The following is a 56,877-nucleotide window of genomic DNA, read 5'->3' as shown; positions in this document are numbered from 1 at the left end:
CTCAACTGGCGGTCGCGGAGCTGGTCGTAGAGCCGGGAGAGGATCTCGTTGCCGCCGCTGCGGACGATCTCGGCGTGGAAACAGCGGTCGGTGACGGCGGCCCCCGCCAGGTCACCGGCGGCGGCCTGCTCCTGCTGCGTGGCCAGCAGCCCCTCGAGCCGGTCGATGAGTCCGGCGGGTGCCGGTACCGCCTTGCGGGCCGCGTGTTCCTCGACCAGGAGCCGGGTCTCGACGACGTCCGCGATCTCCTGGGCGGAGACGGGCAGGACGAGGGCTCCCTTTTTCGGGTAAAGCTTGATGAGCCCCTCGGCCTCCAGCCGGAGCAGCGCCTCGCGCACCGGTGTGCGGGAGACACCGACGGCCTCGGCGAGCTCGCCCTCGGTGAGGAGAGTGCCGCCTTGGTAACGGCGGTCCAGGACACCCTGCTTGACGTGGGCGTAGACACGGTCGGCGGCGGGTGGGTGCTTCACTGCCAGGGACATGTGGACATCATAGATACAACAGGAACACATGATGGAGACCGGTCCGGCATACGGGACGGTAGCGGCGTCCCGGGACACGAAAGAGGGATCTTGCGGCAAAGAACCCGGACCCGACCCGACGGCGGCACAACCTTCTGTGCTAATTACGTGTCACACACCTGCGGCCCCATTTTCCTGGCACCATCTCAACACGGCCGCATAACAGGGGCATTCGAGACAATCGGGGTTTCTCAGTTGATAACCGGCATCAAGGACGGCTTCCAGGTTGTCCGCTTCCGCCGAGCCGCCGCCGTCGCCGTGACGGCCGGCGCGGTCCTCGCGACCGGAGCCCTCGCCGCGGTCCCCGCGCAGGCCGTCACCGCGCCCACGATCGTCGCCAAGGGCGGCTACGTGATGAACAACGCGAACGGCGCGGGGCTGTACGGCAAGGCCGCGGACACCAGGCGCTCCACCGGCTCCACCACGAAGATCATGACCGCGAAGGTCGTGCTCGCGCAGTCGAACCTGAACCTGGACGCCAAGGTCACCATCCAGAAGGCGTACAGCGACTACGTCGTCGCCAACAACGCCTCCCAGGCCCACCTCATCGTCGGCGACAAGGTCACCGTGCGGCAGCTGCTCTACGGGCTGATGCTGCCGTCCGGCTGCGACGCCGCCTACGCCCTGGCCGACAAGTTCGGCTCCGGCACGACGCGTGCGGCGCGGGTGAAGTCGTTCATCGGCAAGATGAACACCCAGGCGAAGAGCCTCGGTCTGACGAACACCCACTTCGACTCGTTCGACGGCATCGGCAACGGCTCCAACTACTCGACGCCGCGCGACCTGACGAAGCTCGCCAGCAGCGCGATGAAGAACGCCTCGTTCCGCGCGGTGGTGAAGACGAAGGCGTACACCGCCAAGACGATCACCAAGACGGGCACCACCCGCACGATGGCCACGTGGACCAACACCAACGGTCTGCTCAGCAGCTACAGCGGCACGATCGGCGTGAAGACGGGCTCCGGCCCCGAGGCGAAGTACTGCCTCGTCTTCGCCGCCACCCGAGGCGGCAAGACGGTCATCGGCACCGTCCTCGCCTCGACCTCCATCCCGCAGCGGGAGGCGGACGCCAAGAAGCTGATGAACTACGCGTTCGCCCGGCTCGGCTGACCACACGTCAGGCAGCAGCAGGTCACAGGCCCCTCGCCGTCGGCGGGGGGTCTTTGCCTTGCCTGCTGACGGCGCCTTGGCAGGCGTACGGCCGGCAATTTTCCGTAAAGGAGGCGCGACGAGGTGACCGCCCCTGCACCATGTCGGCGTGACAACTTCCCGCACCGGGCCGCTCTCCGCCCTCACCGAGGCCTCGTATCTCACGGCGGTGCGGAAGTCGTACGACACAGTCGCCGCCGCGTACGCGCAGCTGGTCAAGTCGCCTGCGGAGCTGGACCCGTTGTCCCGCGCACTGCTGGACGCGTTCGCGGAGACCATGCGGTCGGCGGCGCTCGGGCCGGTCGCGGATCTCGGCTGCGGTCCCGGTCACGTGACCGCGTACCTGACCCAACTGGGCGTGCCCGCGTTCGGCGTCGACCTGTCACCAAAAATGGTGGAACTGGCCCAACGCGCCCACCCCACCCTGACGTTCAGGGTCGGCTCGCTCACCGGCCTGGACATCGAGGACGGCACCCTCGGCGGCATCCTGGCCTACTACTCCACGCACCACACCCCACCTGACCTCCTGCCACGTGTCTACGCCGAGTTCCACCGCACCCTCGCCCCCGGCGGCCGGCTGATGCTGGCCGGCCATGTCGGGGACGGCGAACGGCTGCGCCCGACGCAGGCATACGGCGGCCATCCGGTGTCGTACGAGTCCCATCTGCTCCCGATGGACCACCTCACCGAACTCCTCGGCCGCGCGGGACTGGTGGTCACCGCGCGGGTGGTACAGGAACCGTCCGAAGGGACGAAGAGGCGGATCGCCACCTTGCTGGCCCACAAGCCCGCCTGACACACGGCACGACCCGCCATTCCCGGCACCCGCCGTCTCGGCACGTGCGGAGCATCATGGGCCGGCGTGGCGCGCGCCCCGGCCACGGATCCGAGACCGAAGACACGACGTGACCCAGGTCGGCGAAGACGTCGTACATGCACGCATGGCGTCCCGCACCGGATTTGGCGATCATTTCCCTCGCAATCGTGAACATCCTTGTGCGGACTGGCATATTCGATTTGCTCCGCTCTACGTTCCGCGGCGGAGGTGGTTCACATGATCGAACCCAGCAAGCACCAGCCCGACCCCCGGGCACAGCACGACGCGATCGACGTCAGCGACTTCGTCTACGCGGCCACGGGAGCCCGCGTCCGGAGGCTGACGATGCCGGACGGAACGCACTGGTTCCCGGCGGTGGATGTCTGCAAGGAATTGGGGCACACCAACTCGAGGCAGGCACTCTCCGACCACGTTCCGGAGGGGCACCGAGACATTCTCGAGACCGTAACTGGAGCTTACGGTCTCAGCATTCCCGCAGGTAGAGAGTGGCGCCGAGACCTGAATCTCATCGATCTCCAGGGTCTGATCCTCCTCGTCAACGCCTGCACCAAACCCACCTGCGCCCCCTTCAAGCAATGGGTCGCGGAAGTGATCGAGACGGTCCAGCGGGAGGGGTCCTACACCCTGGAGGAGGCCGAGGTGCAGCCCGCGGATCCAGCGGCTCCGATCGCGTACGCGATGCCGGAGCAGGTCGCGGAGGCCATCGTCCGGCTTGAGGCGCACAACCTTCAGGTCGACGAGGAGCTTGCGGTCGCCCAGCGCGAATCGCTCGCTGTGCAAAGGGAAATGCTTCAGATGCAGCGCGCGACCCTCGCCACGCAGCAGGCCATCGCCCAGGCCATGGAACGCATCGCGAACCGGCTCGACGTCATGACGCTCGACCGCCCTGCGCCCACCGCCGACTTCTACGCGCATCCGACCACCGAGTCGGTACTGGCCGACTGGCGGCAGCGGCTGTCCGTGACGTCGGACGTGTGGGCCGTCGCGGTGGTGATCGCCCCGGTTCTGGTCGAGCGGGGCGAGTTGCGTCAACCGCTCGATGCGATCGCGGCCCGTACGGGGCTGTCGGTGCACCGTGTCAACGAATGCCTGCGTCTGCTGCGCAAGCACGCCTGCATCCATTCCCGGGGCGGGACGGAGGACGGGGCACCCGTCTACGTACTCAACCGATCGTGACGCACTGAATGGTGGAAGGGCGGCCGCAACAAGAACTTGCGGCCGCCCTTCCTGAGTTCAGCGTATCCCGCTCCGGCTCGTCACGCCCAGCTGATCAACCTCTTCGGCTGCTCCAGAATCGCCGCCACATCCGCCAGCACCTTGGAGCCCAACTCCCCGTCCACCAGACGGTGGTCGAAGGACAGCGCCAGGGTCGTGACCTGGCGGGGCTTGACCTTGCCCTTGTGGACCCACGGCTGGAGTCTGATCGCGCCGACCGCGAGGATCGCGGACTCGCCGGGGTTGAGGATGGGCGTGCCCGTGTCGATTCCGAAGACGCCCACGTTGGTGATCGTCACCGTGCCGCCCCGCATCGCGGCGGGGGACGTCCTGCCCTCGCGTGCCGTCGAGACCAACTCGCTCAGGGACTCGGCCAGTTGCGGAAGCGTCTTGGCCTGCGCGTCCTTGATGTTCGGGACGATCAGGCCGCGGGGGGTCGCCGCCGCGATGCCCAGGTTGACGTAGTGCTTGAGCACGATCTCCTGAGCCGCCTCGTCCCAGGACGCGTTGATGTCCGGGTGGCGTTTGACGGCGACCAGGAGGGCCTTGGCGATCAGGAGGAGCGGGTTGACGCGCAGGCCCGTGAACTCCTTGTCCTGCTTGAGCTCCTCGACCAGCTTCATCGTCCGGGTCACGTCGACCGTCACGAACTCCGTGACATGCGGCGCCGTGAACGCCGAGCCGACCATCGCCGCCGCCGTCGCCTTGCGGACACCCTTGACCGGGATACGGGTCTCACGCGCCCCGTCGTACGTCACCACGGGCGCCGAAGCCGGGGCCGGGGCCTGGACACCGACCGGCGTCTCGACGATCGGCGCGGCGGCGGGAGCGGGCTGTGCCTGGGCCACCGCCGCGTGGACGTCCTCCCGCGTGATGATGCCGTCCGGGCCGGACGGGACGACCGTCGCCAGGTCCACGCCCAGGTCCTTGGCCAGCTTGCGCACCGGCGGCTTGGCCAGCGGGCGGGGGGCGGCCGTGCCGTGGCCGTTCAGCTCTGCCTGGACCGCCGTCGACGCCTCCCGGCCCGGGATCTCCGGGCCCTTGCGGGGGCGGCGCTTGGTGGAGGAGGTCGCCACGCCGTAGCCGACCAGGACCGGCTGGCGGCCGGAGCCCTCCGGCTTCTTCTCGGCGGGCGTCTTCTCCGTGGGGGCCGGGGCCTGAGCGGGAGCCGGCGTCTCGGTGGCGGGCGCGGGGCCGCCCGCCACGTCCACCGCGATGATCGCCGTGCCCACGTCCACCGTGGTGCCCTCGGCGAAGCGGAGTTCGCGGACGACTCCGTCGTAGGGGATCGGCAGTTCCACCGCCGCCTTGGCGGTCTCGACCTCGCACACCACCTGGCCGTCGGTGACCGTGTCACCGGGCTGGACGTACCACTTGAGGATCTCCGCCTCCGTGAGCCCCTCGCCCACGTCCGGCATCCTGAACTCGCGTACGGACGCTTCCGTCATCGTCGTCACGACCCTCTCCTCAGTACGCCAGCGAGCGGTCGACGGCGTCGAGTACCCGGTCCAGGCCCGGCAGGTACTCCTCCTCCAGACGCGCCGGCGGATACGGGGCGTGATAGCCGCCGACCCTCAGCACCGGTGCCTCCAGGTGGTAGAAGCAGCGTTCCGTGATCCGCGCCGCGATCTCCGCACCCGAACCGAAGAACACCGGCGCCTCGTGCACCACCACCAGGCGACGGGTTCTCTCCACCGACGCCTGAACGGAGTCGAAGTCGAGGGGGGACACCGACCGCAGGTCCAGCACTTCGAGAGACTTGCCCTCCTCGGCGGCGGCGTCTGCGACTTCCTGGCAGAGCTTCACCATCGGACCGTAGGCCACGAGGGTCAGGTCCGTGCCCTCACGCACGATCCGCGCCTTGTGCAGGGGGCCGGGGATGGCTTCGGCGTTGACCTCACCCTTGTCCCAGTAGCGCCGCTTCGGCTCGAAGAAGATCACCGGGTCGTCGCTCTGGATGGCCTGCTGCATCATCCAGTACGCGTCCGACGCGTTCGACGGGGAGACCACCTTCAGGCCCGACACGTGCGCGAAGAGCGCCTCGGGGGACTCGGAGTGGTGCTCGACCGCGCCGATCCCGCCGCCGTAGGGGATGCGGACGACGACCGGCAGCTTCACCTTGCCCAGCGAGCGGGCGTGCATCTTCGCGAGCTGCGTGACGATCTGGTCGTAGGCGGGGAAGACGAAACCGTCGAACTGGATCTCCACGACCGGGCGGTATCCGCGCAGGGCGAGGCCGATGGCCGTGCCGACGATGCCCGACTCGGCGAGCGGGGTGTCGATGACCCGGCTCTCACCGAAGTCCTTCTGCAGACCGTCCGTCACGCGGAAGACGCCGCCGAGCTTGCCGACGTCCTCCCCCATGACCAGGACCTTGGGGTCGGCCTCCAGCGCGCGGCGCAGCGACTCGTTGATCGCCTTCGCCAGCGGCAGGCTCTTTGACGTCATCGTCCCGGCCATCTCAGTTGCCCCCCTCTGCGTCCGCGAACGACGCCTGGTAGGCGGCGAACTGCGCGCGCTCCTCGTCGACGAGCGCATGCCCGTCCGCGTACACGTTCTCGAAGATGGCGAAGTGGTCCGGGTCCGGCATGGCGCGGACCGCTTCGCGCACTCGCCTGCCCAACGCCTCGCTCTCCGCCTCCAGTTCCGCGAAGAATCCCTCGTCCGTGTGGTTTGAGGCCTCCAGATGGCGGCGAAGGCGCAGGATCGGGTCCTTCGCCTCCCACGCCTCGCGCTCCTCGTCCGCCCGGTACTTGGTCGGATCGTCGGAGGTGGTGTGGGCACCCATGCGGTACGTGTACGCCTCGACCAGGGTCGGGCCCTCACCGCTGCGGGCCCGCTCCAGCGCCCACTTGGTGACCGCGAGGCAGGCCAGCACGTCGTTGCCGTCGACGCGGACGCCGGGGAAGCCGTACCCCTGCGCACGCTGGTAGAGCGGGACGCGGGTCTGCTTCTCGGTGGGCTCGGAGATAGCCCACTGGTTGTTCTGGCAGAAGAACACCACCGGGGCGTTGTAGACGGCGGAGAAGGTGAAGGACTCGGCGACATCGCCCTGGCTGGAGGCGCCGTCGCCGAAGTAGGCGATGACCGCGCTGTCCGCGCCGTCCATGGCGACGCCCATCGCGTAGCCCGTGGCGTGCAGCGTCTGGGAGCCGATGACGATCGTGTAGAGGTGGAAGTTGTTGCTGTTGGGGTCCCAGCCGCCGTTGTTCACGCCGCGGAACATGCCCAGCAGGTTGGTCGGGTCGACCCCGCGGCACCAGGCGACGCCGTGCTCGCGGTAGGTCGGGAAGACGTAGTCGTCCTCACGGGTGGCGCGGCCGGAGCCGATCTGGGCGGCCTCCTGACCGAGCAGGGAGGCCCACAGACCGAGCTCGCCCTGGCGCTGCAACGCGGTGGCCTCGGCGTCGAAGCGGCGGGTGAGCACCATGTCGCGGTACAGACCGCGCAGCTCATCGGGGGTGATACCGGCGACGTACTTGTCGTAGGCGGCGCTCTTGACGCGCTTGCCCTCGGGCGTCAGCAACTGGACGAGTTCGGGGTCACCCCCTGGCGCGTTCTGTGCGGTCGCCGAGGTCTTCTTCGCGGTCGCGCGCTTGCCGGCCGTGCTCTTTGTACCGGTCGTACTCGCGCTGCGTCGCGGTGTGCGCGCGGCAGTGCTCTCCACGGTCACGTGTGCTCCTCCGTCGGTCCGGCTACCCGGGTTCGCCGGGTGCCAGTGCGGCTCGCCTGTGGCCTCACGGACGCACGGGGTGGGTGCGGTCCGTTCGGAACAGGTGACAGGTGCCCCGGCGAGCGCCCTGCACAAGGCACGTTACCCAGTGCTCCACAATTCTGTGAAACCCCTCCTGACCTGCGATTTTGCTTGGATTTCCAAGTAAATCGCGAAACCGGGAACAGTTCCTGGTCACAGCCTTGCAGGGGGCCGGAACAACGGCACGTTATCCCGGTGACCCAGGTCACGGGAAGAGCCGGCAGGGCGGGAGACGACCATCAGGATCATCAGGTGGTCCGCCGGGGGGCCTGCACGAGCTCCTGGCCGCCGAGGTCGGCGCGGAGGTCGCGGGCGGGATCGGCACGGCGGCCCACGCGTCGGCGCACATTCCGGCCACTCGGCCGGCCGGTGTGGTGCCTGGCGTACGACTCCCGGACGGCTTCCGAAACGGGAGCGGGACACGATGTGCGACACGTTCGCGGACTGAACCGCCCGCCTCGGTGAGGGGCCTGCTCGACAGCGGCGGCAGCTTCCACGCGCGCGTGGAACCCGTTTCCGGGCCGCACGCGCGCGTGGAGGCTGTCGCGGTGAGCGGACCGGCGGGGCCGCCGGTCAGTTCCCGCCGCCGCCCTCGGTCCCGCCGACGCCCCCCAGGGTGGGGTCCGTCGATACCCCGGTCGTCGGGTTCTCCGTCGGCGGCTCCGTCGTCGGCTCGTTCGTCGGTGGCTCGGTCGTCGGGTTGCCCGTCGGCTTGCCCGAGGGCGGCCGCGAGGCCGGCTGCGACGGCGTGTAGGACGGCGTTGAAGACGGTGTGTAGTCCGGACCGGAACCCGTGCCCGTCCCCGTGCCCGTGCCCTCGTCCGTGTTCGTCTCGGTGGACTCGTCGGTCGGTTCGTCGCTCGGCGTCTCGTCGGCGGTCTTGTCGGGGGTGGTCTGTGAGACGGTCGGCGACTCGCTCTTACTGGGGGTGTCACCACCCTCATTGCCGTTGCCCCGGAGAGCCAGTGCCACACCCGCCGCGATGGCGATCACCGCGAGGACGGCCAGGATCCACAGCTTGCCGCGGCCGCCGCCGCCCCGGTTGCCGTGCCCCTCGAAGCCGCCCTCGTCCCCGCCGCCGTAGCGGTTGGGCAGGATCGGCTGCGGGATCTGCGCGGTGCCGGACGCGTCGCCCCCGGGGTGCGGCAGTACGGCCGTGCCGGCCAGGCCAGCCGCCGGGGTGTGCCGGCCGTCGTGCGTGTCGACGGGGCCGGTGTTCCAGGTACCGGTGTGGCCGCCCTGCTCGTACAGCATCTGCAGGCCGTACTGGACCAGGCCGCGCATCTCCTCGGCCGTCTGGAACCGGTCGTCCGGCTCCTTGGCGAGGGAGCGCATGACGAGGCCGTCGAGCTCCGGCGGGACGCCGTCGGAGACCTGCGACGGCGGCGTCGGGATGTCCTGGACGTGCTGGTAGACCACCGACAGCGGGGTCTCGCCGGTGAACGGGGGCCGCAGCGCGAGCAGTTCGTACAGCAGACAGCCCGTGGCGTACAGGTCGGAGCGGTGGTCGACGGCCTTGCCGAGCGCCTGCTCGGGGGAGAGGTACTGCGGGGTGCCCATGACCATGCCGGTCTGCGTCATCGTCGTGGACGCACCGTGCAGGGCGCGGGCGATGCCGAAGTCCATCACCTTGACCGCGCCGTTGTGCGTGATGATGACGTTGGCAGGCTTGATGTCGCGGTGCACGATGCCGTGCTGGTGCGAGTAGGCGAGCGCCTCAAGGACGCCGGAGACGATGATCAGGGCCTGCTCGGGACCCGGCGCCTCGGCGTTGAGGAGCAGGTCACGGATGGTGCGGCCCTCGACGATCTCCATCACGATGTACGGCACGGACTGGCCGCCCACGAAGTCCTCGCCGGAGTCGTACACGGCGACGATCGCGTGGTGGTTGAGCCCGGCCACCGACTGGGCCTCGCGCGTGAAGCGTGCCTTGGAGACGGGGTCCTCGGCGAGGTCGGCGCGCAGCAACTTGACCGCCACGGTGCGTCCGAGGCGTACGTCCTCGGCCGCGAAGACCTCGGCCATGCCGCCCCGGCCGAGTCTGCGGGTCAGCCGGTATCGGCCGTCCCCGACCAGTCCGCCGTTCCCCCACATTTCCGGCGCATCTGACATCCCGCCGCCAGTCGCCTCGGGGTCGGACGGGCCCTGAGCGCGCTGCTGCTGTGCCATCAGTCCTCGCCGTCGTTTCTGCCCGCGGTGCGCGCGGTGTTGTTACGGTCTCCGTCGGCCACGCTACAGCCTCCGCGCAAGCCTCCGGTCCGGGAAGGCCTTGGGGACCGGCCCGAGACCGACCGGCCATCAAACCTTCAGAACATACCGGCGTGCAAATCCTGTGTACCGGTCGTACAGCAGCTGTAACGCTTCCGCGACGCTTCTTTCGCGTACGGTCACGGAACGGGCACCGCGCTTGACGTGTCAGTGCCCTCGGGCAGACTTGGCCGGGAATAGCCCATTGGATCAACGACTTCTCGGATCCTGGGGATCGACGCCTCGGCACCCAACCACCGTCGCCGGCGTCCGGAAGGCTACGGGGGACGCAGAACATGAGCCAGGACGCCGCACACGGCCGGTATGCGGGGCGGGCACTGGCGGGCGGCCGCTACCAACTGCGCGATCTGCTCGGCGAGGGCGGCATGGCCTCGGTGCACCTCGCCTACGACGCGGTGCTCGACCGGCAGGTCGCGATCAAGACACTCCACACCGAGCTGGGCCGCGAACAGGCCTTCCGCGAGCGCTTCCGCCGCGAGGCCCAGGCCGTGGCCAAACTCACGCACACCAACATCGTCTCGGTCTTCGACACCGGCGAGGACGAGCTCGACGGCGCGACCATGCCGTACATCGTCATGGAGTACGTCGAGGGCCGGCCCCTCGGCTCGGTGCTGAACGCGGACGTACGGGAGTACGGCGCGATGCCCGCCGACAAGGCGCTGAAGATCACCGCGGACGTGCTGGCCGCGCTGGAGATCAGCCATGAGATGGGGCTGGTCCACCGCGACATCAAGCCGGGCAACGTGATGATGACCAAGCGCGGTGTCATCAAGGTCATGGACTTCGGCATCGCGCGCGCCATGCAGTCCGGGGTCACCTCCATGACCCAGACCGGCATGGTCGTCGGCACCCCGCAGTACCTCTCGCCCGAGCAGGCCCTCGGGCGCGGGGTGGACGCCCGCTCGGACCTGTACTCGGTCGGCGTCATGCTGTTCCAGCTGGTCACCGGGCGGCTCCCGTTCGACGCGGACTCACCGCTGGCGATCGCGTACGCGCACGTCCAGGAGGAGCCGGTCGCTCCCTCGTCGATCAACCGCGCCCTGCCGCCTGGCGTGGACGCGCTGATCATCCGCGCGCTGAAGAAGAACCCGAACGAGCGCTTCCCGAGCGCCGAGGCCATGCGCGACGAGTGCCTGCGCGTGGCCGCGTCCTTCCAGCCGGCCGCGCCGAGCATCGTCCCGGGCGCCCAGACGCCGAGCGGCGCCGGCGTCGGCTCGGCGGTGTTCCCGCCGATCGACCAGCCGCCGTCGCCGCAGCAGGGCCACGTCCGGACGCCGTACCAGCCGACCCCGAACCCGTACGGCAACCCGGCCGCCCCGGCGGCACCCTCCCCGGGGGCGCCTTCGCACGGGGCGCCTTCTCCGGCGTACGGCTATCCGCAGCAGGGCGGCTATCAGACGCCCGGCCCGGCGGGGTACGCGCCGCAGCACGGCCCGTCGACGCCGGCGCCGTACGACCTCACGCCCCAGCCCCAGCCGACGGGCCCTTCCGGGGGCGGCGGCAAGAGCAACAAGCCGGTGATCGTCGGCTCGGTCGTCGTCTCGCTGGTCGCGGTGGGCGGGCTGGTCGCGGCGCTGCTGATGAACGGCGGCGGTGGCGGTGGGAACGACGCGGGCGGGAACACCGGCGTCAGCCCCTCGACCTCCTCGTCCACGGTCGCGGGCTACCGCGGACCGGACACGACGAAGACGGTCGAGACGACCGACTGCACCGAGCCCGAGGAGTCGTACAACGACCCCGACAAAGTGCGGATGCCGGACTTCCAGTACAAGAACTGGGACTCGGTCGTCAAGTGCCTCCAGGCCGCCGGCTGGACCTACCAGGACAACGACGTCGACGAGAACACGTTCGGCGACGGCACCGTGATGAAGCAGTTCCCCTCGGCCGGCACCGACTTCGACCCGAAGGAGCCGCCGAAGATGCAGTTCGACGTCTCCACGGGCAACCCGGCGTGATCGCGGCGGAGTAGACCGAGGGTCCGGCAGCGTCGGCTGCCGGACCCTGCTCGCTCGTCGGGCCTCGGTCGGTCAGAGGTACGGACCGCCCGAGCGGCCGCCCGCGCGGGGGTCGTCGGTGCCCTCGGGGCCGCCCACGCCCGGCGGAAGGGCGCGGCGCATCGACTCCAGCTGGGCACGCGCGGCCATCTGCTGGGCGAACAGCGTGGTCTGGATCCCGTGGAAGAGACCCTCCAGCCAGCCGACCAGCTGGGCCTGGGCGATCCGCAGTTCCGCGTCGCTCGGCGTCGCCTCGTTCGCGAAGGGAAGGGAGAGCCGCTCCAGCTCCTCGACGAGCTCCGGAGCCAGACCGTCCTCCAGCTCCTTCACCGAGCTGGCGTGGATCTCCTTCAGCCGGACCCGGCTCGCCTCGTCGAGGGGAGCCGCGCGGACCTCTTCGAGCAGCTGCTTGATCATGCTTCCGATCCGCATGACCTTCGCCGGCTGCTCGACCATCTCCGTCACCGGAAGCTCGCGGGAATCCTCGTCGCCTCCGCCACCGAGAGTCATTCCGTCCTGACCCACGACCAGGATGTGGGGGTTCTCCGGCGACCGTTCGTTCCTCGGCATCTCCATGCCGCCATTCTCTCGCACCACGACATCTCATCACTGTGGTGCCCCCGGTAAGGGCTGATCCACCGTTCACGACGCCGGTCGACCCTCTGGGCCCCTCAGGAATGCCGGGTTGATGAGCAGATGCCAGGCTTGTTCCGTGACTCCATGGGCGCGGGCGACGGTACTGCTCATCGTGATGGGGGCTGGTGGGAGCGTGGCCTCGTGCGGGGCGGCGGTGGCGTACGGGGGTGGGGGTCACGCAGTCGAGCCGTCGCCGAGGCCCACCGCTTCGGCGTCCGCCTCCCCTGCTCCCGCCCCCGCCAGGTCCCTCTCCGCTTCCCCCGCCGCCTCGCCCTCAGCCTCCGCTTCGGACTCCCCACCCGCGCGCGGGCCCCTGCGGGCCTCCCCCTCCGCCTCGTTCTCCGGCGCTCCCTCCCCCTCCGCCACGCCGTCGCGAGCCGGGAGCCGTGCGGGTGAGGGGCGGGAGCGGCCGGGGCGACGGGAGCCGGTGGCATCGGAACCGGCGCCGGAGGACGAGGGCACCCTGCACGCGGGCGAGGAGGCGGACGGTGACCTCGACGGTCAGGGGGACGACGACGTCACCGCCGTACCGGAAGAGCCGCGGCCGACCGCCCCCGTGACGTCCGCACCGCCACAGGAGGCGACGCGGTCGGCCGGGCGGTCTGCCGAGCCCCGACTGGAGGTCCTGCCGCTCGGGGGCGGGCTGATCCTGGTCGGGCTCGGTCTGGGGCTCGCGTTCCTCGCCCTCCGGTTGCGGCGGGCTTCCTGACCTGGTGCCCTTCTTTACGGGTGCTTTCGCGTACGCCTTTGCGTATGCGCTTACGGGGTGACGAGCACGACCTTTCCGATGTGGCCGCTCTCCTCCACCACCCGGTGTGCGGCGGCCGCGTCGCTCATGGGGACCTCACGGTCGACGATCGGGCGTACCTGACCGGTGTCGATCAGCGGCCAGACGTGCTCGCGTACGGCCGCCACGATCGCCGCCTTCTCACCGAGCGGACGGGCCCTGAGCGAGGTCGCGCTGATCGCGGCCCGCTTGGTGAGGAGCGTGGAGATGTTCAGCTCGGCCTTGATACCGCCCTGCATGCCGATGATCGCGAGGCGGCCGTTGACGGCGAGGGCCTTCACGTTGCGGTCGAGGTACTTGGCGCCCATGTTGTCGAGGATGACGTCCGCGCCGGCCCCGTCCGTGCTCTTCCTGACCTCTTCCACGAAGTCCTGCTCGCGGTAGTTGACCAGGATGTCGGCGCCCAGTTCGGCACAGCGCTCCAGCTTCTCCCCGGTGCCGGCCGTCACGGCGACCTTGGCACCCACGGCCTTGGCGAGCTGGATGGCCATCGTGCCGATGCCGCTGGAGCCGCCGTGCACGAGGAGGGTCTCGCCCGGGCGGAGGTGGGCGATCATGAAGACGTTCGACCAGACCGTGCAGACCACCTCGGGCAGTGCCGCCGCCTGCTTCAGGTCGAGCCCCGTCGGCAGGGGGAGCAGCTGGCCGGCGGGAACGGCCACCTTCTCGGCGTAGCCGCCGCCCGCGAGCAACGCGCACACCTCGTCGCCGACGGACCAGCCGGAGACACCGGGGCCGAGCGCGGCGATGCGTCCGGAGCACTCCAGGCCGGGGTAGGGGGAGGCGCCGGGCGGCGGATCGTAGAAGCCCTGCCGCTGCAGGATGTCGGCTCGGTTGACGGCGCCGGCCACCACCTCGACCAGCACCTCGCCCTCGCCGGGCACCGGATCCGGGACCTCGTCCCACACCAGCGCCTCGGGCCCACCAGGTTCGGGAATCGTGATCGCATGCATGACAGGGACGCTACCGTTCCTCATCAGTGAGCAGGAGTGAGTCTTGGACCCATTCCTGGTCACTGCGGACATCCCGAACGGTGTTGGATGTCCTGGTCGCCCGCTTTCGCTCCGTGTCCGGTGACACGGATCGTGTCCGTGGTCCGGGGATACGGGGGCGGGTTTCCTCACGCCGCCGGGTGTCCGGTCGGGCCTGGACGGTCCGATGCCCCGCACCATCACTCTGGTGATGCGGGGGCGGTGCCGTCCGTCGCCTGATGGGGTGTCCGAGGGCGCGTCGCCCGATCGCGATGCTGGCCGCATCGTGCCGGGAAATCTTGCGTCGTGGTGTGGTGAGGGGTTTCTGCCAGTGCTGGGCGCCCCAACGGCTGGTGTAGGCCGGGTCGACCGCGACCATCGCGATGCCCTGCTCGGCCGCCATCGTCACCAGCCGGGCCTTCAGCTTCGCGGTGGGGAAACGGGAGATGAGACGGCGGAAGCGTTTGTTACGGCCATGCTGCTCGCGGCCCTTCTCCGCCGCGAAGTCGAGGTCCTCGATGGCGACCGCGGCGGCCCCGGAACGCCGGGTGTGGTGCAGCAGCCGTGTCAGGGCGTGCCGGATCTGCGCGTCCCGATGCGCGGCGGTGCCAGTCAGGTCGTAGAAGAACCGTTGTGGTGCGCCGACCGGGTTGCCGTGGACATCGAGGTGCCAGGCGGCGAGGTGGTCGCCGTTCATGTCCACCGCCACCACCCCCCGGGCCAATGCCGCCTGAAGCGGCAGGACGGGGGCAGCGGCGCGCTGCCGAGGTACCAGCGTCCGCGTACGGGGTCGTGGTGGATGCGGTAGGCCACCGCCCGGTTCGCGGTGATCCGGTCCAGCCACTCCTGCCCCCGGTGCTGGAACGCCACAGTCGCATCCAGGACGTAGCGGCCGTGCGGGGCGTTCGCCAGATGGGCCAGCGGAGCCGGGAGCTTGAGGGAGACCTGTCCGGTGTCGGTGACGCGGATGGTCTCGTTGCCGAAGCGTTTGCCGGATTCTCCGTCGGAGGCCAGGAACATCCGCTCCGCCCGCCACCGCTCCCGCCACGCCTGCTCGTCCAGTCCGGCCGCCTGAAGGTGGTGGCGGGTGTTCGCGAGGCGTTTGCCGCCGCGCACCACCCGCACCCGGCCCGCCGCCCAGTCCGCCTCGACCACCGCGAGGCGGTCCTTGAGGCTGTGCAGACGCCGTGACTTGGCATGCCACTCACCGCGCGAACCGTACCCACGTACCAGGCCTTCTCGCTTCTCGGCCTTGGCGCGCAGCGGCCGGGCCAGCCGCGCCTCGATCGAGGCGATCTGCCCGCGCAGCCAGGCCATGTGGGCGGCCTGCCCGCGCCTCGCCAGTGCCCACTGGTCGTGGGTGGCCTTGGTGATGCTGCCCGCCCAGCGGGCCGACGACCCGCCCGTCAGTTCCCGCTTGCGCACCGCCCAGGAGGCCGCATCGTGCGCCCGCCCCTGCCGGGACCGCACAGCGAGATCACCTGCCGCCAGCGAACCCAGGAACACGCCGACCTCGGTGAGGACGGCCGCGTCAGCCTGCGACACCCGCAGCCGGTCCCGCACCGCCACCCCGGCCGGACCTGGCACCACGAACGCCGCCGCCAACTCTCTCAGCCCACCCACCTCTTCACTCCCGCCCGCGGCTCGAAGACCCCCTGTCACCACAGTCAACGAGCAGCACCCGCAAAGGTCACCTATTCGATGAGGGAACCTTCGTTCCCTACGCCCCACCACAACCCAGACGCTCACTCACGCACGCCAGAACACACTCGTGCGCTGTTCCGCGGCAGCAGTTCACAACCCCGCACCCTCGAACCTGACCCACCCGCCCACCGACCGCAAGGTCCCGTTGTCCGACCGGGGCACCCCTTCCCGACCTCCGGCGACCGACCCGGCGACCATTCCGACGCCGGCGGCCACCCCGGGCAACCGTTCCTCACCCCTGCGGCCGCGCGATGCCAAGGACGAGGCCGGGCATCCTGGTGATGTCCGTCGTGATGATCACGATGTACACAGGTGTCTCGGTGAACATCGACATCGAGAAGGGCGTCTTCGACCACTTCCGCTCGCTGCCCATCTGGCGGCCGTCGGCGATGGTCGGATATCTCCTCGGCGACGCCCTGCGCTACACCATCGCGTCCGTCGTGATGCTCAGCGTCGGGCTGGCGCTGGGCTACCGCCCGGACGGCGGGGTCGGCGGCGTGCTCGCCGGGATCGCGCTGCTGCTGGTGTTCGCGTTCGCCTTCTCGTGGATTGGCTGCAGGTCTTCGTCAACAACAGCCCGGTGACGCATGTGGCCCCGGGGGTGCGCGGCCTGATGGCGGGCGACTGGCCGGCCGACGAGGTGGTCTGCGCACTGGGGTGGGCCGGCCTGTTCATCGCGGTCTTCGGGCCGATCACGATGCGGCTGTACAACCGCAAGTGACCAGCCCTGAGACGGCGGGCGGCACATGACCAGCCCTGAGACGATGCGCCGTACGTGACCAGCCCTGAGACGGCGTGTCGCGCGCGACCAGTCCCGAGGCCGGCCGGAAACGTGACCAGGCCACCGGACAGCCGGCCCGCAGTGATCAATCCCGACGCAGCGGGCGGGCGTCGGGCGCGATCTGTGAGCCCGGTGTCGCCCGCACGATCGTGATCAGCCGGTCCGTCAACTCCAGTGTGCCGACCGCCGGATCGTCGTATCCGAGCACCCGATGTCCGCGTACCACGCTCACCACCAGGTCGTCCGTCTCCCGCGGGCGCCTGCCCACCTCGGCCTTTATGACCGGCCGTTCGACCATGTCGAGCCCGCTGCCCTGCTGGATCAGGTCTTCCATCACCATCCCGGCGGCGGGGCTGAGCACGGACAGTCCGAGGAGGCGTCCGGCGGCGCTGGCGCTGGTGATCACCGCGTCGGCGCCGGACTGTTTGAGCAGCGGCGCGTTCTCCTCCTCACGCACGGCGGCCACGATCTTCGCGCCCTTGTTGAGCTGCCGGGCCGTCAGGGTGACGAGGACGGCGGTGTCGTCGCGCTGGGTGGCGATGATGATCTTCCGCGCCTTGTGCACCTCGGCTCGCTTCAGCACCTCGCTGCGCGTGGCGTCCCCGACGATCCCCGCGTAGCCGTCGGCGGTCGCGGCGTCGATCGCCTTGACGCTCGGGTCGACCACCACGACCTGTTCCTTCTTCAGCCCCGCCGAACAGACGGTCTGGATCGCCGACCGCCCCTTCGTGCCGAAGCCGACGACGACGGTGTGGTCGCGCAAGGAGGACCTCCAGCGATTGAGTCGCCATTCCTCCCGGGTGCGTTCGGTGAGGACCTCGAGCGTGGTGCCGACCAGGATGATCAGGAACAGCACCCGCAGGGGAGTGATGACGAAGATGTTGGTGAGCCGGGCCGCGTCACTGACCGGGGTGATGTCGCCGTAGCCTGTGGTGGAGAGGGTGACGGTGGCGTAGTACCAGGCATCCAGGAAGTCGACCGAGCCGTCGGAGTTGTCGTTGTAGCCGTCGTGATCGGCGTAGACGATCAGTGCGGTCGCCACCAGGACCAGCAGGGCCATCGACAGCCGTTGGGCCACCTGGCGGAACGGGTGCTCCACCACCTTGCGCGGAAGCTTCACCCGGTGGGTCACGAGATGCTCGTCCGCCTGGCGGGCGATCGCGTCATGGCCCGGAAGTTTCACGTGAAACACACCCCGATCCCGGCGCTCGCCCAGGGCAGATCGAGAAGTTCCGTCTCCTGACCGGCTCGCGAACCGCCCGGCGGTACGACGGCCAGGGCATCGGCTCCCGCGATGCCCCGCAGCATCGCCGGACCGTTGTAGTGCAGCGGCACGGCACAGTCACCGCGCAGGACGACAGGGATGAGCCGGGTGTCGTACGGATGCCCGTGCACCTCGTCCTGGAGCGGCAGCGTATACGGCTCCGGGGCGGGCCGTGCCGCGAGGGTGCGCAGCAACGGCTCGGCGAGCGTGAGCAGCCCGGAGACCGCCGCGAGGGGGTTGCCGGGCAGGCCGACGAGGTGCTGGTTCTCCTTGGTGCGGGCCAGCAGCATGGGGTGCCCGGGGCGCACCTTCACACCGTCCACCAGCAGGTCGGCGCCGATGCGGCGCAGGGTGGGATGGACATGGTCGACGGGGCCGGAGGCGGTGCCGCCGGTGGTGACGATCAGGTCGGCGGCGGAGGTCGTGATCGCCTTGTGCAGCGCCTTGGCGTCGTCGCCGAGCCGGCGCACGGCGGTGACCTCGGCGCCGAGCGCACGCAGCCAGGGCGGCAGCATCGGGCCGAGTGCGTCCCGGATCAGCCCGTCGTGCGGGGTGCCCTCGGTGAGCAGTTCGTCGCCCAGGACGAGGACGTCGACACGGGCGCGGGGCACGGCGGTGAGCGTGTCGTACCCGGCGGCCGCGGCCAGTCCGAGCACGGCCGGGGTCACCAGGGCGCCGGCCGGGAGGAGTTGGTCGCCGCTACGGCACTCCTGTCCGCGTGGGCGGATGTCCTGCCCGGGGATCACCTCGCGGGTGGCGTGCAGCCGGTCCTTGCCGTCGGTGCGGCCGTGCTCACTGCGCAGAACGGCGGTGGTGTCGAGGGGGACACGGGCGCCGGTGGCGATCCGGACGGCCTCACCGTCGGTGAGCGGCTCGGGCTCGGCGTGCCCGGCGAGGACACCCTCCTCCCGAACGTCCCAGGGCCCGGGGCCGGCGACCGCCCAGCCGTCCATCGCGGAGGTGTCGAAGGAGGGCAGGTCGGTGAGGGCGGTGAGAGGGGCGGCCAGGGTGAGGCCCAGCGCGGCGTCGAGGGTGACCGAGACGGGGGAGCGGTGGCGGTCTCGGGAGCGGCCCGCGCGTTCCGCCAGGGCGCGGGCCTCGGACCAGGAGGTCTCCTGGTGGCGGGCGCTCTGCTGGTGGCCCGGCGGCTGAGGGGCTCCGTGGGCGCCGGGCACGGGGGCGTGCTCGTCGGCGGCGGGGCGGTGGGTATCGCCCGGGTGGCCTTCGGTGCGGTGGTTGGTGCGGTCGTTCACGAGAGCGAGCACCTCCTCGACGTCGAGGTCCTCGGCGTCCTCGGCGTCCTCACCGGTCCGGGTGGCGCGGGCGGTCATCCGGCGTCCGGACGGGAGGTGTCCGGCGTGGCGTCCGGGGCCGCGTCGGGCTTGGCGTCGGCGGCCTCGTCGGCCCAGCGCAGAGCGAGGGCGGCGGCCTTGCGGGACGCCTCGGCCACCGCCTCCGGGCCGCCTCCGGAGCGCGCGGCCGCATAGCCGACGAGGAAGGTGGTCAGCGGGGCCGCGGGCCTCGCCACACCGTGGGCGGCGTCGCGGGCGAGGTCGAGCAGGACGCCGGTGTCGACGTCGAGGTCGATGCCCAACTCGCCCTTGACTGCGGTGATCCATTCATCCAACACGTGGCCATGCTCCCTGATGCGTGCCCTGGCAGTGGCGATGTCGTCCCAAGTGTCGCAGTCGAAGGACGCGACGGGATCGGGGACGCGAGTGAGGTCGAGCCCCGCGGTGAGCCGGCGCAGGGGCAGCCCGGTGAGGCCGCCGCCCGCGGTGGAGCCGACCCTGGAGGCCGCGCCGTTGAGCATGGTCAGCTCCCGGCGCAGCGCGGTCCTGCGGTACGCCGCCACGAGGGGCTGGTCGCGGCCGTCGGCGTCGGTGAGCAGCACGCCCTCGGCGCCGCTCGTCCGCAGGGCGGTCAGCAGCCGTCGTACCGTCTCCTCGGTCAGGAACGGCAGATCGGCCGAGAGGACGACCACGTCCTGGGCCGCGGTGTGCCGCAGACCCGCGTACAGCGCGGCCACCGGTCCGCCGCCGGGCGGGCTCTCGCGCGTCCAGGCCACCGGTCGTGCGGTCGGCCTGGGCTCGGCGACGACGACCGTGGTACCCGCGTCGGCACAGGCGGCGAGCACCCGGTCGAGCAGAGCTCGCCCGCCCACCCGTACCCCGGGCTTGTCCGCCCCGCCGAGCCGCCGGGCGGCTCCCCCGGCGAGTACGACGGCGTCGTACCCGGCATCGGCGGCGCCTTCGGCGCCCGTCGGCTCGTACGTGGTCACCCCCCGAGTATGCGTGCCGCCGCGATCACAGGGAACGCGCGGGAGGAGCCGCAATCACAGCGTGCGCAGCAGCACCGCCGGTTGTTCCACGCAGTCCGCCACGTACCGCAGGAAGCCGCCGGCCGTGCCACCGTCGCACACCCGGTGGTCGAAGGTGAGCGAGAGCTGGACGACCTGCCGCACCGCGAGCTCGCCCTCGTGCACCCAGGGCTTGGGGACGATCCGGCCGACGCCGAGCATGGCCGCCTCGGGATGGTTGATGATCGGCGTGGAGCCGTCGACACCGAACACTCCGTAGTTGTTCAACGTGAAGGTGCCGCCGGTGAGTTCCCCGGGCGTGAGGGTGCCCGCGCGGGCCGCCTCGGTCAGCCGGGCGAACTCAGCGGTGAGCGATTCGGCGTCCCGCGCCTGGGCGTCGCGTACGACGGGGACGACCAGACCCCGGTCGGTCTGCGCGGCGAACCCGAGGTGCACCCGGTCGAGCCGGACGATCTCCCGGGCCTCCATGTCCACCGTGGAGTTGAGCTCGGGGTGGCGGGCCAGGGCCGCGGTGCAGATGCGGGCCAGCAGGGCGAGGAGGGAGATCTTGGGGCCACCGGACGCGTTCATCGCGGTGCGCGCCCGCATCAGTTCGGTCGCGTCGGCGTCCACCCAGCAGGTGGCGTCCGGGATCTCCCGACGGCTGCGGGACATCTTGTCGGCGACGGCACCTCGGATGCCCTTGAGGGGGGTGCGGGTGCCGGTGGAGATGCCGGTGGCGGCGGGCGCGGGCGTGGTGGCAGGGGTTGCGGTCGGCGCGGGGGCCACGCGCGCGTGCGGCTCGGCGGACGGCACCGTCGTACGTCGTCCCTGAGCGGCCGCCGCTCGCAGCGCGTACTCCACGTCCGCCCGCAGGATCAGCCCGTCCGGCCCGGAGCCGGTCAGCTCCCGCAGGTCGAGACCGTTCTCCCGGGCCAGCCTGCGCACGAGGGGGGAGATCACGGGGACGGGGCCGTCGGTCGGGTCGGTCGTTCCGGTCGTTTCGGGATGGCTGTCCGTCGCGGAGGACCTGCCGACCTGGCCGTTCGCCGCCTCGGAGGTGCTTGCCTGCTCTGCTGCCCGGACGCCGTCGCTGAGCTCGTTCACTGTCCCGGCGGTGCTCACGTGACCGTTCGCCGTCCCGCCCGCCGCGGCGGCGGCCCGCGTAGGCTGTCCCGGGCGTACCCGGCGCCGGCGTGCCGCTGCCTCCGAGGTGCCGTAACCCACCAGCACGTTCCCGGAGCCCTCGCTCTCGCCGCCGGAGGCAGCGGCTCCCACGGCGACCGTGATCAGTGGCGCGCCGACGGGCAGTTCCGTGCCCTCCTCGCCGAAGCGGGCGGTGACCACGCCGCCGTAGGGGCAGGGCACCTCGACCATCGCCTTGGCCGTCTCGACCTCGACGACGGGCTGGTCGACCGCGACGACATCGCCGACCTGGACCAGCCAGCGCACGATCTCCGCCTCGGTGAGCCCCTCCCCGAGGTCGGGGAGCCTGAACTCCAACACCTGTGCCATCAGCCCTCGGCCTCCCACTGCAGACGCCCCACGGCGTCCAGGATCCGGTCCACGCCGGGCAGGTGGTGACGCTCCAGCATCGGCGGCGGATAGGGGATGTCGAACCCGGCCACGCGCAGCACCGGCGCCTCCAGGTGGTGGAAGCAGCGCTCCGTGACCCGGGCCGCGATCTCTCCGCCCGGTCCGCCGAACCCGCCCGACTCGTGTACGACGACCGCTCGCCCGGTCCGCCGTACCGAGGCGCTGACCGTCTCGTCGTCGAACGGCACCAGCGAGCGCAGGTCGACGACTTCGAGGTCCCAGCCCTCGTCCCGGGCCGCCTCGGCGGCTTCGAGGCAGACGGGCACGGACGGCCCGTACGTGATGAGCGTGGCGCTCCGGCCCGAGCGCCGCACCACCGCGCGGCCGATCGGTTCAACGGCCGGCGGGTCCTCCGGGTTCCAGGCGTCCTTCGACCAGTACAGACGCTTGGGTTCGAGGAAGACGACGGGGTCGTCGGAGGCGATGGCGGCGCGCAGGAGGCCGTAGGCGTCGGCGACCGTGGCGGGCGTGACGACGTGGAGCCCCGGGGTCGCCATGTAGTACGCCTCGGACGAGTCGCTGTGGTGCTCGACTCCGCCGATGCCGCCGCCGTAGGGGACGCGGATGGTGAGGGGGAGCGGCATCGCGCCCCGGGTGCGGTTGCGCGTTCTCGACACGTGACTGATCAGCTGCTCGAACGCCGGGTAGGCGAACGCGTCGAACTGCATCTCCACGACCGGCCGCAGCCCGTACATCGCCATGCCGACGGCCGTGCCGAGGATGCCCGCCTCGGCCAGCGGGGTGTCCGTACAGCGGTCCTCACCGAACTCCCTGGCGAGTCCGTCGGTGACCCGGAAGACACCGCCGAGGGTTCCGACGTCCTCGCCCATGACGTGTACGGCCGGGTCGGCGGCCATCGCGTCCCGCATCGCGCGCGCGAGGGCCTGCGCCATGGTGGCGGGCTTGAGGGCGACGGTGGTCATCAGTGGGTCCCCTCCTGCTCGGCCTCGATCTCCGCCTGCAGCCGGGCCTGCTGCTCGCGCAGCTGGAGGGTGGGTTCGGCATACACATGGGCGAACAGGTCCATGGGGTCGAGCACCGGGTCCTGGTTCATGCGTGCGCGCAGATCTGCGGCCAGGCTCTCGGCGGCGTCGCGCGCGGCCCGGATGCCGTCCTCGTCGATGAGGCCGCGTTCGGTCAGTTCGTGCTCCAGGAGGGCGATCGGGTCGTGTCCGCGCCAGGTCTCGACCTCGGCCTCCTGCCGGTAGCGGGTGGCGTCGTCGGCGTTGGTGTGGGCGTCGACCCGGTAGGTGATCGCCTCGACCAGCGTGGGGCCGCCGCCCGCGCGCGCGTGGCGTACGGCGTCGGCGAGGACCTCGTGCACGGCGGCGGCGTCGTTGCCGTCGACCAGGCGGCCGGGCATGCCGTAGCCGACGGCCTTGTGGGCCAGCGACGGGGCCGCGGTCTGCTTGGCGAGCGGAACGGAGATCGCGAAGCCGTTGTTCTGGACCAGGAAGACGACCGGCGCCTGCCAGACTGCGGCGAAGTTCAGCGCCTCGTGGAAGTCGCCCTCGCTGGTGCCGCCGTCGCCGACCATGGCCAGCGCGACCACGTCGTCGCCCTTGAGGCGGGCGGCGTGGGCGAGGCCGACGGCGTGCGGCAGCTGGGTGGCGAGCGGGGTGCACAGGGGGGCCACGCGGTGCTCGTACGGGTCATAGCCGGTGTGCCAGTCGCCGCGCAGGAGAGTGAGGGCCTCGACGGGGTCCACGCCGCGTGCCACGGCGGCCAGGGTGTCCCGGTAGCTGGGGAAGAGCCAGTCGCGCTCCTTCAGGGCCAGCGCGGCGGCGACCTCGCAGGCCTCCTGGCCGGTGCTGGAGGGGTAGACGGCCAGACGGCCCTGCTTGGTGAGGGCGGTGGCCTGCGCGTTGTAGCGGCGGCCGCGCACCAGCTCGGCGTACAGGCGGCGCAGCAGGTCCGGGTCGGCGTCCGCGGCCGCCTCCGTGCCGAGGACGCGGTACGGCTCCGCGTCGGGCAGCAGCGGCGCGGGGTCCGTGCGGGGCTGCCAGGCGGGCGGCGGCGATGGCCGGTACGCGCCTCGCTGCTCCATGACCGTCATGACGGCACCTCCTCATGGGAGCGGCTTCAGACGCGTCACGGCTGTGATGCGCCTCACCTACCGATTGTTCGGTCGTCGGCACATTTTGGCTACTGGCACCCTCAGGCTGTGGACAAACGGTTCTGCACAGCATCGAATGAACGCAGGACGTCCATGGCAGAGAGGCGGGGGGACGTGGCAGCTGAACAAATGGCCGAGAGCCCGGACGGCGGCGGCCCCCTTCCGCCCGCGCGCCCGCTCGACGCCATCGATCTGGACATCCTCCAGATGCTCCAGGCGGACGGCCGGGCGTCGATACGGTCGGTCGCCGAACGGGTCCACGTCTCGCGCGCCAACGCCTACGCGCGCATCAACCGCCTCATCGAAGACGGGGTCATCCGCGGTTTCGGAGCCCGCGTCAACCACGAACGCGCCGGCCAGGGCACCTCGGCGTACATCACCCTGAAGATCGTCCAGAACTCCTGGCGGACCGTGCGCGCGCAGCTCACGCAGCTGCCCGGGGCATCGCACATCGCGCTGGTGGGCGGTGACTTCGACGTGCTGCTCCTGGTGCACACCTCCGACAACCGGGCGCTGCGGGAGCTGGTACTGACCCGGCTCCAGGCGATCCCGGAGGTGCTCAGCACGCGCACTCTGCTGGTGTTCGAGGAGGAGGACCTGGAGCCGCAGGGCTGAGTCACCCGGGCCGGCGCAGGCCCTCGAACACCAACCGCACCACCGCGTCGGCCACTTCGCGCTCGTTCATGCCCCGGCCGTCCGGCCGGTACCACTCCACGATGGAGTTGACCATCCCGAACACCAGCCGGGTCGCCAGCCGCACCTCCACGTCACCGCGCACGTCCCCGTCCGCGGCCGCCGCCCTCAGCAGCTCGGCGACCCTGTGGTCGAAGTCGCGGCGCCGCTCCAGCGCCCACCGCTCGGTGCCGGTGTTTCCGCGCACCCGCAGCAGCAGGGTGACGTAGGGCAACTCGGCGATGAGCACCTCGACCATGCGCCGTACGACGTACTCGAGGCGTTCGGCGGCCCGCCCCACGCGCGCGGGCTCCTCGTCGAGGATCGCGAAGAGCCCGTCCAGGGCCCGGCTCACGGCCCGGCGCAGCAGCTCCTCCTTGCCGGTGACGTGGTGGTATATCGACGACTTGGAGATGCCGGCCGCCTTGGAGAGGTGCTCCATGGAGGTGCCGTCGTAGCCGCGCTCGTTGAAGACCTGGACGGCGACGGACAGCAGCGTCTCCGGGGTGTACGTGTCACGCTTGGCCGTCGTCATGAGGTGCTGCCCTCCCGCTTGTCGGTGGCGTACGCGTGGCGGTACAGCGCGAGGGACGGCGCGTAGCGCCCCGAGGGGTCGCGCATGTGCAGGTCGTCCAGGAGGGCGTAGGCCCAGTTGCGGCCCAGCCGGCGGCTCCACTCGAAGGGGCCGAGCGGGTAGTTGACGCCCAGGCGCATCGCGGTGTCGACGTCCTCCTCGGTGGCCACGCCCTTGCCCACGGCGTCGTGTGCGAGATCGACGATCCGCGCGACCGTACGGGCGACGATCATGCCGGGGACGTCACCGATGACGCTGACCTGCTTGCCGAGCGCCTGGAAGAGGCCGGTGGCCTCGGCAAGGGTCTGCGGGGAGGTGTCCTGGGAGGCGGACAGCGCGATCCGGCCGGCCCTGCGGTAGTCGAACGCGAGGTCGAAGTAGACGACGTCCCGGAACTCGACCGAGGTCTGCCCGTCGGCGAGCGCCAGCTGGCCGCCACTGGGCAGCACCAGCCGGGTGCCGTGGTCCTCGTCCTCCTCGCGGACCTGGATGCCCGCCTCGCGGATCAGCGGGATCAGCTCGGAGGCGGGGCCCAGGTCGCCCTCGGCGACGACGTAGGCGGGCGGCTGGGCCTGGTCGGCGGTGTGCGGCTCGGGGCGCTCGGCGCCCTGACGGTAGTCGTACCAGCCCTGTCCGGTCTTGCGGCCGAGCCGGCCCGACTCGACGAGGCGCTGCTGGGCGAGTGAGGGCGCGAAGCGCACGTCCTGGAAGAAGGACCGCCACACGGAGTGGGTGACGGACTCGTTGACGTCCTGCCCGATCAGGTCGGTCAGTTCGAAGGCGCCCATCTTGAAACCGCCGCACTCGCGCAGGACCGCGTCGATGGTGGCGGGGTCGGCGCCCTGGGCCTCGTAGACCGCGAACGCCTCGGCGTAGAAGGGCCGCGCGATGCGGTTGACGATGAAGCCGGGGGTGTCGGCGCAGGCGACCGGGGTCTTGCCCCAGGCGCGCGCCATCTCGTACGCGCGCGTGGCCGACGTGACGTCCGTGGAGAACCCGGAGACCACCTCGACGAGCGGGAGCAGCGGGGCTGGGTTGAAGAAGTGCAGGCCCACGAAACGGCCGGGGTTGCGCAGGGCGCCGCCGATGGCCGTCACCGACAGGGAGGAGGTGTTGGTGGCCAGCAGGCAGTCCTCGCCGACGACGTCCTCCAGCCGGCGGAGGAGGTCCTGTTTGACGTCGAGCCGCTCCAGGACGGCCTCGACGACCAGGGCGCAGTCCGCGAGATCGGCGAGGGACTCGGCGGGCAGCAGGCGGGTGCGGGCCGCGTCCCGGTCGGCCGCGGCGAGACGGTCCTTCTCGACGAGCCGGTCGAGGCGTGCGCCGATCGCGTCGGCCGCCTCCCGGGCACGGCCGGGCAGGGCGTCGTAAAGCCGGACAGAATGGCCCGCGGTCAGCGCGACCTGGGCGATGCCCTGGCCCATGGTGCCGGCGCCGACGACGGCCACGGGGCTGCTGAGGTCCAGTGCTGTCATGTGCGCGATCCTCCCGCACGGGGTTTTCCACAGAAGCGGCGGACCCCCTTGTACCGACCGATCGTTCGGTTACTCTAACCCTGACTGCCCACCCGTCGCCCACCACCGCCCTGAACGAGGCGCTTCGCGCCACACCTCTCGATAATCCGCCCAGGTTCCCGCCCAGGTCATGAGCTCGACGAAGAGTTCTTGAGACGAGGAGTTGGTCCCGCATGGCCGCCGAACTCACCGCACACGATCTGATCGCCCAGCACCGGCCCACTCTCGACCAGGCGCTGGAAGCGATCCGCACGCGCGCGTACTGGTCCCCGCACCCCGAGCACCCCAAGGCCTACGGCGAGAACGGCAGCCTGGACATGGCGGCGGGCAAGGCCGCCTTCGACGCCCTTCTCGGCACCCGCCTCGACCTCGACCAGCCCGGCACGGACGACTGGGTGGGCGGCGAGGTCTCGCCGTACGGCATCGACCTGGGCGTGACCTACCCGCACGCGGACATCGACGTGCTGCTGCCCGCCATGAAGGCCGGCCAGCGCGCGTGGCGCGACGCGGGCGCGGAGGCGCGTGCGGTGGTGTGCCTGGAGATCCTCAAGCGGATCAGCGACCGGACCCACGAGTTCGCGCACGCGGTCATGCACACCTCCGGCCAGGCCTTCATGATGGCGTTCCAGGCGGGCGGCCCGCACGCCCAGGACCGCGGCCTGGAGGCGGTGGCGTACGCGTACGTGGAGCAGGTCCGCACCCCCGACACCGCGGAATGGACCAAGCCGCAGGGCAAGCGCGACCCGCTCGCACTCACCAAGCAGTTCACACCGGTACCGCGCGGCATCGGGCTGGTCATCGGCTGCAACACGTTTCCGACGTGGAACGGCTATCCGGGCCTGTTCGCCTCCCTGGCCACCGGCAACGCGGTCCTGGTCAAACCCCACCCGCGCGCGGTCCTGCCCCTCGCGCTCACCGTGCAGGTCGCCCGCCAGGTGCTCACCGAAGCCGGTTTCGACCCGAACCTCGTGGCGCTGGCCGCCGAACGTCCCGGTGAAGGCATCGCGAAGGCTCTGGCCACCCGCCCGGAGATCCGGATCATCGACTACACGGGCTCGACGTCGTTCGGCGACTGGCTGGAGGCCAACGCCCGCCAGGCGCAGGTCTACACCGAGAAGGCCGGCGTCAACACGGTGGTGGTCCACTCCACGGACGACTACAAGGGGATGCTGTCCAACCTGGCGTTCTCGCTGTCCCTCTACAGCGGCCAGATGTGCACCACCCCGCAGAACCTGCTGATCCCCCGGGACGGCATCCGTACCGACGACGGCCCCAGGACCTTCGACGAGGTGGTCGGGGACCTCGCCCGCGCGGTCGACGGCCTCCTCGGCGACGACGCGCGCGCGAACGCCCTGCTCGGCGCCATCGTCAACCCGGACGTGACGGCGCGCCTGGAGGCGGCCGCCGGCCTCGGCGAAGTCGCCCTCGCCTCCCGGGAGGTCAGCAACCCGGAGTTCCCGGGAGCGGTCGTCCGCACTCCCGTGATCATCAAGCTGGACGGTGCGAAGCCGGACGACGAAGCCGCCTACATGAGCGAGTGCTTCGGGCCGGTCTCCTTCGCCGTCGCGGTCGACTCCGCGGACCACGCGACGCGGCTGCTGCGGCGGACGATCCGTGAGAAGGGCGCCATGACGGTCGGCGCGTACACCACCGACGAGGAGGTGGAACAGGCCGTCCAGGAGGTCTGCATGGAGGAGGCCGCCCAGCTGTCGCTGAACCTCAAGGGCGGGGTGTACGTCAACCAGACGGCCGCCTTCTCCGACTTCCACGGCTCGGGCGGCAACCCGGCGGCCAACGCGGCCCTCACCGACGGGGCGTTCGTGGCGAACCGCTTCCGGGTGGTGGAGGTCCGACGGGAGGCCTAGGAGCTAGTTGATCGTGCCCCCGGTGGCGCTCCAGTGGTACAGCGTCATGGCCACACTGGTCGCGAGGTTGTAGCTGGAGACCTGGGGGCGCATCGGCAGCGCCAGCAAGTGGTCGGCACGCGCGCGTAGGTCGGCGGACAGCCCGCTGCGCTCCGAGCCGAAGGCCAGGACGGCGTCGTCCGGGAGCTTGAGGCCCCGGATGTCGTCGCCCTCCGGGTCGAGGGCGAACAGCGGCCCGGGCGGTATCTCCGCCACGCTCAGCCGCTCCACAGCGGTCGCGAAGTGCAGTCCGGCTCCGCCGCGTACGACGGTGGGGTGCCAGGGGTCGAGCGTTCCGGTGGTGACCACCCCGGTCGCGCCGAAACCGGCGGCCAGACGGATCACGGCCCCCGCGTTGCCCAGATTGCGCGGGTTGTCGAGGACGACGACGGGTGCGGTGCGCGGGGTGTGCGCCAGCCGCCGCAGGTTGGCCTCGCGGGACGGACGTAGGGCCAACGCGGCCACCGCGGTGGGGTGCGGGCGCGGGACCAGACTTCGGTACGTCGTCTCCGGCACCTCCGTCAGGAGCGCGTCCAGTGTGTCTCGAATGTCGGGCGCGAGTTCGTCGGTGAGCGCGAGCGTGGCCGCCCGGTCGACGGCGACCGCCACCGGGGTCTCGGCGCCGAAGCGCACCGCGTGCTTGAGGGCGTGGAAGCCGTCGAGCAGGACGGAGGTGCCGGCGAGCCGGTGCCATGCGCTCACGGAGTCGGTCATGTCGTGAAGCCTACGGGCGAGTCCTCGGCGCTCTCCGGGGCCCGCGGTGCCGGCACCGTCGTACGGCTTCCACGCGCCGTCCATCGTCCACGCGCGCGTGCCGCCCAGCCGCCGAGCCGTCGCAGGAACGACGTCGGCAGGAAGACGGCGTCGGCGGCGATCATCGCCAGCGAGAAGAACGGCAGCCCCAGAATCACAGCGATCGCGGAATGCTCAATGATCATGGCTGTGAGCAGGACGTTCTTGACGCGCCGGTGGAACAGTGTGAACGGGAAGGCGACCTGCACGGCGACCGTGCCGTAGGTCACCAGCAGGACCATCGTGCCGCTGGCCGACAGCACGTCGGCGAGGGCGGGCCACGGCGAGAAGGAGTCCAGGTGCAGGGGGTAGTAGACGGCGGTGCCGTCCTGCCAGCGGGAGCCCTGGATCTTGTACCAGCCCGCCGTCGCGTAGATCAGACAGGCCTCGGCCATGATCACCAGCAGGGCGCCGTTGTGGACGATGTCGGCGACCACGTCGAGCAGGATCCGCGGCTCGCCGGACTTCGTAAAACGTCCGACCGCCCACCAGAGGGCCACAGCGACCCACACGGTCCACAGGAGCACCGGCACCGTCGGGTCGCCGTCGAGCCGCCCCGCCACGGTCACCGCGACCAGCACGAACCCGAGCACGCCCCACAGGACCGGGCCGACCCGGTCGGTAACGCGTTCCCCACGCGCGCGGGCCTGTCCTGCGAGCCGCGCCCTGCGCGCGTCCAGCGACCACACCTGGCCGCAGCGGGTGAACACGAGGTAGATGCACATCAGGTGCAGGACGTTGTCGCCACCGTCCCCCATGAACACGCTGCGGTTCTGCAGCGAGAGCACACCGACCATGAAGAGCACGGACATCGTGCGGGTGCGCCAGCCCAACAGCAGCAGAGCGCTCGTCAGGACGGCCAGGGCATAGCAGGTCTCGAACCAGAACCGGCCGTCGGTCCACATCAGGGCCGTGAAGGCACCGTTCGTAGAGACCAGCTGCTCGGCGAGGTCCCAGCTCCAGGGGCCGTCGGGGCCGTACATCTCCTGGCGGTGGGGGAACTCCCGCAGCAGGAACAGCAGCCAGGTCGCGCTGAAGCCGATGCGGATGACAGCGGTCTGGTACGGGCCGAGGGCGGACCCGGTGACACGGCCGATGCCGGTCGTGACGGCCAGGGCGAACCGGTTCACTTGTCGCCTCCCCCGTCCTCCCGGGCCGACCACCAGGGCAGCACGCGGTAGACCGGCTTGTCGGTGACCTGCTCCTTGCTCCACTTGGGCGGGGGCACGTTGGTGGTACGAGAGCGAATCTGGACGAGGTCGACAACGCCGCCCTGTCCGGCGGCGCTGTCACGGTCCAGGCGCAGTGCCGCGATGCGGCGCAGATACGACTCGGCGAGGGAGCCGCGCAGGCCCATCGGGCGGTTGTCGGCGTCATGCGTGACCACGAAGAAGTCCCAGGCCCGCCGCAGTTCGTTCTGCTGGGTGTGGCTCGGCAGCAGATTGCCGTCGATGGCCCGGCCGTCCTCGGCGGACAGGTCGTACCATCCGGTCGTCCGTATCCCGCCGTCCGCAGAGCGGATCTGCGCACGGACCTGGACCGCGATGTTCTGCTGCAGCGGATTCGGTGCGAAGAGCTTCCAGTTCTGCTCGAACTCCGGGTAGATCCAGTCGTCGATCGCCTTTCCGTGCTGCTTCGTCAACGTGTTCGACGGCGCCACATGCAGGAACACCATGCCGATGTGCACACAGACAGTGACCGCGACGACAGCGAGGGCCACGGCGACCCCGATCTGGTACCGGAGCGAGAGCGCGGCGAGACCGGTCTGTGGGCCGGGATTCGGGGCGACGAGCCCGGTCTGTGGACCTGGATGGGGAGCGGCGAGACCGGTCTGCGGATCCGGATCGGGAGCAGCGAGCGCGGTCTGTGGATACGGATGCGGGGCTGAAGGATGGGAGGCGGCGGTGAAGCCGTCCGGGTCGGTGCGGGGGGCGGGGACCGCGAAGGCAGCCGGGGCAGGGGGGGAAACCGGGGTATTCGGGTCAGTGGGACCGTCGGGGACGCTCCGCGTGGCGGGAACGTCGGGGGCGCTCGGCTCGGTGGGGCCAGAGGGGAGGCTCGGCGTGGCGGGAACGTCGGGGGCGCTCGGCTCGGTGGGGCCAGAGGGGAGGCTCGGCGACCCGGTGGGGCCAGGGGGCACGCTCGGCTCGACGGGAACATCGCGGGCGCTCGGCTCGGACGGCCCGTGCGGGGCCGTGGAGCCCTTGTCGTTCGCGTCCATTCCGCCCCGTCTCCCGATTCCGGTCCTGCTCCGGCCCTGTCGTCCGCCTGCGCCCGCCCACCCCCGCACACCCGTCCCCGGGACGCTCGCACGGAACGGTACTCAGGGCGCCCCTCCCGGCACAGCCCCCATCGGCCCCCGCCTTCAGGGCCGCCAGAGTTTTCCACAGGCGACGAGCGAGGATGCCCGCGGGTTATCCACAGTGGTTGACACCTTACGGCGCCCGTCACACCATGGAATCGCACGAACCGAACGATCGGTCGGGAGCGGACACCGGCGGAGTCCAGGGCGAGGGGGACCTCATGGCGACAGCAGCCGCACACCACACGGCCCAGCAGGCCGACTCACAGACGTACGGCGCACAGGGTGGCGTTCCGGACACCGCCCGCGACACGGACACCGCCGCTTACCAGCGCGCCTTCGACGCCGCCGTGGCCGCCGACGAGCGCGTCGAGCCGCGCGACTGGATGCCCGACTCCTATCGCGCGACGCTGGTCCGGCAGATCGCCCAGCACGCCCACTCCGAGATCATCGGCATGCAGCCGGAGGCGAACTGGATCACCCGCGCCCCTTCGCTGCGCCGCAAGGCCATCCTGATGGCCAAGGTCCAGGACGAGGCCGGGCACGGGCTGTACCTCTACAGCGCTGCGGAGACCCTCGGCACCAGCCGCGAGGAACTGCTCGACAAACTGCACACCGGCCGACAGAAGTACTCCTCGATCTTCAACTACCCCACGCTGACCTGGGCGGACGTCGGCGCGATCGGCTGGCTGGTGGACGGTGCCGCGATCACCAACCAGGTCCCCCTGTGCCGCTGCTCCTACGGCCCGTACGCCCGCGCGATGGTCCGGATCTGCAAGGAGGAGTCCTTCCACCAGCGCCAGGGGTACGAACTGCTGCTTGCCCTCAGCCGCGGCACCCCCGAACAACACGCGATGGCGCAGGACGCGGTGGACCGCTGGTGGTGGCCGTCCCTGATGATGTTCGGTCCACCCGACGACGAGTCCGCGCACTCCGCCCAGTCGATGGCGTGGAAGATCAAACGTCATTCCAACGACGAGCTGCGTCAGCGCTTCGTCGACATCTGCGTTCCCCAGGCCGAGTCCCTGGGCCTCACCCTCCCCGACCCTGATCTGAAGTGGAACGAGGAGCGGGGACACCACGACTTCGGCGCCATCGACTGGACGGAGTTCTGGGAGGTCCTCAAGGGCAACGGCCCCTGCAACGAACAGCGGATGACGCAGCGCAGGCGGGCACACGACGAGGGCGCCTGGGTACGGGAGTCGGCCGCGGCGTACGCGGCCAAGCGCAACGACGAGGCGGGAGCGGGCCGAGGATGACGAACACCGACTGGCCTCTGTGGGAGGTCTTCGTGCGCTCCCGCCGCGGCCTCTCGCACACCCACGCAGGCAGCCTGCACGCGCCGGACGCGGAGCTCGCCCTGCGCAACGCCCGCGATCTGTACACCCGGCGCGGTGAGGGCGTCTCGATCTGGGTCGTTCCCTCGTCCGCGATCACCGCGTCCTCGCCCGACGAGAAGGATCCGTTCTTCGAACCGGCCGCCGACAAGCCGTACCGCCACCCGACGTTCTACGAGATCCCGGAGGGGGTGAAGCACCTGTGACCGCCGACGTGACCGTGCACTCCGCCGCCCTCGCCCTGGGCGACGACGCCCTGGTGCTCTCGCACCGCCTCGGAGAGTGGGCGGGGCGCGCACCCGTCCTCGAGGAGGAGGTCGCCCTCGCCAACATCGCGCTGGACCTCCTCGGCCAGGCCCGGGTGCTGCTGTCTCTGGTGGGCGACGAGGACGAACTGGCGTATCTGCGCGAGGAGCGCGCCTTCCGCAACCTCCAGCTGGTGGAACAGCCGAACGGCGACTTCGCCCACACCATCGCCCGCCAGCTGTACTTCTCCACCTACCAGCACCTCCTCTACGCCGAACTCGCCGCCGGACACGGCCCCTTCGCCCCGCTGGCCGGCAAGGCCGTCAAGGAGGTCGCCTACCACCGCGACCACGCCGAGCAGTGGACCCTGCGGCTCGGTGACGGCACGGATGTCGGCCATGAGCGGATGGCGCGGGCCTGCGAGGCGCTGTGGCGGTTCACCGGAGAGATGTTCCAACCGGTGGAGGGGCTCGACGTCGACCGGGAGCGGCTGGAGGCGGCCTGGCTCGACTCTGTCGGAGACGTGCTGCACCGGGCCACCCTCACGGTCCCGGAAGGACCGCGGTCCGGGGCGTGGGCGGCCGGTGCGGGCCGCCAGGGCCTGCACACCGAGCCGTTCGGCCGGATGCTCGCCGAGATGCAGCATCTGCACCGCAGTCACCCGGGGGCGTCATGGTGACGCCCACCGCCCTGGAGGCGGAACTCCTCGAGGTGGCCGGTGCGGTGCCCGACCCCGAACTGCCGGTACTCACCCTGCTGGAACTGGGTGTCCTGCGCGCGGTGCACGTCCGCGGGACCGACGCGGTCGAGGTCGAACTGACCCCGACGTACACCGGCTGTCCGGCCGTCGAGGCGATGTCCCTGGACATAGAGCGCGCACTGCACGAGCACGGCGTGCGAGAGGTCACCGTGCGCAGGGTGCTCACGCCGGCCTGGTCGACGGACGACATCACGGACGACGGGCGCCGCAAGCTGCGCGAGTTCGGTATCGCCCCTCCCCGTGTGCGGCAGGAGACCGAACCGGTCACCGTGGCGCTCGGGCCGACACGCACCCGCCCCGGACAGACAGCCGAAGGGGCCGACCCGATCCGCTGCCCGCACTGCGGCTCCGCGGACACGGAGTTGCTCAGCCGGTTCTCCTCGACGGCATGCAAGGCATTGCGCCGCTGCCTCGCCTGCCGTGAACCGTTCGACCACTTCAAGGAGCTCTGATGGCCAGATTCCACGCGCTCCCGGTGGCGGCGGTCGACCGGCTCACCGACGACTCCGTGGCCCTCACCCTCACCGTGCCCCCGGACCTGCGCGAGGAGTACCGGCACGCCCCCGGACAGCACCTGGCGCTGCGGCGGACGGTCGACGGCGCCGAGATCCGCCGCACGTACTCGATCTGCTCCCCGGCGCCCGTGGCGGACGAGGAAGGGCCGCACAGTCTGCGGGTGGGCGTGCGGCTGGTCGAGGGCGGCGCGTTCTCCACCTACGCGCTGAAGGAGATCAACGTCGGCGACGAGGTCGAGGTGATGACCCCGGCGGGCCGCTTCACGCTCGAGCCCGCACCCGGCCTGTACGCGGCGATCGTCGGTGGCAGCGGTATCACCCCGGTGCTCTCGATCGTGGCGACGCTGCTGGCCCGCGATCCGTCGGCCCGGTTCTGTCTGATCCGCAGCGACCGGACGTCCGCGTCCACGATGTTCCTGGAGGAGGTCGCCGATCTGAAGGACCGTTGGCCCGAGCGATTCCAGCTGGTGACAGTGCTCTCCCGGGAGGAACAGCAGGCGGGGCTGCCCTCCGGGCGGCTCGACCAGGAGCGGCTGACCGAGATGCTTCCGGCGCTGCTGCCGGTGGCCCACGTGGCGGGCTGGTTCCTGTGCGGGCCGTTCGGGCTGGTGCAGGGGGCGGAGCGGGCACTGCGGGGGCTCGGGGTCGCTCGCACCCGTATCCACGAGGAGATCTTCCATGTGGAACCGGCGGCCCCCACGGCAGTCGCCCTCGCTCCCGCCCACAGCACGGTGACCGCTCAACTCGACGGCCGCGGCGGGACCTGGCCCGTCCAGGACGGCGAGTCACTGCTGGAGACGGTCCTGCGCAACCGGCCGGACGCCCCCTACGCCTGCAAAGGCGGGGTGTGCGGGACCTGCCGGGCCTTCCTGGTCGCCGGCGAGGTGCGGATGGACCGCAACTTCGCGCTGGAGCCGGAGGAGACACAGGCGGGGTATGTGCTGGCGTGCCAGTCCCATCCGGTGACGGAGAAGGTGGAGCTGGACTTCGACCGCTGACGATCGACCGATGACAATCGATCAATGACATTCCACCGAGGACATTCCACCGAGGACAAACGGCAGTTGCCCTCCCTGGAGGAGCCGGGACGGGGCCCGGCCTGTTCCCTTCTTCTAGAACCTGTTCTATCTTGACGCCCCGTCAGGTCAGGTCGTCCGCCCGGTCGGTGGGCCGGTGTGCGTGGAAGGGCAGGGACCGTGGACTTCACCTTCACCGAGGAGCAGCAGGCGGCGGCTGAGGCGGCACGGGGGGTGTTCGCCGGGGTCGTGCCGGACGCGGTGCCGAGCCCGGCCCTCACCGCGGGCGCCGTCGCCGAGGACTTCGACCGCGCGCTGTGGACCAGGCTCGCCGAGGCCGACCTGCTGAGCCTGGTGGCGGCTGAGGCGTACGGAGGGGCCGGCCTGGACGCCATCGCGCTGTGCCTGGTGCTGCGGGAGGCGGCGAAGGTGCTGGCGCGGGTGCCGCTGCTGGAACACAGCGCGGCCGTGGCCGCCGTACAGACCCACGGCGACGAGGAGTTGAGGTCCGCGCTGCTGGCCCGGGCCGGCCGGGGGGAGGTCGTGCTCACCGTCGCCGCGAACGGCCGCACCGGCCACGACCCGGCCGAACTCGGCGTCACCGCACGGCAGGAGGGTCAGGACTGGATCCTGGACGGGGTTCAGACGGCGGTGCCCTGGGCGTACGGCGCCGATCTGGTCGTCGTACCGGCGCACACGGCCGCCGACCGGACCGTCCTCGCTCTGGTCCCGCGCCCTCACGCGGGCGTCACCCTCGCCGAACAGATCTCCACCACCGGTGAGCGCCTGGCCGAACTGCGCCTGGAATCAGTCCGGATCGCGGAACGGGACGTCATCGACGGCGACGGTGCCTGGGAATGGCTGCGCGATCTGCTGGCCACCGGGACGTGCGCGCTGGCGCTCGGTCTGGGCGAGCGGGTGCTCCGGATGACCAGCGACTACACCAGCAAGCGGGAGCAGTTCGGGTTCCCGGTCGCCACCTTCCAGGCGGTCGCCGTCCAGGCCGCCGACCGCTACATCGACCTGCGGGCCATGGAGGCCACGCTGTGGCAGGCCGCGTGGCGACTCGCCTCGGGGGCCCAGGGCGCGCTGCCCGTCTCCGGTGACGTGGCCGTCGCCAAGATCTGGGCGGCCGACGGCGTCCGCCGGGTCGTACAGACGGCACAGCATCTGCACGGCGGCTTCGGCGCCGACGTCGACTACCCCCTGCACCGCTATCACGCCTGGGCCAAGCACCTCGAGCTGTCGCTCGGCCCGGCGTCGGCACACGAGGAGTCCCTGGGCGACCTCCTGGCCGCTCACACGCTGGCCTGAAAGCTTGCCGAAAACGGGCTGAGGGGCGCGAAGGCCCCAACCGAGGGCACCTTCCGAAGAGGCCCCCTCGCTAGAGAACGAACCCGGACCGGCCCTCATCCGTCACAACGGGGCGGCCCGCCGCCGCCCACACCTGCATGCCGCCGTCGACGTTCACCGCGTCGACGCCCTGCTGGACCAGGTACATCGCGACCTGCGCCGAACGCCCGCCGGAACGGCAGATCACATGGACCCGCCCGTCCTGCGGCGCCGCCTCGGTCAGCTCGCCGTACCGGGCCACGAACTCGCTGATGGGGATGTGCAGCGCCCCCTCGGCGTGGCCCGCCTGCCACTCGTCGTCCTCCCGGACGTCCAGCAGGAAGTCGCCGTCCTTGAGGTCATTGACCTCGACCGTGGGCACACCAGATCCGAAATGCATACCCCCGACGCTACCCGACCCGCACGCCACACCAGGAGCCACCCGCAACGCGACAACCACCGGCACGGTGCTGCCACGCCGACTCCCGGGCCGTGGCTTGGGCGCGGGCCTCCCGGTACGGGCTGCGGGCCTCCGGACTCCAGGCTGCGGACTCGCGTCACGGAGCGCCGACTCCCGGGCCGTGGGTTCCGGCCAGGGACTCCGAAGAAAGGAGTTCCAGCTGCCGCCTCCGGCCAGCGCCCCCCGGCCTCGCCCTGGCCCACCCCCTGACTTCCACCATGAAGGCCGGGCCTGCAATTCGCGAACCCGCGAAACCAGCCCTCAGCCCACTACCCCAACAAGTCCGCGAGTTCCGCCTCTCGGGCCGCGACGTCGGCCAGGAGTTTCTCGGCGATCTCGTCGAGGAGGCGGTCGGGGTCGTCCGGCGCCATCCGGAGCATCGCGCCGATCGCGCTCTCCTCCAGTTCCCTCGCCACCACGGCGAGCAGTTCCTTGCGCTGGGCGAGCCATTCGAGGCGGGCGTACAGCTCGTCGGCGGGCGTCGGCCCCTGCTCCGGGGCTTTCGGGCCGGCGGCCCACTCCTCGGCCAGCTCCCGCAACAGCCTCTCGTCGCCACGGGCGTAGGCGGCGTTGACCCGGGTGATGAACTCCTCACGCCGGGCCCGCTCGGTCTCGGCCTGGGCCAGGTCGGGGTGTGCCTTGCGGGCCAGCTCGCGGTAGAGCTTGCGGGCCTCGTCGCTGGGCCGCACCCGCTGCGGCGGTCGCACCGGCTGGTCGGTGAGCATCGCCTCGGCCTCCGGGAACAGCCCCTGGCCGTCCATCCAGCCGTTGAACAGCTCCTCGACGCCGGGCATCGGCATGACCCGCGCCCGCGCCTCGTCGGCCCTGCGCCGGTCTTCGGGGTCGCCGGTGCGGGCGGCCCGGGCCTCGGCGATCTGCGCGTCCAGTTCGTCGAGCCGGGTGTACATCGGGCCGAGCTTCTGGTGGTGCAGTCGGGAGAAGTTCTCGACCTCGATACGGAAGGTCTCGACCGCGATCTCGTACTCGATCAGCGCCTGCTCGGCGGCCCGTACGGCCCGCTCCAGCCGTTCCTCGGGCCGGGGCGCACCGCCTTCCGGCGTCGGCCGGTGCTCACCGGCGACACCACCCTGCTCAGCTTCCGGTGTCGTCACCCGACCAGCCTAGGCCACGCCCGGCGAGACGCTCCCTGCACACGGTCCCCGACCCGCACCCACCGGAACCTACCGGCACCCAGCTCCTGGGCCCAGCCACCGTCCCGGCATCCGGCCCCACCTCAACCACCCCGGCGTCCCGGCCTCTCGGCGCCTGGAAACCCGACACCACCGCGCCCACTCACGTAACGCCCCCTCCTACCCGCGGCCCTTCTCCCCGCGGCCCTTCTCCCCTTAGCGAGCGCCCGCCCCCTGGCCTCCCCACCTCCACTAGACCCCCTCCTCCGCCGCGATCTTCCCCGCCCGCACGGCCGCCACCAGGTCCGCGTGGTCCGCCTCCGTGCGGTCTGCGTAGGAGACTGCGAACGTGGCGATCGCCTCGTCCAGTTCCTCGTTCTTGCCGCAGTAGCCGGAGATCAGGCGGGGGTCGGCGCTGTGGGCGTGGGCGCGGGCCAGGAGGGCGCCGGTCATACGGCCGTAGTCGTCGACCTGGTCGGCGGCCAGGGCCGCAGGGTCGACGCTGCCCTTGCGGTTGCGGAACTGCCGTACCTGGAAGGGCCGTCCCTCGACGGTCGTCCAGCCCAGCAGAATGTCACTGACCACCTGCATACGCTTCTGCCCGAGGACCACTCGGCGCCCCTCGTGTTCGACGGAGGGCGCCTCGAAACCCGCGGTCACCAGATGCGGCACCAGCGCCGAGGGACGGGCCTCCTTGACCTGGAGGACGAGGGGCTCGCCCCGGTGGTCCAGGAGCAGCACGACGTACGACCGGGTGCCGACGCTGCCCGTGCCGACCACGCGGAAGGCGACGTCGTGCACCGCGTGCCGGGCCAGCAGGGGCAGGCGGTCCTCGGAGAGTGTGCCGACGTATTCCTCCAGGGACGCTGCCACCGCCGCGGCCTCCGCGTCCGGGACGCCCCGCAGCACGGGCGGGGCATCGACGAAGCGGCGCCCGCCGTCCTCGGTCGGCGCCGTCGACTTCGCGGCGAAGCGTCCGCTGGTGTTGGCCCGTGCCTTCTCGGAGACCCTCTCCAGCGTCCCCAGCAGGTCGTGGGCGTCGGCGTGGGAGACGAGTTCCTCGTCCGCGATGGCGTTCCACGCGTCCAGCACCGGGAGTTTGGCCAGCAGCCGCATGGTGCGACGGTAGGAGCCCGCCGCTCCGTGCGCCGCCTTGCGGCAGGTGTCCTCGTCGGCGCCCGCCTCCCGGCCGGCCAGCACGAGCGAGGTGGCGAGCCGCTTGAGGTCCCACTCCCAGGGTCCGTGAACCGTCTCGTCGAAGTCGTTGAGGTCGATGACCAGGCCGCCGCGCGCGTCGCCGTACAGGCCGAAGTTGGCCGCGTGGGCGTCACCGCAGATCTGGGCGCGGATCCCCGTCATGGGCGTACGGGCCAGGTCGTACGCCATGAGGCCCGCCGATCCACGCAGGAACGCGAAGGGCGTGGCCGCCATCCTGCCGACCCGTATCGGCGTGAGCTCGGGGATCCGGCCGTGACTGGACTCCTCGACCGCGCTCAGCGCGTCGGGCCGGTCGCCGTCCGGGTCCAGGGTCGCGTGCGCGGTGCGCGGGACCCGGCGCCGCAGCGCCTTGCCCTCCTCCTTGGGTGTCCCCTCGGCCTGCCCCCTGGCGAAGCCCCGCACCGGGGGCAGCCGACGGGCGCTCAGCCCAGCCCCCTGTGCCGGGACCGCATTCGCCGTCTCCACACCGACCTCGGTCATGCCGACCGCCTCCCCCGCACACGGACCCGCCACACGGCCCCGCAGCCGCACCCGCACCGGCCACGCACCCGCACGAACATCAACTCGTGCCGACCGTACAGCCGCTTGCCGAAACGCGTCACACCCTGTGGACAACTCCGCGACTGTGGAAAACCCGGGCACGCACCGCCACAGACTCGGCCACCCCCACCGACCGGCACCGCCACAGACTCGGCCACCCCCACCGACCGGCACCGCCACAGACTCGGCACCCCCACCGACCGCTCACCATCCGGCAGGGACCCCTGCCTGCGGACATACGCACGGCATACGCACCCTGTCCACAGGCTTCCGCAACCAGAGACACCCTGAGACGTTCCTCACAGCACATCACGCCCGGACATAGCGGAACGGGCGACATCGTGTATACGATGCCGCCCGTTCCGACGATGTGCGCGAGGGGGGAGTTGAACCCCCACGCCCTTGCGGGCACTGGAACCTGAATCCAGCGCGTCTGCCTATTCCGCCACCCGCGCATTGGGTGTGTCTTCGGGCTGTTCCCCCTTGGGGTCGGCGCCTTCCGACACGCAGAACATTAGCACGGTGGACGGGGTGGATTCACATCCCTTATGGCCGGGCAGCCGCCCACCAGCACACTCCCGTCCGGCCGCCGAACAGGGTGAGCCTTCCGCTACGTATCAACGGGGGTCTGTTCACGTATCAACCTCGTACCGGTCCCGCCCGTCTCCCCAGGAGCCGGTCCGGTCCACAGCCCGGTGCGGGACACTGGTCTGCGGCCGCCTCTACGATCCTTGCCAGGACTACGTCCGAGAAGAGTTCGAAGAGCAGCTCCACAGGGAACTTCGACAGGCGTCGGCACCCGTCGACACCTGCCGACCGGGCCGACAGGGGGAACCAGCCGATTCACCGGCGCGTGGATACGATCAGTAAGCAGTACGAGCAGTACGAGCAGTACGAGCAGCACCAGCGGTACCGGATACGGCGGTACCGGGCAGGGAAAGGCCCGCTCAGCGGGACGCAGGACGGCAGCAACTACGGAGGAGGTGCCCCATGGGAGTCCTGAAGAAGTTCGAGCAGCGTCTCGAAGGTCTGGTCAACGGCACCTTCGCCAAGGTGTTCAAGTCCGAGGTCCAGCCCGTGGAGATCGCCGGCGCGCTCCAGCGCGAGTGCGACAACAACGCGACGATCTGGAACCGCGACCGGACTGTCGTACCCAACGACTTCATCGTGGAACTGAGCACGCCGGACTTCGAGCGGCTCAGCCCGTACTCCGGGCAGCTCGGCGACGAGCTGGCCGGCATGGTGCGCGACTACGCCAAGCAGCAGCGCTACACCTTCATGGGCCCCATCAAGGTCCACCTGGAGAAGGCGGACGACCTCGACACCGGTCTGTACCGGGTGCGCAGCCGTACGCTCGCCTCCTCCACCAACCAGCAGGCCCCCGGCGGCGCCCCGGCAGCCCCGGCCCCAGGCCGACCGGCCCCCGGCGGCTACGGCTATCCGCCGGCCGCCGCGCCCGCGGGCGCCCCGCCGATGCCGGCCGCGCCGCCTCCCGGCGGCCGCCCCGGCGGTTACGGCTACCCGCAGCCCGCGGGCGGACAGCGGCCCCCGGCCGCGCCCGCACCCGGCGGTCGCACCCGCCACTGGATCGAGATCAACGGCACCCGCCATCAGATCTCCCGCGCGACACTCGTGCTGGGTCGCAGCACCGAGGCCGACGTGCGGATCGACGATCCCGGCGTATCCCGCCGGCACTGCGAGATCCGGACCGGAACGCCCTCGACGATCCAGGATCTCGGCTCCACCAACGGCATCGTGGTGGACGGGCAGCACACCACCCGCGCTACGCTCCGCGACGGCTCGCGGATCGTCGTGGGCAGTACCACCGTTATCTACAGGCAAGCCGAAGGGTGAAGCGGGGGCAATGTCAGAGCTGACCCTCACGGTCATGCGGCTGGGTTTTCTGGCCGTACTGTGGCTGTTCGTGATCGTGGCCGTGCAGGTCATCCGCAGCGACCTGTTCGGAACGCGTGTCACCCAGCGCGGTTCGCGGCGCGAGGGCGCACGTCCTCAGCAGGCCGCCAGACAGGCCGCGCCCCCGCAGCAGCGCCAGCAGGCCGCCGGCGGCCGCCAGCGCCGCAACGCTCCCACGAAGCTGGTGGTGACCGAGGGCACACTCACCGGCACCACTGTCGCGCTCCAGGGCCAGACCATCACCCTGGGCCGGGCGCACGACAGCACGATCGTGCTGGACGACGACTACGCCTCCAGCCGTCATGCCAGGATCTACCCGGACCGCGACGGCCAGTGGATCGTCGAGGACCTCGGCTCCACCAACGGCACGTACCTCGACCGAACGCGGCTGACGACCCCCACACCGATTGCGCCGGGCGCTCCGATCCGCATCGGCAAGACCGTCATCGAGCTGCGGAAGTAGTGCTACGTCATGAATGAGCGCGAGCGGAGCGAGCACGCAGCGGCGGCCCTCACCCCGGGCCCCGGCGCGCTCCCGACCGGAGGGTGGGCACCGTGCGGATGTACCCGGAGCCGACAGGCGAGGTGCGCATGAGTCTGTCACTGCGCTTCGCCGCCGGATCGCACAAAGGCATGATCCGGGAGGGCAACGAGGACTCCGGATACGCCGGGCCCCGCCTGCTCGCCATCGCCGACGGCATGGGCGGCGCCGCGGCCGGCGAGGTCGCCTCCTCCGAGGCCATCTCCACCATCGTCGCGCTCGACGACGACGTCCCCGGCTCCGACATCCTCACCTCACTCGGCACCGCCGTCCAGCGCGCCAACGACCAACTGCGCGCGATGGTCGAGGAGGACCCGCAGCTGGAGGGCATGGGCACCACGCTCACCGCCCTGCTGTGGACCGGCCAGCGACTCGGCCTCGTACACGTCGGCGACTCCCGCGCCTACCTGCTGCGCGACGGCGTCCTCACCCAGATCACTCAGGACCACACCTGGGTGCAGCGGCTCGTCGACGAGGGCCGGATCACCGAAGAAGAAGCCACCACCCACCCGCAGCGCTCCCTGCTGATGCGCGCACTGGGCAGCGGCGACCATGTCGAGCCCGACCTCTCCATCCGCGAAGTCCGCGCCGGCGACCGGTACCTGATCTGCTCGGACGGCCTGTCCGGGGTGGTCTCCCACCAGACCCTCGAGGACACCCTCGCCAGCTACCAGGGCCCGCAGGAGACCGTCCAGAACCTGATCGAGCTCGCGCTGCGCGGCGGCGGGCCCGACAACATCACCGTCATCATCGCCGACGTCCTCGACCTCGACACCGGGGACACCCTCGCCGGACAGCTGTCCGACACCCCGGTCGTGGTCGGCGCGGTCGCCGAGAACCAGAACCACCTGCACGACAACGGCATCATGCAGACCCCGGCCGGCCGCGCCTCCGGACTCGGCCGCCAGGTGCCCGGACAGGGCGGCTCCGGCGGCGAGTTCGGCCCGCCCGGTTCCTCCGACACCACCGGCTACATCCCCGCGGGCAGCTTCGGCGACTACGGCGACGACGACTTCGTCAAGCCCCGCAAAGGCCGCAAGTGGCTGAAGAGATCCTTCTACACCGCGCTCACGCTGGCCGTGATCGGCGGCGGCCTCTACGGGGGCTGGCGCTGGACTCAGACGCAGTACTACGTCGGCACCAACGGCGAACACGTCGCGCTGTACCGGGGCATCAGCCAGGACCTGGCCTGGGTGTCGCTCTCGAAGGTGTCCAAGGACCACCCCGAGATCGAACTCAAGTACCTGCCGCCGTACCAGCAGAAGCTGGTGGAGGGCACGATCGCCGAGGGCGGCCTGACGAACGCCCAGAAGAAGATCGACGAGCTGTCGGTACAGGCCTCCGCGTGCAAGAAGCAGGCGCAGCAGCAGGCGGCCGAGAGCAAGAAGAACTCCAAGACCGGCCAGGGCGAGGCCGGGGGCACCACGGGAACCACACCCGCCTCCTTCACGTCCAAGGCGACACCGACACCCAACCCGTCGGGCTCGCAGCCGACCTCCCCGTCCCCGTCCACGACCGCACCCACTCCCAGCCCCGGCCCCACTCTCTCGGAGGAAGAGCAGAAGGTCGTCTCGCAGTGCGGTACGCAGTAGGCAAGCCGTGAGAGGCCCTGTCACACGATGAGCAGCACATCCAACCCCTCGACACAGCACACGTCCACGATCGGTTCGATCGGCACCCCGAGCCGGCGCAACACCGAGCTGGCGCTGCTGGTGTTCGCGGTCATCATCCCGGTCTTCGCTTATGCGAACGTGGGGCTGGCGATCAACGATCAGGTGCCGCCCGGACTGCTGAGTTACGGGCTCGGACTCGGCCTGCTCGCAGGCATCGGCCATCTCGTCGTCCGGAAATTCGCGCCGTACGCCGACCCGCTGATGCTGCCGCTGGCAACCCTGCTCAACGGGATCGGCCTGGTCGTCATCTGGCGCTTGGACCAGTCCAAGAAACTGCAGGCGAACAGGGACTTCGTCGCGGCGGCCCCCCGCCAGTTGCTGTACTCCGCGATGGGCGTCGCCCTGCTGGTGGCCGTCCTGATCTTCCTCAAGGACCACCGCGTCCTGCAGCGCTACACCTACATCTCCATGGCCGGCGCGCTGTTCCTGCTGATTCTGCCGCTCGTGCCCGGACTCGGCGCGAACATCTACGGCGCCAAGATCTGGATCAAGATCCCCGGCCTCGGCACCCTCCAGCCCGGCGAATTCGCGAAGATCGCCCTCGCGGTGTTCTTCGCCGGCTATCTCATGGTCAAAAGAGACGCCCTGGCCCTCGCCAGCCGCCGCTTCATGGGTCTGTACCTGCCGCGCGGCCGCGACCTGGGTCCGATCCTCGTCGTCTGGGTGATCTCGATCCTCGTCCTGGTCTTCGAGACCGACCTCGGCACCTCGCTGCTGTTCTTCGGAATGTTCATCATCATGCTGTACGTCGCCACCGAGCGGACCAGCTGGATCGTCTTCGGTCTGCTGATGTCCGCGATCGGCGCCGTCGGCGTGGCGAGCTTCGAGCCGCACATCCAGACGCGTGTGCAGGCCTGGCTCAACCCGATGCGCGAGTTCACGCTCAGCCGACAGGGCCAGCTGGGCCACACCGAACAATCCATGCAGGCCCTGTGGGCCTTCGGCTCCGGCGGCACCCTCGGCACCGGCCTCGGCCAGGGCAACTCCGACCTCATCGGCTTCGCCGCCAACTCCGACTTCATCCTCGCCACCTTCGGCGAGGAACTCGGCCTGGCGGGCGTCATGGCGGTCCTGGTGCTCTACGGCCTGATCGTCGAACGCGGAGTACGCACCGCGCTCGCGGCCCGCGACCCGTTCGGCAAACTGCTGGCCGTCGGCCTGTCCGGCGCCTTCGCCCTCCAGGTCTTCGTCGTGGCCGGCGGTGTCATGGGCCTCATCCCGCTGACCGGCATGACGCTGCCGTTCGTGGCCTACGGCGGTTCCTCGGTCATCGCCAACTGGGCCCTCATCGGCATCCTGCTGCGTATCAGCGACACCGCGCGCCGCCCGGCGCCCGCCCCCGCTCCCACCCCCGACGCCGAGATGACCCAGGTGGTCCGCCCGTCATGAACAAGCCCCTGCGCCGGATCGCGGTCTTTTGCGGCCTCCTCGTCCTGGCACTGCTCGTCCGCGACAACTGGCTCCAGTACGTCAAGGCCGACAGCCTCAAGAACGACACGGACAACCGCCGCGTCGCCATCGCCCGCTACGCCACCCCCCGCGGCGACATCATCGTCGGCGGCACCTCGATCACCGGCCACAAGACGACCTCATCAGGCGACTTCAAGTACAAGCGCACGTACAAGAACGGCGCCATGTGGGCGCCGGTCACCGGCTTCGTCTCGCAGTCCTACGGCGCCAATCAGCTCGAGTACGTCGAGGACGGCATCCTCACTGGCAACGACGACCGGCTGTTCTTCCGCAACACCCTCGACATGATCACCGGCAAGGAGAGGGAGGGCGGCAACGTCGTCACCACCCTCAACGCCGCCGCCCAGAAGGCCGCCTACGACGGGCTCAAGGGGCGCGGAAAGGGCGCCGTCGCCGCCATCGAACCGTCCACGGGCAAGATCCTGGCGCTGGCCTCCTACCCGTCGTACGACCCCTCCACGATCGCCGGCGGCGGCGACTCGGACGCCGAGGCGTGGAAGAAGCTGGACAAGAAGAACAACCCGGACGACCCGATGCTCAACCGGGCCCTGCGCGAGGTCTACCCGCCCGGCTCCACCTTCAAGGTCGTCACCGCGGCCGCCGCGCTGGAGAACGGCCTGTACGACAGCGCGGACGTGAAGACGGACTCGCCGCTGCCGTGGACGATGCCCGGCACCACGTTGCCGCTGAAGAACGAGGGGAACATCCCCTGCAAGAACGCCACGCTCCGCGAGGCGCTGCGGGTCTCCTGCAACAGCGTCTTCGGCAAGGTCGGCTCCGACCTCGGCAACGAGAAGATGCTGGCGGAGGCCAAGAAGTTCGGCTTCACCTCCGAGCACTTCACGCCGGTCCGCGCCAGCGCCTCGGTCTTCTCCGACGACATGAACCCGTCGCAGACCGCGCTGTCCTCCATCGGCCAGTACAACACCGCCGCGACCCCGCTGCAGATGGCCATGGTCGCCTCGGCAGTCGCCAACGACGGCAAGCTGATGAAGCCGTACATGGTCGACTCACTCCAGGCACCCAGCCTCGACCCGATCGAGAAGACCGAGCCGGAGGAGCTGAGCCAGCCGCTGTCGGCGAAGAACGCGCAGATCCTGCAGTCGATGATGGAGACCGTCGTCAAGGAGGGCACCGGTACGAAGGCGCAGATCCAAGGCGTCACCGTGGGCGGCAAGACCGGTACCGCCCAGCACGGCGAGAACAACAGCAAGAACCCCTACGCCTGGTTCCTCTCGTACGCCAAACTCGGCGACGGCAGCACGCCGGTCGCCGTGGCCGTCGTGGTCGAGGACGACGCCGCCGTCCGTGACGACATCTCCGGCGGCGGTCTCGCGGCGCCGATCGCGAAGAGCGTGATGGAGGCGGTCATCAAAAGCAAGAAGTGACCCCCATCACGTCCCCTTCACATCGGTGCACGTTGCGATACCGGTCCTGTATCGGGTGACGGGCTTGGCCAGGTCACACAGAACGAGCCGGGTACGGTAGGCCCGGACGGCAGCCTCCGACCCGCACGAGTGTGCGGGTCGGGACCGACGGAGAGGGCTGGTAGGAAGCTATGGAAGAGCCGCGTCGCCTCGGCGGCCGGTACGAGCTGGGCCAGGTGCTCGGCCGTGGTGGCATGGCCGAGGTCTACTTCGGCACGGACACCCGCCTCGGTCGGTCAGTGGCGGTGAAGACGCTGCGCGCGGACCTCGCACGCGACCCGTCCTTCCAGGCCCGGTTCCGCCGGGAGGCCCAGTCGGCCGCCTCGCTCAACCATCCCGCGATCGTGGCGGTCTACGACACGGGCGAGGACTACATCGACGGGGTCTCGATCCCGTACATCGTCATGGAGTACGTCGACGGTTCCACGCTCCGTGAGCTCCTCCACAGCGGCCGCAAGCTGCTGCCGGAGCGGGCCATGGAGATGACCATCGGCATCCTCCAGGGCCTGGAGTACGCCCACCGCAACGGCATCGTCCACCGCGACATCAAGCCGGCCAACGTCATGCTGACGCGCAACGGCCAGGTCAAGGTGATGGACTTCGGCATCGCCCGCGCCATGGGCGACTCCGGCATGACGATGACGCAGACGTCCGCGGTCATCGGCACCGCCCAGTACCTCTCCCCGGAGCAGGCCAAGGGCGAGCAGGTCGACGCCCGCTCGGACCTCTACTCCGCGGGCTGTCTGCTCTACGAGCTGCTGACGGTCCGCCCGCCCTTCGTGGGCGACTCACCGGTCGCGGTCGCGTACCAGCACGTACGGGAAGAGCCCCAGCCCCCGTCCGTCTTCGACCCCGAGATCACGCCCGAAATGGACGCCATCGTCCTGAGAGCGCTGGTCAAGGACCCGAACTACCGCTACCAGTCGGCCGACGAGATGCGCGCCGACATCGAGGCCTGCCTCGACGGCCAGCCCGTCGCGGCCACCGCCGCGATGGGCTCCGTGGGCTACGGCGGCTACCCGGACGACCAGCCGACAACAGCCCTGCGCGCCGACCCGGGCGCCGGCGCCACGACGATGCTGCCCCCCATGAACCCGGACGACGGCGGCTACGGCTACGACGACCGCCCCGACAGACGCCGCCAGCGGAAGTCGAACACCTCGACGGTCCTGCTGGTGGTGGCCGGAGTTCTGGTGCTGGTGGGCGCGATCCTCATCGGGCGGTGGATCTTCGCGGGCGACGGCGTGTCCAACGACAACGTGCCGGTGCCCAATCTCATCGGCCAGACCCAAGCCGACGCGCAGGCGCAGTTGACCAACAGCGACCTGAAGGTCGGGACGGTCACGCAGAAGCCCTGCGAGAACCAGACCAAGGGCACTGTCTGCAGCCAAGATCCTGCCAAGGGTGAGGTCAAGAAGCAGACGCCCATCAATCTGGTGATCTCGACCGGGGCGCCGAAGGTGGCCGTTCCCAGCGTCCTCGGCGAGAAGCTCGAGGAGGCCCAGCAGCAGCTGGAAGACGACAAGTACAACTTCGTCGTCAAGACGAAGGAAAAGGTGTCCACAGAGGAACCGGGCACCGTCACGGCACAGGATCCGGAACTCGGCGCGGAAGTCGAGAAGGGTTCGACGATCACCCTCACCATCGCCAAGGCCGAGGAGAAGGCCACCGTGCCGGACGTCGCGGGCAGGTCCTGCGAGGAAGCGAAGGCTCAGATGACGGCGAGCAACCTCGTCGGCAACTGCACCGACGTGGAGACCAACGACCCCAATCAGGTCGACAAGGTCATACAGACCTCCCCGGAGGCGGGACGTCAGGTCGACCCGAACAGCACTGTCAACATCCAGGTCGGCAAGGCAGCTCCGAAGAAAACGCCGGTACCGGTCGTCATCGGCCAGACCGTCGGCCAGGCCAGGCAGACCCTGCAGGCAGCAGGCTTCACCAACATCACGTTCGCCAACGGCAGCGACCAGAGCGACACGGCGTTCGTGCAGGCCCAGAACCCGCCGGGCAACTCCCAGGTCGAAGACCCCGCCAACACCCAGATCACCCTGACGACCGTGGGCTTCGGCGGAGGAAACGGCGGCAACGGCAACAACGGGGGCAACGGCAACGGCGGAATCTTGGGCGGCGGCTGACGGTACCCGGCCGGAAAACAGAAGGGGGCCTGGCCGCGGATCCGCGGCCCAGCCCCCTTCTGTTTTGCTCTGTCCTTCTCGTCGCGGATGGGCGTGCTTTCTGCACGGCGCGAGCACCCCGTGCATGCACGTGCGCATATCGATCGTGTCTTCACATTTCACGACTCGTTGATCAGGTGGGGTGGGGAATCGGAGCTCTGCCCTGGCCCTGAGGCCACACCACACGGAAAGGGCAGAACATGATCAACGAATCGGTGCTGCTGGAATCGAAGAGCCTGCGGGGCAGCGTGCTGGAACGAACGGATGTGCTCGACAGAGTCAAAGCTCTGTCGCTGCTGCCGGACGGGATGCATGTGACTACGGCGATGGTGGCGGCTTACTTCGGTGTCACGGTGGAGGCCATCCGCCAGCTCAAGGCACGGCACCACGAGGAGCTGTCGTGCAATGGAATGGTGACGCTCCAGGGCCGTGACCTCGCAGATTTTAAGCGTGACGTCTTGTCACGCTATCCGGGAGGTTATCCACAGCCTCGGTCGAGCCTCACTCTCTACTCGCGCCGAGCCGTTCTCAATGTAGCCATGCTCCTACGCGACAGCGATGTCGCCCGTCAGGTGCGCACGTACCTCCTGGACATGGAGTACCTGGCACGCACACAGCCTGTGGAAAACCCCGTCCCGACAGACACCGTCTCCCTCGACGACCGCATCGATCAACGCCTCACCCACATCCTCGGCAAGACCGTCGTCCCCATGTTCAACGCCCTCATCGAAACCTCGGGCGAGCATCGCCGCGAACTCATCGAACTGCGCCAGGACATCGAGAACGTCGAACGCAAGCTGTGCTGGCACCACAGTCGCCTCCGGACTCTGGAAGGCGAAGTCCCAGCAGACGCCGTCAGGGCGCAACTCAATGCCATGACCTGGCAGGCGTTCGAACGCCACGTGGCCGACCTCCTGCAGCGTGACGGCTGTACCGACGTCGTCGTACGGCAGGCCCGCACCGACAGGGGCATCGACATCACCGGACGCACAGCCAACGGCCGAACCGTCGCCGTCCAGTGCAAGAACCGAGCCGGCCGCTGGACCGTGCCGAGCGCCGACATGCAGAAGTTCGCCGGCGCCGCGCGAGCCATCGGCCAAGTGGATGTAGCCCTGTTCGTCGCAACGTGCAACTTCAGCAGCGAGGCCCAGGTGATCGCCGATCTGAGCGGAGTCATCACCGTGAACCGCGACGAGTTGGAGGCCTGGAGCGCAGGAGTGCGGCTCAAGGCACTGCGCTGAGTATCCGCTCGCAAGACAGGCCCGAAGCCGCAAGAGCAAGTTGCGGCTTCGGGCCTTCGTCATGCTAGAGGACTGAGGTTCCCCAAGGACCTCAGTCGGCTCAGCTCAGTTCCTTCGGCGGCGTCCGCTCACTGTCCACCTTCTCCACCCGCTCCAGCTCGCCCCACACCACATACCGGTAGCGGGACGTGAAGACCGGTGTGCAGGTCGTCAAGGTGATGTACTTGCCGGCCTTCTTCTTCCCCGACTCCTTGGGGACGGACGACAGGACCTCGACGTTGTACTTCGAGGTCTCCGGAAGGACCGCGTAGACCTTGTAGACGTACCACTTGTCCTTCGTCTCGAAGACGATCGGGTCGCCCTTCCTGACCTTGTCGATGTTGTGGAACTTCGCGCCGTGGCCGTCGCGGTGGGCGGCCAGGGTGAAGTTGCCGTTCTTGCCCGACATGGGGAGGATCGCCTTGGCCGGATCGGTGTAGTAGCCGGCGACACCGTCGTTGAGGACCTTCGACGAGGTGCCCTTCTCGACCAGGACCTCGCCGTTCTTCATCGCGGGCACGTGCAGGAACCCGATGCCCTCCTTGGTGTCCAGCGCACCGGGTCCGGTGTCCTTCTGGGCCGACCAGTGGTCGCGGACCTTGTCGCCCTGCTGGTCCGCCTTGTGGTCGGCGACGACGTTCGTCCACCACAGGGAGTAGACGACGAACAGGCCCAGCACCAGGCCCGCCGTGATGAGGAGTTCCCCGAAGACGCTGACCGCCATGGCGAAACGGCCGGTGCCGCGGCGGCGCGCCCCAGGCGGCGCGAAGGCGCCGGTGTGCTCGGTGTCGTCGGTGGTCGCTGCCACGTTCATCTGCCCTTACTGGACGAGCGCATCCGGCTTCCCCTTGCTGCGCGGCCGTTCCTCGACCATCTTGCCCCAGACGATCAACCGGTACTTGCTGGTGAACTCCGGCGTGCACGTGGTGAGCGTGATGTAGCGGCCGGGCCCGGTGAAGCCGGACCCCTTGGGGACGGGGTCGATGACACTGGTGTTGCTCGGGGACGTCACCGGCAGCACCGACGCCATCTTGTACACGAAGTACTTGTCCTGCGTCTCCACGACGATCGCGTCGCCCGCCGTGAGCCGGTTGATGTACCGGAACGGCTCGCCGTGCGTGTTGCGGTGGCCCGCCAGCGCGAAGTTGCCGGTCTTCGCGTCGGGCATCGCCGTCTTCAGCGCGCCCTCGCTGTAGTGGCCGACCATGCCCCGGTCCAGCACCTTCTTGTTGCTGACGCCCTCGGCGATCGGCACGACCACGTCGAGCTTGGGGATGTGCAGGATGGCGAACCCCTGCCCCGGCGCGAACGTGCCCGGGTTGCGCTTGCCGCTCGCCCAGTCGTCCTGGAGGCTGCTCGTCTCCTTGTCCGCCTGCGCGTGCGCCCGGACGTTCGTCCACCACAGCTGGTAGCTGACGAAGAGCAGCATCAGCACACCGGTGGTGATGAACACCTCACCGATCGCCCGGCTGGCGACGACGGCCGGGCTCGCCTTGCGCGCCCGCGCCTGCCGACGCGCCTCGACCCGGGAGAGCGGTCTCCCGTCCTCGGGCGTCTGCTCCGCCTCGGCCTCCGGCGATACGCCACCGTGACGCCCGTGACGCCCGTGGTGGCCCTTGGCGGCCTTCCTGCGGGCCGCACGGCCACCGGCCGGGGCTCCTGTGGTGGAAGGGGCGGAAGAGGCCGCAGAAGCGGAAATGGCCCCACTGCGGGTCATCCGCTCCGGCGGCTCAGGGATCCGCAGCGCGACCGTCTCGTCATCGATGGGCGGTTCGTACGCCTGCCCGCCGGACGCCTGCCCGCCGGACGCCTGCCCGCCGGACGACTCCCCACCGGACGACTCCCCACCGGACGACTGCCCGCCGTATGACTGCCCCCCGTACGCCTCCTCGTACGGCGCACCACCGGTGTACGAGTCCGCGAAAGCGCCGGGAGCCCCGTACGGCTGTTCCTCGTACGAGGCACCGGACTCGCGCTCGGGGCGCAGCGCGGTCACGCCGTGGCCCTGCCCACCACCGGGGCGAGCCCCGCCGACCTCGCCACCGCCCCCTGGTCGCCGCACGCCACCAGCCAGTTGGCCAGCATCCGGTGGCCGTGCTCGGTCAGCACCGACTCGGGGTGGAACTGGACGCCCTCGACGGGCAGCTCACGGTGGCGCAGACCCATCACGATGCCGTCATGGGTGCGGGCGGTGACCTCCAGCTCGGCCGGGACGGTCACGGGATCGGCGGCCAGCGAGTGGTACCGGGTCGCCGTGAAGGGGCTGGGCAGGCCGGCGAAGACGCCCTTGCCCCCGTGCTCGACCAGCGAGGTCTTGCCGTGCAGCAGCTCGGGCGCGCGGTCCACCACACCGCCGTACGCCACCTGCATCGACTGCATGCCGAGGCAGACACCGAAGACGGGGACGCCGGTGGTGGCGCAGTGGCGCACCATCTCGACGCAGACGCCGGCCTCCTCGGGCGTACCGGGGCCCGGGGACAGCAGGACGCCGTCGAAGCCGTCTTGGGCGTGCGCCGTCGAGACCTCGTCGTTGCGCAGCACCTCGCACTCGGCGCCGAGCTGGTAGAGGTACTGGACCAGGTTGAAGACGAAGCTGTCGTAGTTGTCGACGACGAGAATCCGCGCAGTCACTGGTTGTCCACCGTCACATCGTTGAAGGGAAGCAGCGGCTCGGCCCACGGGAAGACGTACTGGAACAGGACGTAGACCACGACTGCGACCAACACGAGCGAGATGAGTGCCTTCACCCATACGTTCCCCGGCAGATGCCGCCAGATAAAGCTGTACATGCCGTCCCTTCCGTCCCGCCACGGCACCAGACTCACGCCGTACCGCACCAGACTAACGGCGCAGAGCCTGTGGTTTCCCGGCCTCCACGGGCTGTGTGGAGTCCAGATGCGCCCAGACGATCAGCCGATGGCTGTGCCCCCACTCCGGTTCACACGTGGTCAGTGTGAGGTAGCGGCCCGGACGCGTGTACCCCGACTTACGTGGCACAGGGTCGATCACCTCGATGTCCGAGGGCACAGTTTTGTAAGGGCCTTTGTCGATCCGGTACGTGAACCACGTCGCCCCGTCCGTCAGCACCACCGCGTCCCCCTGGCGCAGCCGGGGAAAGTCCTTGAAGGGATCGCCGTACGTACGCCGGTGACCGGCGACCGCGAAGTTGCCCTTCTGCCCGAGGCGCGCGGTGTTCGCGTAGTGGCCGAGGCCCTTCTTCAGCGTGTCGGTGGCGGTGTTCTCCAGGACCGGCTTGTTCCACGTGAAACCAAGCCTGGGGATGTACATGATCGCGAAGGGCTTCCCGCTCTTGTACGGCGGCGGCGTCGGCACCGGGCCTCCGGAAGCGGCCCTCGCGCCTGGCTCGGTCACGGGCCGCACAGTCCCCTGGGACCACTGCTCCTGGAGCTGATCGATCTGGTCGTCCATGACGTGGTCGGCCTTCACGCCGGTCCAGAACAGCACATAGACGACGAACAGCACGATCAGGGCGCCGATGGTGATGCAGAGCTCGCTGAGTGTCCTGACGATCACCCGCACCGACACAGGGCCCCCCGGCGGCTACTCCACAGGCTTCGCGTACTGCAGATCCACTGTGCCCGAGTAGCCCGGAAGAGTCACCCGTCCGTCCTCCTCGACTTTCCAGCCGAGCCCGTAGACGTTGACGTACACCATGTAGTTCTGGATCGCCGGGGACGCGGTGAGCGCCTTCTGCAGCTTCTCCGGGTCACCGACCGCCGTGATCTTGTACGGGGGTGAGTAGACGCGGCCCTGAAGGATCAGGGTGTTGCCCACGCAGCGCACGGCACTGGTGGAGATCAGCCGCTGGTCCATCACCCTGATGCCCTGGGCGCCGCCCTGCCACAAGGCGTTCACCACCGCCTGGAGGTCCTGCTGGTGGATCACCAGGTAGTCGGGCTGCGGCTCGGGATAGCCGGGGAGCTTGGCGGTGGCGTTCGGCGGTGCGTCGTTGAGGGTGACCGAGATCGCCTTCCCCCTGAGCTTCCGCGTGCCCGCGTTCTTCTCCAGGGCCGCCAGCTTGGCGTCCTCGGCCTTGGTGCTGCCGTCGTCCCGCTCGGCGAGTGACTCGATGTCGTGGCGCACCCGCGCATTGGTTTCGTCCAGCTCGCCGTTCTTGCGGCTTCGTTCCTGGATGAGGTCAGACAGCTTCAGAAGGGACGTGTCTGTGCGGATATTGGTGCCCTTGGCCGTATTGAAACTGGTGACGAAAAGGAGTCCCGCGAGAGCGAAGACGCCCACCGTGAGCACTCGCACCGGCCGGAAACCTCGTCGGCGGGCAGGACTGGATCCGGTCCCGGGGGTGTCGGCAGAATTGCTCAACGTACCCTTATCTCCTTCAGCACCGCGGAAGCACTACGCTAACGGACGCCCGGGGGAGCGCTAAGGGTCCCCTTGTACGCTGCCTCCGAGCCAGCCCACGTTCCCTGCGCGGCCACGCAGCGCATCGACAGGAGAGACCCTCGTGCCGAAGTCACGTATCCGCAAGAAGGCCGACTACACGCCGCCGCCGGCGAAGCAGGCGACCGCCATCAAGCTGACCAACCGGGCCTGGGTCGCGCCGGTGATGCTGGCCATGTTCCTCATCGGCCTGGCCTGGATCGTCGTCTTCTATGTGACCGACGGTTCGCTGCCCATCGACCAGCTGGGCAACTGGAACATCGTGGTGGGCTTCGGCTTCATCGCCGCCGGATTCGGTGTCTCGACGCAGTGGAAGTAGCGGCCTCGGGCAGGTGAACGCACCTCTGCCCAGGGCTATCCACTGAGTTATCCACAGCTGCTGCCCACTTATCCACACAGTGGGGAAAAGAAAAGACGATCTGTGGATAACCCCTCGGACGTTGACGCCGGTGTGACTGACTGACCGGCAATCGAAGGCACGTTCGCCCCCTGTTTGACCTGCGGAAACGTCGGTCGATGACAGGGGGCGCGGCTGCGCCCGCACCGTATGCACAAGATCCGGCACACACTGTGGACAATAGGCCGCCCACGTGGCCTTTTGTCGCCGCTCAGGAGAGCTGGGCCGTCCTCAGTACTGTCATGATCACGATGACTGCCAGAACCGCCGCGCAGGTGCCGTACTGGATCAGCGCCCGGCGCTCACGCGGGGCGTGCAGCATGGCGTAGCCGGTGATCACGCCCGCGACCAGGCCGCCGATGTGGGCCTGCCAGGAGATGTTGAATCCGGGGTTGAAGGTGAAGATCAGGTTGATCACCAGGAGCGCGATGATGGGCCGCATGTCGTAGTTGCGGCGGCGCGCCAGGACGGCGGTGGCGCCGAAGAGGCCGAAGATGGCTCCGGAGGCGCCGAGTGTGGCCGTGCTCGGGGACGCGAGCAGATAGGCGAGTGTGCTGCCCGCGAGGCCCGAGATGAAGTACACCGTGAGATAGCGAGCCCGGCCGAGGGCCGCTTCCAGGGGGCCGCCGAGCCACCACAGACTGAGCATGTTGAACCCGATGTGCCAGTACTCCTGGTGCGTGAACATCGAGGTCACCAGCCGGTACCACTCGCCTCCGGCGACGCCCTCGGTCGGGGTGAAGGGCGCCGGGGGCCAGGCGCCGACCAGCACCAGGTGGTTGAGCAGCGACGGGGAGACCTGGACCGCGATGAACACGGCGAGGTTGATGCCGATGAGGATCTTGGTGAAGAGACGGGGATCGGCCACGACCGTGCCGCCGGCGAGGGTGCGGGGCTGGGCGGCGGTCGCGGCGTGGCCCGTGCCGGAGCCGTCGCGGACGCAGTCGGGGCACTGGAAGCCGACGGAGGCGCTGACCATGCACTCGGGGCAGATCGGGCGCTCGCAGCGGGTGCAGCGGATGCCGGTCTCCCGGTCCGGGTGCCGGTAGCAGCCGGGCAGGCTCCGGGCACCCTGCGAACTGCCTGCCGCCTGGTCCATGACATCCCCTAAGTCGTCGTACGCACATGCATCCGCCCCGCCCATCCTTACGGATGAGCGGGGCGATTGGTTCCTTGGGGCTCCGCCTCGTCGGAGCGGGCTCTGCCCTGTCGGGGTGGGCTCAGCTCTGGCGGGTCTCGATGACGACCGACTCGATGACGACGTCGTTGACCGGGCGGTCGTTGGGCCGGGTCGTGGGGACGGTGGCGATGGCGTCCACGACTTTCTGGCTGGCCGCGTCGGTGACCTCGCCGAAGATGGTGTGCTTGCGGGTC

At 70.1% G+C, this 56,877-nt stretch carries 51 protein-coding genes, 1 tRNA gene and 2 pseudogenes (2 of these 54 cut by a window edge); 23 read left to right on the top strand and 31 right to left on the bottom strand.

From position 1 onward, the window contains the following. Positions 1-482 carry the 5' portion of a GntR family transcriptional regulator gene (locus ACIBK3_RS26075; RefSeq protein ID WP_399369265.1) on the bottom strand. The gene continues 169 nt to the left of window position 1, outside the view, so 482 of the gene's 651 nt are visible here — the first part of the coding sequence; its start codon is at positions 480-482; its stop codon lies off the left edge, out of view. A gap of 246 nt (positions 483-728) precedes the next feature. Between ACIBK3_RS26075 and ACIBK3_RS26070 the strand changes: the two genes are divergently transcribed. The 3 genes from ACIBK3_RS26070 to ACIBK3_RS26060 all read left to right on the top strand — a co-directional run bounded on the left by ACIBK3_RS26070 (position 729) and on the right by ACIBK3_RS26060 (position 3,684). Beyond that, complete coding sequence (locus tag ACIBK3_RS26070; RefSeq protein WP_399369988.1) at positions 729-1,631, top strand: D-alanyl-D-alanine carboxypeptidase family protein; 903 nt, start codon at positions 729-731, stop codon at positions 1,629-1,631. Positions 1,632-1,779: 148 nt separating this feature from the next. After that, complete coding sequence (locus ACIBK3_RS26065; RefSeq protein WP_399369264.1) at positions 1,780-2,466, top strand: class I SAM-dependent methyltransferase; 687 nt, start codon at positions 1,780-1,782, stop codon at positions 2,464-2,466. A gap of 258 nt (positions 2,467-2,724) precedes the next feature. Next, positions 2,725-3,684: a Bro-N domain-containing protein gene (locus tag ACIBK3_RS26060; RefSeq protein ID WP_399369262.1), complete on the top strand. Its 960-nt coding sequence runs from the start codon at positions 2,725-2,727 to the stop codon at positions 3,682-3,684. 80 nt (positions 3,685-3,764) lie between these two features. Here the strand turns inward: ACIBK3_RS26060 and ACIBK3_RS26055 are convergent, their stop codons facing one another. The 4 genes from ACIBK3_RS26055 to ACIBK3_RS26040 all read right to left on the bottom strand — a co-directional run bounded on the left by ACIBK3_RS26055 (position 3,765) and on the right by ACIBK3_RS26040 (position 9,646). Next, positions 3,765-5,180 carry a dihydrolipoamide acetyltransferase family protein gene (locus ACIBK3_RS26055; RefSeq protein WP_399369260.1) on the bottom strand — a complete coding sequence of 472 codons (1,416 nt, stop codon included), beginning with the start codon at positions 5,178-5,180 and terminating at the stop codon, positions 3,765-3,767. A gap of 10 nt (positions 5,181-5,190) precedes the next feature. After that, the gene (locus ACIBK3_RS26050) at positions 5,191-6,183 is read right to left on the bottom strand and encodes an alpha-ketoacid dehydrogenase subunit beta (RefSeq protein WP_399369259.1); all 993 of its coding nucleotides are present in this window, start codon (positions 6,181-6,183) and stop codon (positions 5,191-5,193) included. A gap of 1 nt (position 6,184) precedes the next feature. Next, positions 6,185-7,396 carry a pyruvate dehydrogenase (acetyl-transferring) E1 component subunit alpha gene (pdhA, locus tag ACIBK3_RS26045; RefSeq protein ID WP_399369257.1) on the bottom strand — a complete coding sequence of 404 codons (1,212 nt, stop codon included), beginning with the start codon at positions 7,394-7,396 and terminating at the stop codon, positions 6,185-6,187. A gap of 654 nt (positions 7,397-8,050) precedes the next feature. Continuing rightward, a complete protein-coding gene (locus tag ACIBK3_RS26040; RefSeq protein ID WP_399369255.1) occupies positions 8,051-9,646 on the bottom strand; it encodes a protein kinase in 1,596 nt (531 codons plus the stop codon). Between the two features lie 374 nt (positions 9,647-10,020). Between ACIBK3_RS26040 and ACIBK3_RS26035 the strand changes: the two genes are divergently transcribed. Further along, positions 10,021-11,700, top strand: coding sequence for a protein kinase (locus tag ACIBK3_RS26035; RefSeq protein ID WP_399369253.1), 1,680 nt, complete (start codon positions 10,021-10,023; stop codon positions 11,698-11,700). A gap of 72 nt (positions 11,701-11,772) precedes the next feature. Here ACIBK3_RS26035 and ACIBK3_RS26030 read toward each other — a convergent pair whose 3' ends face one another. After that, on the bottom strand, positions 11,773-12,315 hold the full coding sequence (locus tag ACIBK3_RS26030; protein WP_399369251.1) for a bacterial proteasome activator family protein: 543 nt from the start codon (positions 12,313-12,315) through the stop codon (positions 11,773-11,775). 487 nt (positions 12,316-12,802) lie between these two features. On the opposite strand from ACIBK3_RS26030, the gene ACIBK3_RS26025 reads away from it, so the two are divergent. Continuing rightward, complete coding sequence (locus ACIBK3_RS26025; RefSeq protein ID WP_399369249.1) at positions 12,803-13,084, top strand: hypothetical protein; 282 nt, start codon at positions 12,803-12,805, stop codon at positions 13,082-13,084. A 50-nt stretch (positions 13,085-13,134) separates the two neighbouring features. Here the strand turns inward: ACIBK3_RS26025 and ACIBK3_RS26020 are convergent, their stop codons facing one another. Both ACIBK3_RS26020 and ACIBK3_RS26015 read right to left on the bottom strand, forming a co-directional pair. Further along, positions 13,135-14,115 (bottom strand): NAD(P)H-quinone oxidoreductase, encoded by a 981-nt coding sequence (locus ACIBK3_RS26020; RefSeq protein WP_399369247.1) that lies wholly within the window; start codon positions 14,113-14,115, stop codon positions 13,135-13,137. A gap of 10 nt (positions 14,116-14,125) precedes the next feature. Further along, positions 14,126-15,756, bottom strand: a pseudogene (locus tag ACIBK3_RS26015) (IS200/IS605 family accessory protein TnpB-related protein). A 347-nt stretch (positions 15,757-16,103) separates the two neighbouring features. Between ACIBK3_RS26015 and ACIBK3_RS26010 the strand changes: the two are divergent. Beyond that, positions 16,104-16,558, top strand: a pseudogene (locus ACIBK3_RS26010) (ABC transporter permease); the annotation flags it as partial. A gap of 145 nt (positions 16,559-16,703) precedes the next feature. Here the strand turns inward: ACIBK3_RS26010 and ACIBK3_RS26005 are convergent. Genes ACIBK3_RS26005 through pdhA (ACIBK3_RS25980) form a run of 6 tightly spaced genes read right to left on the bottom strand, consistent with a single transcriptional unit; the run spans position 16,704 to position 23,833 of the window. Beyond that, the gene (locus tag ACIBK3_RS26005; protein WP_399369245.1) at positions 16,704-17,801 is read right to left on the bottom strand and encodes a potassium channel family protein; all 1,098 of its coding nucleotides are present in this window, start codon (positions 17,799-17,801) and stop codon (positions 16,704-16,706) included. Then, entirely contained in the window at positions 17,798-19,213 is a 1,416-nt protein-coding gene (locus ACIBK3_RS26000) for a molybdopterin molybdotransferase MoeA (protein WP_399369243.1), read from the bottom strand. The genes ACIBK3_RS26005 and ACIBK3_RS26000 overlap by 4 nt, the downstream gene beginning before the upstream one ends. Continuing rightward, positions 19,210-20,163, bottom strand: coding sequence for an NTP transferase domain-containing protein (locus ACIBK3_RS25995; RefSeq protein WP_399369241.1), 954 nt, complete (start codon positions 20,161-20,163; stop codon positions 19,210-19,212). Before ACIBK3_RS25995 ends, ACIBK3_RS26000 begins: the two co-directional genes overlap by 4 nt. A gap of 54 nt (positions 20,164-20,217) precedes the next feature. After that, complete coding sequence (locus ACIBK3_RS25990) at positions 20,218-21,696, bottom strand: dihydrolipoamide acetyltransferase family protein (RefSeq protein ID WP_399369239.1); 1,479 nt, start codon at positions 21,694-21,696, stop codon at positions 20,218-20,220. Then, entirely contained in the window at positions 21,696-22,700 is a 1,005-nt protein-coding gene (locus tag ACIBK3_RS25985) for an alpha-ketoacid dehydrogenase subunit beta (protein ID WP_399369237.1), read from the bottom strand. Before ACIBK3_RS25985 ends, ACIBK3_RS25990 begins: the two co-directional genes overlap by 1 nt. Beyond that, positions 22,700-23,833, bottom strand: a complete 1,134-nt coding sequence (gene pdhA / locus ACIBK3_RS25980; protein WP_399369235.1) for a pyruvate dehydrogenase (acetyl-transferring) E1 component subunit alpha — start codon at positions 23,831-23,833, stop codon at positions 22,700-22,702. The genes ACIBK3_RS25985 and pdhA (ACIBK3_RS25980) overlap by 1 nt, the downstream gene beginning before the upstream one ends. A 189-nt stretch (positions 23,834-24,022) precedes the next feature. Between pdhA (ACIBK3_RS25980) and ACIBK3_RS25975 the strand changes: the two genes are divergently transcribed. Continuing rightward, positions 24,023-24,508 (top strand): Lrp/AsnC family transcriptional regulator, encoded by a 486-nt coding sequence (locus ACIBK3_RS25975; RefSeq protein ID WP_399369986.1) that lies wholly within the window; start codon positions 24,023-24,025, stop codon positions 24,506-24,508. A gap of 1 nt (position 24,509) precedes the next feature. On the opposite strand, the gene ACIBK3_RS25970 is transcribed toward ACIBK3_RS25975, so the two are convergent. Together ACIBK3_RS25970 and ACIBK3_RS25965 are read right to left on the bottom strand one after the other, a co-directional pair. Continuing rightward, a complete protein-coding gene (locus tag ACIBK3_RS25970; protein WP_399369233.1) occupies positions 24,510-25,100 on the bottom strand; it encodes a TetR/AcrR family transcriptional regulator in 591 nt (196 codons plus the stop codon). Then, complete coding sequence (locus tag ACIBK3_RS25965) at positions 25,097-26,614, bottom strand: 3-hydroxyacyl-CoA dehydrogenase (protein WP_399369231.1); 1,518 nt, start codon at positions 26,612-26,614, stop codon at positions 25,097-25,099. Before ACIBK3_RS25965 ends, ACIBK3_RS25970 begins: the two co-directional genes overlap by 4 nt. A gap of 212 nt (positions 26,615-26,826) precedes the next feature. Here ACIBK3_RS25965 and paaN point away from each other — a divergent pair, with 212 nt between their 5' ends. Beyond that, complete coding sequence (paaN, locus tag ACIBK3_RS25960; protein ID WP_399369229.1) at positions 26,827-28,518, top strand: phenylacetic acid degradation protein PaaN; 1,692 nt, start codon at positions 26,827-26,829, stop codon at positions 28,516-28,518. 3 nt (positions 28,519-28,521) lie between these two features. Here paaN and ACIBK3_RS25955 read toward each other — a convergent pair whose 3' ends face one another. The 3 genes from ACIBK3_RS25955 to ACIBK3_RS25945 are packed head-to-tail and all read right to left on the bottom strand — an operon-like array spanning position 28,522 to position 31,570. Further along, positions 28,522-29,271 (bottom strand): TrmH family RNA methyltransferase, encoded by a 750-nt coding sequence (locus ACIBK3_RS25955; protein ID WP_399369227.1) that lies wholly within the window; start codon positions 29,269-29,271, stop codon positions 28,522-28,524. After that, positions 29,268-30,479, bottom strand: a complete 1,212-nt coding sequence (locus ACIBK3_RS25950) for an HTTM domain-containing protein (protein ID WP_399369226.1) — start codon at positions 30,477-30,479, stop codon at positions 29,268-29,270. Before ACIBK3_RS25950 ends, ACIBK3_RS25955 begins: the two co-directional genes overlap by 4 nt. Then, positions 30,476-31,570: a DUF5819 family protein gene (locus tag ACIBK3_RS25945; protein WP_399369224.1), complete on the bottom strand. Its 1,095-nt coding sequence runs from the start codon at positions 31,568-31,570 to the stop codon at positions 30,476-30,478. Before ACIBK3_RS25945 ends, ACIBK3_RS25950 begins: the two co-directional genes overlap by 4 nt. Positions 31,571-31,872: 302 nt before the next feature. Between ACIBK3_RS25945 and paaA the strand changes: the two genes are divergently transcribed. The 6 genes from paaA (at position 31,873) to ACIBK3_RS25915 (ending at position 36,839) form a co-directional block, all read left to right on the top strand. Next, complete coding sequence (paaA, locus tag ACIBK3_RS25940; protein ID WP_399369222.1) at positions 31,873-32,910, top strand: 1,2-phenylacetyl-CoA epoxidase subunit PaaA; 1,038 nt, start codon at positions 31,873-31,875, stop codon at positions 32,908-32,910. Then, positions 32,907-33,194: a 1,2-phenylacetyl-CoA epoxidase subunit PaaB gene (paaB, locus tag ACIBK3_RS25935; RefSeq protein WP_073944895.1), complete on the top strand. Its 288-nt coding sequence runs from the start codon at positions 32,907-32,909 to the stop codon at positions 33,192-33,194. The genes paaA and paaB overlap by 4 nt, the downstream gene beginning before the upstream one ends. Next, positions 33,191-33,913 (top strand): 1,2-phenylacetyl-CoA epoxidase subunit PaaC, encoded by a 723-nt coding sequence (gene paaC, locus ACIBK3_RS25930; protein ID WP_399369220.1) that lies wholly within the window; start codon positions 33,191-33,193, stop codon positions 33,911-33,913. The genes paaB and paaC overlap by 4 nt, the downstream gene beginning before the upstream one ends. After that, positions 33,907-34,446, top strand: coding sequence for a 1,2-phenylacetyl-CoA epoxidase subunit PaaD (gene paaD, locus ACIBK3_RS25925; RefSeq protein WP_399369218.1), 540 nt, complete (start codon positions 33,907-33,909; stop codon positions 34,444-34,446). The genes paaC and paaD overlap by 7 nt, the downstream gene beginning before the upstream one ends. Further along, on the top strand, positions 34,446-35,507 hold the full coding sequence (locus ACIBK3_RS25920; RefSeq protein ID WP_399369216.1) for a 2Fe-2S iron-sulfur cluster-binding protein: 1,062 nt from the start codon (positions 34,446-34,448) through the stop codon (positions 35,505-35,507). Before paaD ends, ACIBK3_RS25920 begins: the two co-directional genes overlap by 1 nt. Before the next feature lie 198 nt (positions 35,508-35,705). Further along, on the top strand, positions 35,706-36,839 hold the full coding sequence (locus tag ACIBK3_RS25915; protein WP_399369214.1) for an acyl-CoA dehydrogenase family protein: 1,134 nt from the start codon (positions 35,706-35,708) through the stop codon (positions 36,837-36,839). A gap of 70 nt (positions 36,840-36,909) precedes the next feature. On the opposite strand, the gene ACIBK3_RS25910 is transcribed toward ACIBK3_RS25915, so the two are convergent. The 4 genes from ACIBK3_RS25910 to ACIBK3_RS25895 form a co-directional block, all read right to left on the bottom strand. Continuing rightward, positions 36,910-37,239, bottom strand: a complete 330-nt coding sequence (locus ACIBK3_RS25910; protein WP_399369984.1) for a rhodanese-like domain-containing protein — start codon at positions 37,237-37,239, stop codon at positions 36,910-36,912. Between the two features lie 347 nt (positions 37,240-37,586). Then, the gene (locus ACIBK3_RS25905) at positions 37,587-38,429 is read right to left on the bottom strand and encodes a hypothetical protein (protein WP_399369212.1); all 843 of its coding nucleotides are present in this window, start codon (positions 38,427-38,429) and stop codon (positions 37,587-37,589) included. A 270-nt stretch (positions 38,430-38,699) separates the two neighbouring features. Then, a complete protein-coding gene (locus ACIBK3_RS25900) occupies positions 38,700-40,145 on the bottom strand; it encodes a DUF2252 domain-containing protein (protein WP_399369210.1) in 1,446 nt (481 codons plus the stop codon). Positions 40,146-40,576: 431 nt separating this feature from the next. Then, positions 40,577-40,660, bottom strand: a tRNA-Leu gene (locus ACIBK3_RS25895). 398 nt (positions 40,661-41,058) lie between these two features. Here ACIBK3_RS25895 and ACIBK3_RS25890 point away from each other — a divergent pair. From ACIBK3_RS25890 to ACIBK3_RS25855, 8 genes are all read left to right on the top strand, one after another. After that, on the top strand, positions 41,059-41,208 hold the full coding sequence (locus tag ACIBK3_RS25890) for a hypothetical protein (RefSeq protein WP_399369208.1): 150 nt from the start codon (positions 41,059-41,061) through the stop codon (positions 41,206-41,208). Beyond that, a complete protein-coding gene (gene fhaA / locus ACIBK3_RS25885; RefSeq protein ID WP_399369206.1) occupies positions 41,196-42,059 on the top strand; it encodes an antibiotic biosynthesis regulator FhaA in 864 nt (287 codons plus the stop codon). The genes ACIBK3_RS25890 and fhaA overlap by 13 nt, the downstream gene beginning before the upstream one ends. Positions 42,060-42,069: 10 nt before the next feature. Next, positions 42,070-42,582 carry an FHA domain-containing protein gene (locus ACIBK3_RS25880; protein WP_399369204.1) on the top strand — a complete coding sequence of 171 codons (513 nt, stop codon included), beginning with the start codon at positions 42,070-42,072 and terminating at the stop codon, positions 42,580-42,582. 128 nt (positions 42,583-42,710) lie between these two features. After that, entirely contained in the window at positions 42,711-44,252 is a 1,542-nt protein-coding gene (locus tag ACIBK3_RS25875; RefSeq protein ID WP_399369202.1) for a Stp1/IreP family PP2C-type Ser/Thr phosphatase, read from the top strand. Between the two features lie 27 nt (positions 44,253-44,279). Then, entirely contained in the window at positions 44,280-45,722 is a 1,443-nt protein-coding gene (locus ACIBK3_RS25870; protein ID WP_399369201.1) for an FtsW/RodA/SpoVE family cell cycle protein, read from the top strand. Then, positions 45,719-47,191 (top strand): peptidoglycan D,D-transpeptidase FtsI family protein, encoded by a 1,473-nt coding sequence (locus ACIBK3_RS25865; RefSeq protein ID WP_399369199.1) that lies wholly within the window; start codon positions 45,719-45,721, stop codon positions 47,189-47,191. The genes ACIBK3_RS25870 and ACIBK3_RS25865 overlap by 4 nt, the downstream gene beginning before the upstream one ends. Before the next feature lie 170 nt (positions 47,192-47,361). After that, a complete protein-coding gene (gene pknB / locus ACIBK3_RS25860; RefSeq protein WP_399369197.1) occupies positions 47,362-49,368 on the top strand; it encodes a Stk1 family PASTA domain-containing Ser/Thr kinase in 2,007 nt (668 codons plus the stop codon). Positions 49,369-49,607: 239 nt separating this feature from the next. Beyond that, positions 49,608-50,648, top strand: a complete 1,041-nt coding sequence (locus tag ACIBK3_RS25855; protein ID WP_399369195.1) for a restriction endonuclease — start codon at positions 49,608-49,610, stop codon at positions 50,646-50,648. A gap of 100 nt (positions 50,649-50,748) precedes the next feature. Here the strand turns inward: ACIBK3_RS25855 and ACIBK3_RS25850 are convergent, their stop codons facing one another. From ACIBK3_RS25850 to ACIBK3_RS25825, 6 genes are read right to left on the bottom strand one after another with little or no spacing between them, the layout of a single operon-like run. After that, positions 50,749-51,501: a class E sortase gene (locus ACIBK3_RS25850; RefSeq protein WP_399369194.1), complete on the bottom strand. Its 753-nt coding sequence runs from the start codon at positions 51,499-51,501 to the stop codon at positions 50,749-50,751. A 6-nt stretch (positions 51,502-51,507) separates the two neighbouring features. After that, entirely contained in the window at positions 51,508-52,683 is a 1,176-nt protein-coding gene (locus tag ACIBK3_RS25845) for a class E sortase (RefSeq protein ID WP_399369192.1), read from the bottom strand. Further along, entirely contained in the window at positions 52,680-53,318 is a 639-nt protein-coding gene (locus ACIBK3_RS25840; RefSeq protein ID WP_399369190.1) for an aminodeoxychorismate/anthranilate synthase component II, read from the bottom strand. The genes ACIBK3_RS25845 and ACIBK3_RS25840 overlap by 4 nt, the downstream gene beginning before the upstream one ends. Next, positions 53,315-53,476: a hypothetical protein gene (locus ACIBK3_RS25835; protein WP_399369189.1), complete on the bottom strand. Its 162-nt coding sequence runs from the start codon at positions 53,474-53,476 to the stop codon at positions 53,315-53,317. The genes ACIBK3_RS25840 and ACIBK3_RS25835 overlap by 4 nt, the downstream gene beginning before the upstream one ends. 52 nt (positions 53,477-53,528) lie before the next feature. Then, the gene (locus ACIBK3_RS25830) at positions 53,529-54,227 is read right to left on the bottom strand and encodes a class E sortase (RefSeq protein ID WP_399369187.1); all 699 of its coding nucleotides are present in this window, start codon (positions 54,225-54,227) and stop codon (positions 53,529-53,531) included. A 21-nt stretch (positions 54,228-54,248) separates the two neighbouring features. Continuing rightward, a complete protein-coding gene (locus ACIBK3_RS25825; RefSeq protein ID WP_399369185.1) occupies positions 54,249-55,028 on the bottom strand; it encodes a DUF881 domain-containing protein in 780 nt (259 codons plus the stop codon). A 142-nt stretch (positions 55,029-55,170) separates the two neighbouring features. Here ACIBK3_RS25825 and crgA point away from each other — a divergent pair, with 142 nt between their 5' ends. Then, a complete protein-coding gene (gene crgA, locus ACIBK3_RS25820; RefSeq protein ID WP_030665812.1) occupies positions 55,171-55,425 on the top strand; it encodes a cell division protein CrgA in 255 nt (84 codons plus the stop codon). Between the two features lie 289 nt (positions 55,426-55,714). Here crgA and ACIBK3_RS25815 read toward each other — a convergent pair whose 3' ends face one another. Together ACIBK3_RS25815 and ACIBK3_RS25810 are read right to left on the bottom strand one after the other, a co-directional pair. Continuing rightward, entirely contained in the window at positions 55,715-56,602 is an 888-nt protein-coding gene (locus ACIBK3_RS25815) for a rhomboid family intramembrane serine protease (RefSeq protein ID WP_399369183.1), read from the bottom strand. A 121-nt stretch (positions 56,603-56,723) separates the two neighbouring features. Further along, on the bottom strand, positions 56,724-56,877 hold the end of the coding sequence (locus ACIBK3_RS25810; RefSeq protein WP_399369181.1) for a peptidylprolyl isomerase. Its footprint extends 380 nt past the window's final position; 154 of the gene's 534 nt are visible here — the last part of the coding sequence; the start codon falls outside the window, past its right edge; it ends in the stop codon at positions 56,724-56,726.

It is taken from the genome of Streptomyces sp. NPDC050287 (genome assembly GCF_044459385.1).
Classification (GTDB): Bacteria; Actinomycetota; Actinomycetes; order Streptomycetales; family Streptomycetaceae; genus Streptomyces.
Note: the sequence above shows the minus strand (reverse complement) of the source record. Positions and strands in the feature narration are given on the sequence as shown.

Coding starts and splice junctions, on each gene's coding strand:
- ACIBK3_RS26060 (WP_399369262.1), top strand. CDS start 2,725: ATGATCGAACCCAGCAAGCACCAGCCCGACCCCCGGGCACAGCACGAC.
- ACIBK3_RS26050 (WP_399369259.1), bottom strand. CDS start 6,183: ATGGCCGGGACGATGACGTCAAAGAGCCTGCCGCTGGCGAAGGCGATC.
- ACIBK3_RS26040 (WP_399369255.1), bottom strand. CDS start 9,646: ATGGCACAGCAGCAGCGCGCTCAGGGCCCGTCCGACCCCGAGGCGACT.
- ACIBK3_RS26035 (WP_399369253.1), top strand. CDS start 10,021: ATGAGCCAGGACGCCGCACACGGCCGGTATGCGGGGCGGGCACTGGCG.
- ACIBK3_RS26030 (WP_399369251.1), bottom strand. CDS start 12,315: ATGGAGATGCCGAGGAACGAACGGTCGCCGGAGAACCCCCACATCCTG.
- ACIBK3_RS26020 (WP_399369247.1), bottom strand. CDS start 14,115: ATGCATGCGATCACGATTCCCGAACCTGGTGGGCCCGAGGCGCTGGTG.
- ACIBK3_RS26000 (WP_399369243.1), bottom strand. CDS start 19,213: ATGACCGCCCGCGCCACCCGGACCGGTGAGGACGCCGAGGACGCCGAG.
- ACIBK3_RS25990 (WP_399369239.1), bottom strand. CDS start 21,696: ATGGCACAGGTGTTGGAGTTCAGGCTCCCCGACCTCGGGGAGGGGCTC.
- ACIBK3_RS25985 (WP_399369237.1), bottom strand. CDS start 22,700: ATGACCACCGTCGCCCTCAAGCCCGCCACCATGGCGCAGGCCCTCGCG.
- pdhA (WP_399369235.1), bottom strand. CDS start 23,833: ATGACGGTCATGGAGCAGCGAGGCGCGTACCGGCCATCGCCGCCGCCC.
- ACIBK3_RS25975 (WP_399369986.1), top strand. CDS start 24,023: ATGGCCGAGAGCCCGGACGGCGGCGGCCCCCTTCCGCCCGCGCGCCCG.
- ACIBK3_RS25970 (WP_399369233.1), bottom strand. CDS start 25,100: ATGACGACGGCCAAGCGTGACACGTACACCCCGGAGACGCTGCTGTCC.
- ACIBK3_RS25965 (WP_399369231.1), bottom strand. CDS start 26,614: ATGACAGCACTGGACCTCAGCAGCCCCGTGGCCGTCGTCGGCGCCGGC.
- paaN (WP_399369229.1), top strand. CDS start 26,827: ATGGCCGCCGAACTCACCGCACACGATCTGATCGCCCAGCACCGGCCC.
- ACIBK3_RS25955 (WP_399369227.1), bottom strand. CDS start 29,271: ATGACCGACTCCGTGAGCGCATGGCACCGGCTCGCCGGCACCTCCGTC.
- ACIBK3_RS25945 (WP_399369224.1), bottom strand. CDS start 31,570: ATGGACGCGAACGACAAGGGCTCCACGGCCCCGCACGGGCCGTCCGAG.
- paaA (WP_399369222.1), top strand. CDS start 31,873: ATGGCGACAGCAGCCGCACACCACACGGCCCAGCAGGCCGACTCACAG.
- paaB (WP_073944895.1), top strand. CDS start 32,907: ATGACGAACACCGACTGGCCTCTGTGGGAGGTCTTCGTGCGCTCCCGC.
- paaD (WP_399369218.1), top strand. CDS start 33,907: ATGGTGACGCCCACCGCCCTGGAGGCGGAACTCCTCGAGGTGGCCGGT.
- ACIBK3_RS25920 (WP_399369216.1), top strand. CDS start 34,446: ATGGCCAGATTCCACGCGCTCCCGGTGGCGGCGGTCGACCGGCTCACC.
- ACIBK3_RS25900 (WP_399369210.1), bottom strand. CDS start 40,145: ATGACCGAGGTCGGTGTGGAGACGGCGAATGCGGTCCCGGCACAGGGG.
- fhaA (WP_399369206.1), top strand. CDS start 41,196: ATGGGAGTCCTGAAGAAGTTCGAGCAGCGTCTCGAAGGTCTGGTCAAC.
- ACIBK3_RS25880 (WP_399369204.1), top strand. CDS start 42,070: ATGTCAGAGCTGACCCTCACGGTCATGCGGCTGGGTTTTCTGGCCGTA.
- ACIBK3_RS25875 (WP_399369202.1), top strand. CDS start 42,711: ATGAGTCTGTCACTGCGCTTCGCCGCCGGATCGCACAAAGGCATGATC.
- ACIBK3_RS25870 (WP_399369201.1), top strand. CDS start 44,280: ATGAGCAGCACATCCAACCCCTCGACACAGCACACGTCCACGATCGGT.
- ACIBK3_RS25865 (WP_399369199.1), top strand. CDS start 45,719: ATGAACAAGCCCCTGCGCCGGATCGCGGTCTTTTGCGGCCTCCTCGTC.
- pknB (WP_399369197.1), top strand. CDS start 47,362: ATGGAAGAGCCGCGTCGCCTCGGCGGCCGGTACGAGCTGGGCCAGGTG.
- ACIBK3_RS25855 (WP_399369195.1), top strand. CDS start 49,608: ATGATCAACGAATCGGTGCTGCTGGAATCGAAGAGCCTGCGGGGCAGC.
- ACIBK3_RS25850 (WP_399369194.1), bottom strand. CDS start 51,501: ATGAACGTGGCAGCGACCACCGACGACACCGAGCACACCGGCGCCTTC.
- ACIBK3_RS25835 (WP_399369189.1), bottom strand. CDS start 53,476: ATGTACAGCTTTATCTGGCGGCATCTGCCGGGGAACGTATGGGTGAAG.
- ACIBK3_RS25815 (WP_399369183.1), bottom strand. CDS start 56,602: ATGGACCAGGCGGCAGGCAGTTCGCAGGGTGCCCGGAGCCTGCCCGGC.